Here is a 56,153-nt window from a genome sequence, read left to right on the forward strand (position 1 = left end):
CTCGGCGTAGACGTAGGTGCGGGTGGCGGACTCGGCGGGCGTCGGCAGTTGAAGGGTGGCGATGCCCAGGACGGCCAGCGCCAGATCCTGGCCGAACTCCGCGGCCAGCAGCACCTTGGCGTTCACGACCTCGGCCGCGCTGAACTCCACCCCCAAGGCCAGCCAGTACGAGCCCTGCCGCGGGGCGATCCACTGCCGCGCCCGGCCCCCCGGCACGGCCGGTAGCCTCCCCTCCAGCACGTCCAGCACGTGCGTGGGCTTGGCGTCCTCCGAGTCCGGCCCCTGCTTGTTCAGGACCAGCAGCGGGTAACCGGTCACCTCCGTCGGGGAGGGCAGGGTCAGCTCCCTGTTGAAGCCGAACCCGGCCATCAGCCCGGTGACCAGGATCGGCGGCAGCTCCAGCAGCGGCCCCTCAAGCTGGGCGAACACGAACAGCGAGGGCTCGCCGTTCTTCAACTGCGCGTAGGAGCCGACGGCACCCAGCGAGAAGTTCGGCAGGGCGATCGTCGCCGCGCCGTCGTACTGGAACGCCACGTCCGGGCCGAGCTGGTCCTCGGGCAGGTGCAGCAGGGCGCCGGCGATCACCACCGGAGGCGCGCTGTAGCCGATGCCGAAACCGTCCAGGTTGAACGTCGGCTCGAACCTGTCCAACGGCGATCCCACCGCGAGCCCGTCCAGCGACATGGACAACGGCCCCAACGCGACCGAGACGTCCAGCGCGAAGAACAGCACGTTGTGCCGGTACGACACGCCCACCCGGTTGATCTGGACGACGCCGAGCTTCTTCTGCACCGTGATCCACTGGACGGTGGAGGCCGGCCCGCCGGACGGCGTGCCCTGTGGGGCGGGGGTGCCGCCGCCCGGGACGGCCGGGGCGCTGGGCTGCCCGCTCCCTGGGGAGGCGGGAGCGCTCGCCGACGGCACACCGAGAGCGATCGGTGTGCTCTCGCTTCCGACCTTCAGCTCAGCCAGGGCCGCGACGCCCGACTTCAGCCCGGCCGCCGGCAGCGGCACCACCTCAGGCAACAGCCCGTTGACCACGCTGACCGCCTGCGGGGCGAAGTCGCCGGAGCTGTAGAGGATCTGCAGGTTCTGCACGCCCAAGGTCCCCACCGTCGACAGGAACCCGCCCACCAGGGGAAGCTGGGAAAGGTCGAGGTCAGCCGACAGGTCGATGCCCAGGCAGAAGCGTGCCGCACCGTCCGCGGTCTTCACCCGGACGAACTTGGCGTCCTTCAGCCCGATCCGCAGGCTGTCGGGAACGTCCGCCGCCAGGTCGGCCGACAGGTGCGCCACCCAGTCGCGCAACACGATCTCGATGCCCCCGTCGGGACCGCGGAACGTGGCGGCGAACACCTCGATGCCGGACCCTTCCTTGTCGAAGACGACATCGAACTCGAATCCGTCGATGTTCAGCGTTCCGGTGTATCGCGTCTCTGAACCATCCCGGGTGGCCGTCACGCCGAGCGCGGCACGTACCCCGTCCGCGATCATCATGTCGCCCTGTAACAGGGCCTCGTAGCCGGCGCCGGCGCCCGTGGTGTGGGAGAACCACAAGCCGGTCAGTTCCAGGGAGTTGACCGGGCCGGGCACGTCCGTCAGACCCAGCGCCGCGACCGCCTCGGCCAGGCCGAGGTGCTCACCGGCAGCGATGCCGCCCTGGAAGGTCCAGCCTCCCGTCGCGCCGCCGTTCTTGGCCGCGAGGACGTCGATGCCGAGGGAGCCGATCTCCACGGTGCCCGCGACGGTGGCGACGAACTTCTCCACCTCGTCGTAGGACAGGTCCAGGGACAGGGAGCTGATCGCGAAGTGCTCGATCCGCCACAAGCCGGTGACCTTCATCCGGACGATGTAGGCGTCCCCGAGCGCGGCGGCGAACGACAGGTCGCTGACGGCCAGCTCGGAGGGCAGCTCACCCGCCGGTATGCCGAACGACTCCAGCAGCGACCCGACGCCGATCGGCTGGTCGCCGCGCACCCGACCGGTGACACGCAGATCGGGCAGCCACACGGCGACCTGGAGAGGCAGGGCCTTGATGTCCAGATCGGCCACCACCGCCACGGACGTCACCTTGTAGGCGGCTTGCCGTCCCTTCGTCAGGCGGTAGTCGAAACCGGCGACGTTCCTGAGATCGAACCCGAACCCGCGCAACCCCTCCTGCGCGCTCTTCCACACGTCCCCGCCGAAACGCTCGCCCAACTCCTCCAGCGCGGCGGCGAAGGCGCCCGCCCGGGTCGGCCGCACGGCGGCGGTCAACTGCGCGGAACGGGTCGCGGTCACCGTCGAGGTCACCTCGACCTTTTCGAACGTTCCACTGAGGGCGAGTGTGACCGTGCCCTGGCTCGTCACGGTCACCGTCACCCCGGTCGCCGCCACGGTCGCGCTCGCACCGGCGGGCCAGGCGAAGGACGCGCACGTCAGCGACAGCGACAGCGACGTATGCCCCGCGTCCAACTGCGGCTGACCCGAACCGGACGCCCCTTGACAGACCCCGTTCGGGAACGTGCCAATCATGTCGCGCAACCGCTCGGGCAGTGCGGTGTCCGCGGCACTCAGCACCGGCCGATCACCCAGACCGACGATGTGCGCACGCAAAGCATCAAGATCCACGCCGTTGTCTCCGCCGGGTTGTCGCTCAGCCACGGCTCACTGCCTGCCTCTCGGTTCGGTGTCCGATCACGTGATGTTCTCGCCGAGTTTCACGCCGTCGCCGATGGCGGCCCTGGCCTGCTCCACAGTCACGTCGTCTGGCGTACCTGGCCATTTCAGCGTGTCCGTGCCATTGTTCGCCTTCCTTGAGAACTTATCCCATTTGGCGACCACGGCGTTGAAGCAGCCGAGTTTGTTCGTGCCCATGGTGCGTGGATTCGACTGACTCCAGGTAAAGGCCCAGCTGTGCTTGAAGGAGTCGTAGTAACCGCCGAACCGGGCCATCTCCGAAGTCATCCTGACGACCACGTCGAAGTCTGTCTGGAGATTACCCGACTTCTGTGGGTGCCCGTCTTTCTGGTGTTTCAGACAGTCGTAGAGGCGCTGCAGCGAATCCTGCATTTGTTTCCGGCTCAGCGGCACCCGCTGCACGAGGTCGCCGTACCGAATGTCGATGACCTGGTCCGTGTTGATCCGGGTTACGGGCTGACCGGGGCGGGGTGTGTCAGCGAGGCCGACCCCCAGGTATTTGGCGGGCTCGTTGTCGATGGTCCACCCGACGAGATAGAGGTCCTTCTTCTTGAAGTACAGTTGCACGGACTGCTCGTACGGCAGGTCGATGTCGACGCACATGAAATTGCGGTCATCGGAGTCCGGCAGGTTAGCGTGATAGGTGTGAAATCTGGCCCGGAGAAACTCTATCACCGCGAAAAAGCGTCGGTTGCTGGGTACGCGCTCTTCATCGAATCCGAGTGATCCTTCCCCCGTGAGAATATCCTCGTCATCAAGGGCCAACCGTCAACCCCCTCATCGATACCAAGATCGATCTGCTGACAGTCGTATACTCTCCCGCATCCCACACACATGCAATACACGCATGCCGACATTTTTCCGCCGAACCATGTCAAGACGTACGGACACCACCCAAGGGCCTCGGAGCCGCCGATCGCGGCTGGGCGCGCATGCTCAGCAAGCGGAGGGGGGCCTGCGAAGCGCTTGCCTCGGCCGCGTGGTACGTCAGCACCGGCCATCGTGACGGTTCCTGGATGACGGTTGATCGCGTCCTCAATCGGCCTGTGCGTCCCACCAGCGTGGCGGGTCGATGTCGGGTGCGTCCGGGTTGGTGAAGTGGAACGGCACGCCGAGGCTGCGAGCCACTGCCCAGCCCTTCTCGACGGCCTCGATCGCTTCTGGCCATGGCGGCACCTCTCCGTTGAACGCGCGCAGGTCGGTCCCACGGCGAATCGATGCCAATGCCCGCTCATCGAAACGACGATGCTCCCGGCCCGGCTGCCGCACGATCGCGACCAGCACGACGAACCAGCCCCAGGAGTCTCCATCCCACAACGCCTCGATCGCCGCCACCGGCTCGCTCAGCGCATGGGCCCTCTCGATCAGATGGGAGAGCTGCACCGGCGGTGCCGCAGGATCAACCAAGCCATGCTCAGCGAGCAGAATGGACCGTCGCCCGAGCATGAGCTGGGCCTCGTGCAGATCAGGTGTGGGATCGAGCCCGCCTTCGGATCGCAACAGCCAGATGGCTTCGAGCAGCCGCCGGCTACAGAGCAGCCCGTCGATACGATCGCGAACGCCCGAGGGCAACTTCTCCCACCGGCTATCACGCTGTTGCATACCGTCACTCTCGCCAACGAAGATCACGGTGGCGCAACGAGCCCGACTGCTCATTTGTCAGGCGTCGCGAGCAGCACCGACCAGCCGAACACCCTGACCGCCAGCAGACACAGAAGGCGGAACAACACGAGAGCCAAGCCTGGAAGGCCAGGTCAGACCCCCTGCATTGGTTCTGGCGCCGGACAGCCTCCTACAGTGGGTGTCTGTGCTTTATGGAAGATCTGTGGAAATCAGCGCACTCGACGAGGTGATCGCGCGGGCCCGCGATGGCTTCGGGGGTGCGGTGGTGTTGCGGGGCAGGGCGGGGGCGGGCAAGACTGCCCTGCTCGATGCGGCGGCCGCGCGCGGTGGGGCGATGCGGGTGTTGCGGACCACCGGCGTTGAGTCGGAGTCCGACCTCGCGTTCGCGGCGCTGCACCAGGTGCTGTGGCCGGCGACCGGCTCGCTCGACGCGCTGCCCGAGCCGCAGCGCGTGGCTTTGGGCGCGGCCCTGGGGCTTGCCGCGGGCAGTGTCGGCGATCGGTTCCTGGTGGGGGCCGGGGTGCTCTCGTTGCTGGCCGAGGCCGCCGCGCCGGACGGGCTGATCTGCGTGGTCGACGACTTCCAGTGGGTGGACCGGGCCTCGGCCGATGCGCTGCTGTTCGCCGCCAGGCGGTTGGGGACGGAACGGATCGCGATGTTGTTCGCCGTACGCGGGGACGCCGCTGTCAAGGGTGTGCCGCTGACGGTGGACGTGCGCGGCCTGTCCGAGTCCGCCGCGGCCGAGTTGCTGGAGTCCCGTTGCGGTGTGCTGGCCCACCAGGTGGCACGGGAGCTTGTCACGTCGACCCGCGCGAACCCGCTCGCCCTGGGCGAGGTCGCCGCTCGCCTGACGCGCGAACAGCTCGCCGGGCGCGAACCGCTGCCCGACCCGCTGCCCGGCGGTGCCCGGCTCTTCGGTGATCGGGTGGCCGCGTTGTCCGCTCCTGCTCGGCTGGTCGCCCTGGTCGCCGCCGTCGAGGCTGACCTCGACCTGGTCCTGCGCGCCACCGACCGGCTGTTCGCCGAGCAAGCGGGACGGCCAGGTGAGAGCACGGGGGACGGGGTCGGGCGGGTGGCGTTGGCTGAGCTGGAGGAGTCCGGGTTGGCCGGGGTGTCGGGCACGAGCGTGCGCTTCCGTCATCCGCTCATCCGATCCGCGGTGCACGAGGCGGCCGCTCCCGCCGACGTCCGCCGCGCGCACGCCATCCTGGCGGAGCTGACCTCGGACGACCGCCGCGCCTGGCACCTGGCCGAAGCGGCCCTGGGCCAGGACGAGCAGGTTGCCGCCGCGCTGGTGACCGCCGCGGAGCGGGCACGTGACCGTGGCGGGTACGGCGCCGCCGCCACCGCCCTGGCCAGGGCCGCCGAGCTGACCCCCGAGCCGCGCGCCCGTGCCGTCCGACTGAAGGACGCCGCCGTCGCGGCCTGGCTCGGCGGCCGTCCCGGACAGGCGGAGTCGCTGCTGGCCGAGGCGCGCGAACGGGCCGACGGGGACGCCACGCTCGCCATGGAGATCGCCCAGCTCCGGGGCCGGTTCGAGCTGAACTCGGGCAACGCCGCCGAGGCCGTACGAATCCTGGCGGCGGGTGAGAGCCTGGACCTGCTGGCCGACGCCTCAGAGGCGGCCTCGTACGTCGGCGACACGGCGGCCGTCGTCGAACTTGGCCGGCGGGCCGCGGCGCATCCTGAGGGGTTCCTGCGGGACACGGTGGCCGGGATCGGCCTGACGCTGGACGGCGACGCTGCCGGGCCGGGCCTGCTGCGGCGGGCGCTGGCTCGGGCCGGGGAGCTGGAGGACGCGGCGGGACACCTGTGGGCGGCGGCCGCGGCCAGCTACCTGGGCGAGGCGGACCTGGCCGGCGAGCTGGCCGGTCGGGCTGGGCGGGTGGCCAGGGTGTCGGGGATGAGCGGGCAGCTACCGGTCGTGCTGGAGTTCGTGGCGACGGCCGAGCGCATCGCCGGCCGGCTGGCGCGCAGCCAGGCCGTCTCCGAGGAGGGCCTGGAGCTGGCTCGTGAGGCCGGGTACGAGAACACGGTGGCCGCGCACCTGGCCAACCTGGCGGTGCTGGCGGCGCTGCGGGGCGAGGAGGAGCCCTGCGAGCGGCAGGCCCGCGAGGCGCTGGCCATCGCCATCCCGCACCGGGTCGGGTTGCGTGCGGGCGTTGCGTCGTACGCGCTGGCGATGCTCGACCTGTGCCTCGGCCGGTTCGCGGCGGCGCACGACCGTTTCACGGCCATCGCCGCGGCAGGACCGGGCGCCGGGCATCCGACCGTGGTGTGGCGGACGACCCCGGACCGCGTCGAGGCCGCCGTGGGCGCGGGCGACGAGGCGGGCGCGCGGGCGGCGCTGGCCGCGTACGAGCAGTGGTCGACGCACGCCGCCACGGCCGAGTCGCGCGCGCTGCTGGCCCGTTGCCGGGGCCTGGTCGAGTCGTCCGAGGACGCCTTCGGCGAGGCGCTGCGGCTGCACACCAACCCGTTCGAGGCGGCCAGGACGGCCCTGCTGCTGGGTGAGCGCCTGCGCCGAGCTCAACGGCCGGGCGAGGCGCGGGCGCATCTGCGGACGGCGTGGGAGACGTTCGAACGGGTGGGCGCACGGCCATGGGCGCGGCGCGCGCAGGACGAGTTGCGCGCGGCGGGCGAGAGCGGGCAGGCCCCGCCCGCGGCCGTGCTCGATGCGCTGACCCCGCAGGAGCTGCGCATCGCCGGCCTGGTCGCGGACGGGTTGTCGAGCAAGCAGATCGCCGCCCAGCTCTTCCTGAGCCCGCGCACGGTCGAGTACCACCTGTACAAGATCTATCCGAAGCTGGGCATCAGCTCCCGTACGGATCTGGCGCGACTAGTAGTTCTACAGAAGGCGCCCGTAGCCGAAGACGACATGCTCTGAGACATGCAAAACGTGAACATCTGGAGTGAAGAGTTCGGCGCCGGGACGGACACGCCGATCCTGCTGATCATGGGTTCGATGTCGCAGGGCATCCTGTGGCCGGACGAGTTCGTCGGCCGCCTGACCGCCGGAGGCCGCCGGGTGATCCGCTACGACCACCGCGACACCGGCATGTCGGGCACCGTCGACTTCGAGGCGGAGCCGTACACCTGGGACGACATCAAGAACGACGTCTACCGCGTGCTGGATGACCACGGCCTGGAGAGCGCGCATCTGGTCTGCCACTCGGCGGGCGGCCTGCTCGGCCAGTTCGTCGCCGTGGAACGGCCGGAGCGGGTGCGCTCGCTGACCGTCATCGGCTCCTCCCCGCTCGGCGGGTGCGAGGGCCAGGTGATCATGCGGGCCCTGATGGGACAGCCGCAGCCCGAGGGCAGCCTGCCGGAGCCGGCACCGGAGTTCGTGGCCTTCTACCGTACGCTGATGGCCGCCCCGCCACCGGCGGACCGGCGCGCGCGGATCGACGGCATGATCGCCGAGCAGCGCCTGCTGCACGGCACCGGGTTGCCGTTCGACGAGGACGCGGCGCGCCGGCTGCAGGAGCGGATCTACGACCGGGCCCGCGACCTGTCGGCGGTGGCCAACCACCGGATGGCCGCGATGGCCAAGCCCGACTTCGAGCCGGTGGGCGTACTCCATCAGGTGAAGGCACCCACACTGGTCATCGAGGGCAGCCACGAGCCGGCCAAGCCGGGCCACAGCGCGCTCATCGCGGAGCAGATCCCGGGGGCGCGGCTGATGATCGTGGCGGGCATGGGCCACACACTGCCGCCCGAGGTGCACGAGGAGCTGGCCGCCGCCATCCTCGCGCACACGGCCGGGTGACCTGCCGCGAACGAAGCGCTCACCATCGGCCGGCTCGCGCGGGTCCTTCGACGACGGCGCCCAGGTCACCCATGATCGGGACCGTGCCTGCTATCTGCTGAGGACACTCTTGAGGCTCGTGTTACGAGTTCTCAGCACACATGCCCGGTCATGGTCGTATCCCAGCGCATACCGGCGACCATGTGCTCGAGGTAGCCCGCGTCGCTGACCGTCACCACGATCTCTGCGTAAGGACGGTCAGCAAAGGAGCGGCCCCGCAGAAGCTTCCATGCGCCATAGTCGTCCAGATCGGCGGGGCCGTCCGGCTCCTTCGGATCCCAGGGCTCGTTCGGGTCCTTCAGCGCTGCGACTTCACTCAGTAGCGGGACGTTCCGATACGGGCTGATGTCGTAGGAGGTCACGATGTCGGCGGCGCATTGTGCGAACTCCTCGGCGTTGCCGGAAGTCATCACGGAATAGCCGGGGCGGCTCCCCCCGCTTAGCTCGTACACGTCTTCCGCTTTGCGCCTAGGCTCGAGGACGGTCCTGCCGTCGTCCGCGAGTAGGTACCCATCACTGGTTACCCTTATTTCCTTACCGAGGATGAGTTCGAAGAGTTTCGGGAACTCATCTTTCAGCCGCATGCCTGCGGTGACGTCCTTGCCCTGCTCCTCGGTGAAGGGGCATCGGCCTCCGCCGCGCTCATCGTCGCGTTCGTTGCGCCAATATCCGTTGTCCAGGTGCCACCAGGCGTCCACCAGGAGAGACAAGGGAAAGACGGTCTCCTCCGGCACGTACGGGACGTCGGGGTTGACGAGGTGAACCTTCCCGCGGAGGGTCGAGCCCTCGACGGAGTCGACGGACACGGTAAAGATCGTGGTCATGCTGGGCCGCCCCTTCAGATGGAAACGGTGGTCACACTTGATCACCAGTCAGCCCGGATAGTAGACGTCTGTACTGACACCCGCTCCTGCCGTCAGAGTGCTCGCCCTCGGCGGTAGCAGGCGCTGAGCGCTCAGCCGGTCGGCCAGGGCGACGAACGAGGTCCAGCGGCGCCGTCCTCGGCCTCGACGGCACCTCGCGCCTGTGTTGACGGCTCTCTTGAACGCGGCAGGATCAGAAGGCGTACTTGAACGCGGCGGGATCAGAAGGCGTAAGGGCCGAAGCGGCCCCAGGCGATGACAACGGTCAGGGCGAGCAGGATCACGTTGACGGCGATGCCCGACGACTCCTTGCGGCGGGCGTGGGCGGCGGCGGCGCCGAGCATGGTGATGGCCAGGCCGATGGCGGCCAGCGGGGTGAGGATCGGGGCGATGCCGGTGACGGCGGGCAGGATCAGGCCGAGGGCGCCGAGAAGCTCGACCACACCGATCAGGCGGACCTGGGTGGCGGTGAAGTCCTCCACCCAAGGCATCGTGGGGCGCAGTTTCTCCATGGGCCGGGTGAACTTCATGACCCCGACCAGGCCGAAGGCGGCGGCCAGGACGGCCTGAAGGATCCACAGGAACACGTTCATGTCAGTTGCTCTCTTCCGCTGGGCGATGCAGGGGTGCTCGGCTTGGTCGCGGTCGGCGTAAAGGGACGAGAGGCCATGGCCCTACGGACCAGGTTGATCACTCGGAAGGGGGAAGCCGTCGGGGGCCTCAGTAGTAGGGGCTCATGAGCTCGGTGGCCCAAGCCGGCTGGGTCACAGGATGACGGGGTGCGAACTCGGTCAGGTACGGCTTGATATCCAGGATCGGTGTACCTGACAACGCGTCCAGGTCGGCGACGTGCAGGTCCAGGCCGTCCATGGCGAGGAGCCGGCAGCGGGAGACGCCAAGACGGTTGGGACGGTACGGCCCGCGGTGGGCGAAGATTCCCACCGGGGCTGCGCCCGGGTTCCCCCGTGGAGGACGGGGATCGGTACGCACCTTGGCCGGGTCGATGCGATCAAAGAGGAAGACGACCTCCAGGTGGGAGAAGTCCTCCAGACCGAGCACCGCCGAGGTGGTGAAGGTCTCGCCGTCCAGTCGGATCACGGCCCGAACGTCGTGCCAGTCGTCTTCGACCATCTCGCTGCGCCCGCCCACCACCCAGCCGACTGGTTGCACGGTCACGGTGTCGGTCGTCATGGTGATCTCCACGTTCCAGTAGCGGCCGAGAGTGCCGCGCGGCAATCCGGCCGGCATCTTGATGGTCGTGCTCTTGCCGGCCGAACACCGATCCGGCGGGAACGAGCAGCGACACCTCATCGACAGCCCACGCCTGGGCCGTGCCGTACACCTTCGTCAACGCTTCGATCTCGATCACGTCGGCCCCTTGCTGGGGGACCCGGCTCCGGGTAGCACTGACAATCGACACGGCTGGATCTCTTCTCTAGAGTTCATATCTAGTGATTGAGTCTAGAGATAGACTCTAGCCATGAGTAGTGTCAAGCCGGCGAGCGTGCGAGCGCAGAAGGCGCGACAGCGCATCGTGGTGGCGGTGCTGGGAACTGTCCGTGCGGGACGGATGCGGCGCGACCAACCTTCAGGACGTCGCAGACAAGGCCGAGGTCGCGGTGCAGCAAGCGCGCCCTGCTGAAAGAACTGGTCGACGCCACGGTCGCGGGCGACGCCGCGCGTCGGCCGATAGACGGGCTTCCCTGCGCTGTGTCCCGCCCCTGACGAACTGTGCGCGGAACCTTGACCGCGCCGCGCCGCCAGGCGCAAACGTCGCCCCCAGAAGGACCGCGCGGGTCAGCGAGCGGCGAAGCGGGTCCGGCCCGGCCGGTGTGGTCCTGCTCCGTCCGCCCGGCGGGCTGTGTTTCCGTACGGCACGGGGTGACCCGCGCCGTACGGGCGGAAGCGGATGGCGCAAGCCCGAACGGGCTCAGGATTCAGGCGACTTGCCCGCTCTCGTCGGGTACACCTCCTCAACCGAATCCCCGGCCTTGCTACCCCCTTCAGGGCACTGACGAGGCGGGAAGCCGTGTCATCAGGACAGCGGGCGTGCCGCCGTGGTCTCGTGCAGATAGATCATGGCGTCGTAGGACTTCCCGAGAGAGACCATGCGCTCGGGTTCCGGCCAGAGCCTGCCGGCGTCACGCGTAGGCCGTGGCCTGTCGAGCCAGGCGCGGGCCGAGGCGGACGTGGTACGCATGTCCAGGAAGTAGTCGGAGGAGCTGACCCGGCTCAGTGCATGGTTGTTGCCGCCCTTCTGGGGAGGCCCGACCGTGACGGTTCGCCACCGGCCGTTCGCGTCCTGCGCCCTGAAAGACCCCTGGCCGAAGGCGAGACCGATGGCGACGTAGCGGGTGCCCAGCCGGTCGCGCAGGAAGGCGCCCTGCACCTTGGGGTAGAGCTTCGCGTCGTACGGCACGTACGCCACATGTGCGTTGTGGGCCGACAACAGGATCTTCGCCCCCGTGTTCTCATGCCACCATGCGACGTTGTCGGCCATGATCTTGTCCCGGTATCGGAGGCCCTTGCTCACCTGCTCAGGATCGTCGGTGTCGAAGGACAGCGCGGTGGCGCTCTGGACGATGGAGCGCGCGTTCTGCACGGCCCACACATACTTGTCCCGGTCCGGCCCCGGATGCCGTCGCAGCAGGTCCAGGGCCTGGTTGGCCTGGGACACCAGCGCTTCGCGCTCGTTCACCGGCAGGCTCAAGAAGGCGTCGGCATCCCGCACGGCCCGCAGCTTCCGGTAGTGGGCATCGATCTCCGGCAGGAGCGCGGGCTGGTAACGGCGCACGTAGTCGGTGACCAACGTGATGAGCTGCGCACCCACCGCGGGATAATTGGCGTCATCGCCCATGAACTGAATCTTCTTCACCTGGTGCGTGTTGTAGTCGCGCATCCACCTGATCAGGTCCAAATATTCCTGGACGGTCCACATGTCCAGCTTCCCGAACTCCTCCTTCATGATCACTCTCGGGTCGCCCTTCCCGTGCAGGACGTAGTCGTTCAGCCGCAGCCCGGCGCTCCACCCTGCTTCCAGCGAGAACGTCGTGAACCCCTTCTCCTCAACGAGGTAGCGGAACACCCTGTGCTTCATCGTGAAGAACTCGCGTGCTCCATGCGTGGCCTCGCCCAGTCCCACCACCGCGGCCCCGCTCACAGCCCGGCCGAGCGGGCGAAGGTCACCCAGATCACCGGACGGCGCGGTGCCGCGCAGGATATGGGCCTCGCGGCGCAACTCGGGTACGGGATCGGGACCGCCTGCCGCCGCAGCAGGCGGTGTCAAGGCGACCATCCCCACGACCACCACCAACGCGGCCGCGAGGGATGAAGAGAACCGGTGCTGACGGGATGCGCTCCGCATGCGTACTTCTCCTGGTGGATCGGGGTACTCCGTCCAGCCAGCATGCCCGCAGGGCTTGGGCGTGCGCGATACGGACAGCAGGAAGATCGGTGGTGCGGCTGACACCACCGTCGCGTCGATCAGGTCCATGAGTGTCGCCGACAGAGTCACGATGAGCGCGGCCCAGCGGCGCGGGTCGTAGGCCGGTTCGGATGGCGGAGTCATCGGGCGTCACCAGGCCACAGGCAGGGACGCCGGCCCGTACACCATCTGGAACGCACGGACCTCGGCCCAGGGAGACACCCGCAGGCCGGGGAACCGCTCCAGGAGGGCAGGGAAGGCGATGCGCATCTCCATGCTCGCGTACGAGCATGCCCAGCAGCGCTTCACCAGGATCGGCCTGGGTGCGCGCGACCAGCTCACGCACGTAGGTGTGCTTGGGCCTCCTGGCCTGGCTGCCTCGCGTGTCAGATCCTGGTCAGCGGCTCATGTGCGGTGGCCGCAGGTGCCTTGAGGGTGAATGCGACGGCGGAGGCGGTGATCATGGCCAGTCCGGCTGTCGATGCGGCCGTGCGCAGCCCGTCGACGGCGCCGGCCGCCGCGGTGGCGTGTTCCGCGCCGATGCCGGTGACGGCGACGATGACGGCCAGGCCGACGGCTCCCCCGATCTGCAGGGCGGTGGAGGCCAGTCCGGCGGCCACGCCCTGCTGGGCGGGTTCGATACCGGAGGTGGCGGCGACGTACATGGCTGGAAAGCCGTAGCCGCCGAGGCCCCAGATGACGATGCCAGGCAGCAGCCCCCAGAACGAGCCGCCGTCCGAGATCCCGAACGCGAACACGATCATGCCCGCGCCGTGCAGGAACAGACCGCTGGCGAGCGTGGCCCGCAGGCCCCATCGGTTGAGGAGCGGGGCCATGAGGCGTTCGCTGGACAGCATGGAAATCACGGTGAGCGGCAGGAAGGCCAGGCCGGCCGCCAGCGCGTCGTAGCCGAGGACGTTCTGGAGGTAGAGGGTGAAGACGTAGAACGCGCCGCTGACCGAGCCCAGGACGATGAACATGACCGCGGCGGCGGTGACCAGGCGGCGGTGGGTGAGGAGCCGGGGTGGCAGGAGCGGGTTGCGGATACGGGACTCCAGGAGGAGGAAGGCGGCCAGCATCGCCGCCCCGGCGCTCAGTGCGCCGGCGCCGGCGAGCGAGCCCCAGCCCTGCTCAGGGCCGCCGACCAGGCCGACCACCAGCAGGCACGAGCCCAGCGTGGCGAGCAGAGCTCCGGCCAGGTCAAAGCCCCCGCCCTTGGCCGGGCCGTCCGGAGGCAGTACGCGCGGCGCGCCCAACGCCGCGCCGAGGGCCAGCGGCACGTTGACGAAGAACACCCACTGCCAGCCCAGCGCGTCGGTGAGCAGGCCGCCGAGCAGCGCACCCGCGGCCAGGCCGGAGCCGCCCACCGTGCCCCAGACGGCCATGGCCCGATTGCGTTCGGGGCCTTCGGCGAAGCTGCTGGAGATGAGGGCGAGGGTGGCCGGGGTGAGCAGTGCCCCGCCGAGTCCCTGCACGGCGCGGGCGGCGACCAGCGTGCCGGGATCGGCGGCCATGCCGCCGGCCAGGGAGGACACGCCGTACAGGATCAGGCCCAGCACGAACATGCGCCTACGGCCCAGCCGGTCCACCGCCCGGCCGCCGAGCAGCAGGAAGCCGCCCAGGCCCACGAGGTAGGCGCTGATCACCCATTGCTGGGACTGCGCGGAGAAGCCGAGTTCGCGGGCGAGGTCGGGCAGGGCCACGTAGACGATGTTGTAGTCGATGGCGATGATGAACTGCGACAGCGCCAGCAGTGCGAGCGCGAGCCGGGGCCGGATGGGTGCGTTCAAGGGGGAGGTTTCCTCACGGGAGGTCGCCGGCCCGAGGGCTCTCGGACCGGCGACGATCAGCGGGACTGCAGGAAGCGGATCAGTGCGGTGTTGACCTGCTCCGGGCGTTCCTGCTGGATCCAGTGGCCGCCGCCGGGCAGGACCACCGTCTCGCGCAGGTGGGGGACGGAGGGGGAGCGGCCGGCCATCAGCTCGAGGGTTGGCGGCGCCGTGAGGAAGCCGTCTCGGCCGCCGATCAGGAACAGGACGGGCGCCTGGATCAGGTTGTGCCGCCAGGACGCCGACAGCTCCCAGTTGCGGTCGAAGTTGCGGTACCAGTTCAGGCCGCCGGTGAAGCCAGAGCGTTCCATCTGGGCCGCGTACGTCTTGACGTCCTGCTCGTCGGCCCAGCCCGGCAGCGTGTCGGGGTCGTCCAGCAGCGAGTCGACGATGGTGCCGCCTTCCGGCACCACGGTGCTCCAGCCCGGGCCGTCGCCGGAGCCGGTGTAGAGCAGACGGCGGACGAGTCGCTCCGGGTCGGCACGCAACGCGGCGGCGAAGGCCGCGTCGGCGACGCCCGGCTGCTGGAAGTGCACGATGTAGAAGGACTCGCCGAGCGCGGCGCGCAGTTCGGCGATCGGGGTGGCGGCCGGGTCGGCTGGGTCGGCTGGGTCGGCGAACCGGTCGGGGATGCTCAGGGCGGCCAGCGCCTCGACCCGGTCGGGCTGCATCTTGGCCAGTTCCCAGCCGACGAGAGCTCCCCAGTCGTGGCCGGCCACGACCGCCCTCTCCTCGCCCAGGGCGTCCATGAGCGCGACGACGTCGTCGGTCAGGTGCTCGATGGTGTAGTCCTCGACCCGGTCGGGCACGTCGGTGTCGCCGTAGCCGCGCTGGTCGGGGGCCACGGCGTGGTATCCGGCGGCGGCCAGCGCCGGGAGCTGGTGGCGCCAGGAGTACCACGACTCGGGCCAGCCGTGCAGCAACAGCACCAGCGGGCCGGTGCCGGCCTCGGCGACGTGCATGCGCAGGCCGCGGACGTCCAAGGTGCGGTGAGTGATCATGCGGTCCCTCTCTGTACGGTGGAGTGTCAGCGAAGGTCGGCGAGGTCGACGGCCGCCGCCATGGCCTGGTAGCCGGCGTCGCTGGGGTGCAGGTGGTCGCCGGAGTCGTAGGCGGGGGCGAGCCGGTCGGGGTCGTCCGGGGAGGCGAGGGCCCGGTCGAGATCCACCACGGCGTCGTACGCGCCGGAGGTACGGATCCAGGCGTTGATCGCGTCCCGTTTGGCCTCGCTGCGCCCGGTGTGATAGGCGGAGCCCTTGATCGGCGTCAGGGTGGCGCCGATGACCCGCAGGCCCTTGGCGCGGGCGGCGCGGATCAGCTCGCGGTGCCCGGCGACGACCTGCTCGGCGGAGACGTCGGGGTAGGGCGCGAGGATGGGGAACGGCGGCGCGGCGGCGACCTCGCTGATCCCGATGTCGTTGATGCCGAGCTGGATGATGACCGTGCCTACATTGGGCTGGCCGAGGACGTCGCGCCGGAACCGGTCCACGGCCTTGTCGCCGAACCAGGCTGAGTCGACCGTCATGCGGTTGCCGGCGATGCCCTGGTTCAGCACGGCTCGGGGCCGGCCCGCTGCCGCCAGGCGTTCAGCGAGCTGGTCGGGGTAGCGGTTGTTCGCGTCGGCGGAGCTGCCGGCCCCGTCGGTGATGGAGTCGCCGAAGGCCACCACGCCGTCGCGCCGTGACGGGCCGCCGGCGACGTCCACGCCGCTCAGGTAGTACCAGGACTGCGAGGTCTGGGTGAAGGCGGTGGCGCCGGCGTCGGATCGGTGATCGCCGGCAGCCCGGTAGCTCGTGGCCAGCGCCTGCGCGTGGAAGGTGGCCGGGCCGGTCGTGGCCATCAGGTAGAGCGTGACCGTGACGGATTCGAGCGCCGCCAGCCGCAGTGGCACGGCATCGGTGGCGAGCTCACGTCCGGGCGCGATGGTGAACGCCCGCGCCCCCTTGGCGGTCAGATGCCGCAGCGACTCCCGCCGAATGGCGGCGCCGCTCGCGGTGCGGGCCACGGTGGCGCCCGCGACCTTCAACGGGGTACTCCCGTAGGCGTTCGACAACCGGACTCGCGTCAGCTCGCCGCCTGCGCCGGCCCGGACCACCTGGCGGATCGTCTGGTTCGCGAAGCCCTGTTCGGACCAGTTGGGGGCGAAGCTCGCGCTGGGACGCTGCGGCGACGCCGTCCAGGATGCGGTCCACGCGAAGGAGGAGGCGGCTGCGGGACTGGAGCCTGCCAGAGGGATCAGGACGGCGAGCACGATGGCGGCAAGCCGTCGTGGAAGGGGAAACATGGAAGCGGGTTCCTCACTGTTCGATCAGTTCGGAACCCGACTGTATGGACCCTTGCGAAGATGCTGAATGACCAAACGTCTGCAATTCATGTCCTGGCGTCTTCGCTATGTGCCGTTACACTCCTTCCATGGATGTCCTCAGCGACGTGCTCTCCGCCATGCGCACTGGTCAGCCATACGCCGGGCGCACCAGAAGCCAGGCGCCCTGGGGCGTGCTTTTCCCGGCCGGTGACACGGCCTGCTGCCATGTGGTGCTGCGGGGCGGATGCTGGCTGCTGCCCCGCAAGGGCGCCCCGGTGGCGCTCGCCGTCGGCGACGTGCTGTTCAGCCCGCACGGGGGAAGCCACGCGCTGGCCGACCACCCCGACAGCCCGCTCACGGACTTCCACCCCGAGCGCGGCGACGACGCCCCCATCGGCGAGGTGCTCATCCCCGGCACCGGACCTGCCACCGAACTGCTGTGCGCCGCCTACAGCTTCGACCACGCCCGCCCGCATCCGCTGCTCGGCGACCTGCCCGAGATGATCCACCTGCCCGCCAGGGTCGGCCATCACCCCTCGCTCCGCGCCGCCGTCGACCTCCTCGGCACCGAACTGCGCGAGCCCCGCGCGGGTACGGAGGCCATCCTGCCCGCGCTCGTCGACATGCTGCTGCTCTACGTGCTGCGCGCCTGGCTCGACGAACAACCCGCCCAGGCCACCACGGGCTGGGCCAGGGCTCTGACCGACCCGGCCATCAGCACGGCACTGCGCCGCGTCCACCGCCACCCCGAACGTCCCTGGACCGTCGAGAGCTTGGCCGCCGAGGCCGGACTGTCACGTGCCGCCTTCGCCAAACGGTTCACCGCCGTCGTCGGCCGGCCGCCCCTCGGCTACCTGTCGTGGTGGCGTATGACGACCGCGGCCCGCCTGCTGCGCGACACCGACGCCCCCCTGCGCACCGTCGCCGAACGCTGCGGATACGGCTCGGAGTTCGCCTTCGCCAAGGCCTTCAAACGCGAGTACGGCCTGGCCCCTGGCAGGTACCGCCAGACCGTGTGATGGTCAGGGCCGCCGCCTCAGCAGCTCGAAGACGCTGGCGAAGCTGTCCTTCCCGTGGCCGTCGGCCGTGCGCTGGCCGAGCAGGTTCCAGAGGGCGGCGTGCACCGCGGGGTCGATACCGGCGTCGAGGCTGACGCGGATGAGGGCGGCGACCCCGGCGCGGTTCATCCCGACCGGGGAGGCCGGGCTCGCGTAGTCGCCCGACTCTATCTCGCGCGCCAACTCGGGGATGTAGTCGATCATGCCGTGCAGCCACCGGCTCACCAGCGGGAGGAACTCCGCGGGCCGCACCCCGGCCGTGTCCACCAACGCCAGGGCGTGCAGGAACCCGGCCAGCATCGCGTACCCCGAGCCCAGCAGGCCCAAGTCGTACAGCTCCGCGGTCCCCGGGTCCTCGCCCAGATGGTGCGCCGACGCCAGGACCTCCAGCATCGACCGCTCGGCGTCGAACACCTCCTTGGGCCCGCTGTAGAGGAAGAACGCGTCGGGTGTCGCCACGGTCTCGGGCAGCGCCATCATGGCTCCGTCGAGATAATCCGCACCCTGTTTCGCCACCCATGCGGCCAGGGCGCGTGACTGCTCGGGTGCGCTGGTGGTGAGGTTGATCAACGTTCGCCCGGCGAGGCCCGACGCTACAGGCTCGAGGATCTCGCGGACCGTGTCGGCATCGGACAGGGTCAGGATGATCGTCGGGCCGGCCGCGACGGCCTCCGCGGCCGAACCGGCGCGGACGGCTCCCTTGGCCACCAAGGGCTCGGCCTTGTCCGGCGAACGGTTCCATACGGTTGCGGGGTGGCCGGCGGCGAGCAGGGCCGTGACGATCGAGGTGCCCATCTGGCCGAGGCCGATGACGGTGACGGGTCGCTGTGCGGGATCGGGGGACATGTCGTGCGGTTCCCTTCGTCGGTGGTCGGGAGGACGCTTCATACCTTGCTCGGAGGCGCTGTCGCTCCGCTGCCGGTGCGCTGCCGGTCAGGCGCGGCGCGTGCGCGTGCCGGCGCGTAATGTGTCGATGTGCGATTCGGGGTGCTGGGACCGGTGGCGGTGTGGCAGGACGACGGGATGCCGGTCCACATCCGCGAGACGAAGGTCCGCACGCTGCTCGCGGCCATGCTGGCGTACGCGGGCCGTGCGGTCTCGGCGGATCGCCTGGTCACGGACCTGTGGGGCGCCGCGCCTCCACGCCATGCGGCGGGGGCGCTACAGGGCAAGGTCTCGCGCCTGCGCGCGTCGCTGGAGGCCGCCGAGCCGGGCCGTGGCGCAATGGTGGAGCTCCGGGACGGCGGATACCTGCTGCGTACGCCTCCAGGGGCGGTGGACGCGGAGCGGTTCGCCGACCTGACCGCCAGGGGAACGGCGGCCGAGAGCCCGCGCGAGCGCGACGCCATGCTCGGAGAGGCCTTGGCGCTGTGGCGGGGGCCGGCGTTCGACGGCCACGATGCTGAGGAATTCGCCCGGGCCGAGATACTCCGCCTGGAAGAGCTGCGGCTGGCCGCCTTCGAGGCGCGGGCGCGGGCCCGGCTCGACCTCGGCAGGCCCGACCTGGTCCTGACCGAGATCGGTGGCCTGCTGGCCCGGCATCCCTTCAAGGAAGGGCTGCACGCGATCCACATGCGCGCCCTCTACCAGGCGGGCCGACAGAGTGAGGCACTCGCCGTCCACCGCGACCTACGCGACAAACTGGCTGACGAACTGGGCATCGACCCCGGTCCAGAGCTGGCCGACCTGCACCAGGCGATTCTGCGGCAGGACCCCGAGCTGGCCACCCGCCCTGCGCTGGCGCAGCCCGTGCGGGAGGACCGCGAGTCGGCGGCGCGTTCTGCGATGGAGCAGCCCGTGCGGCAGGACCCCGAGCCGGTCGCACGCCCAGCGACGGCGCGGCCCGTCACGAACGTTCCCCGCCCTCTCACCGGTCTCGTCGGCAGGGACGGCGAACTCGCCGAGGTGCGGTCCCGGTTGCGGTCCGCCCGCCTGGTCACCCTCACAGGGCCAGGCGGTGTCGGCAAGACCCGCCTCGCGCTGGAGGCGGCTGTCGAGGCGGCGGCACACAGCGGACTCCGCTTCGGCGACGGGGTCTGGTTCGTAGAATTCAACGAGCTCGGCCGGGGCACGGCGGACGCTCCCACCGCCGACGATCTGGCGGCGCAGGTGGCGGCGACCCTCGGAATCCGCGACGACGCCACAGCGCTGTCCGGGCGCGTCGAGCCGCCCCGGGCCCTTGACTCCTCCGCCGCCCTGACCGGCGCGCTGCGCGGCAAGCGGATGCTGATCGTCATGGACGGTTGCGAGCACCTGTCCGGCCCGGTGGCCGAGCTCGTGAAGCAGGTACTCACGACCTGCCCGCACGTACGAATCCTGGCCACGAGCCGCAGATCGCTGAGACTGCCCGGTGAGATGCTGTGGCTGGTGGAACCGCTCGGCAAAAGCGCCGCGACGCGGTTGTTCGAGGAGAGGGCCGCCGCGTCCGTGCCCGGGTTCACCGTCGGGGACGCGGAGGCCGGTGCGGTGGCGACGATCTGCCGGCGGCTCGACGGGATCCCCCTCGCCCTGGAACTGGCCGCCACCCGGGTCAGAGGGCTCGGCGTCCACGAGCTGGCCGCCCGGCTCGACGACCGGTTCGCGCTCCTCGCCACCGGGCACGGCGACGCGCCGCCGCAGCAGCGCACGCTCCGGACGGTGATCGACTGGAGCTGGGAGCTGCTCACCGATCAGGAGCGCGCGGTGCTGCGCAGGCTCGCCGCGCACGTGGGAGGCTTCACTCTGGCGGCGGCCGAGCACGTCTGCGCAGGCGACGGCGTCGGCCGGCCCGAGGTCGCCGACCTGGTGGCTGCCCTGGTCGACCACTCACTGGCCCAACGCGGGGAAGGCGACCGTTATCGCCTGCTGGAATCGGTCGCCGCCTACAGCGCCGAGCGGCTGGAGCAGGCCGGCGAGACGGATCGAACGAGGCGGCGCCACCTGCGGCACCACCTGTCCCTCTGCGAGCAGGCCGAGCAGGGGCTTCGCGGGCCGGAGCAAGGGGAGTGGCTGCGCCGCCTCGACGAGGAGGCCGCGAACGTACGCGCCGCGCTCGCCTGGGCCGTACGCTCCGGGGCCGACATCGACGCGCTCCGCCTGACCAGCGCGCTCGGCTGGTACTGGTTCCTGCGCGGCAGGCACGCCGAGGCCGTACGGTCACTGCGGACCGCCCTCGCCGCACCCGGCCGCGACGTACCTACGCCCGTCCGGCTCGGCGCTCAGGCGTGGGAGGCCGGGTTCACGCTGCTGACCGGGGAAAACGGCCACAGCACGGACGGCATGGGTGAGATCAGTGATCTCCTGGCCCGCTACGGGGACGCCGACGACCCGCTCGGACACGCCCGGGCAACCTGGTTCCTCGGCTTCGCCCTCTGCCGGTCAGGAACGGACCTGCCGACAGGCGAGCGCCTGGTCAAGGAGGCCCTGGGGGCGTTCGGACCACTCGGGGACGGCTGGGGAACCGCCGCGGCCCAGTCGATCCTGGCCACCCTCGCCCTGCTGCGCGGCGATCTCGCCGCCGTCGAACACCACGGCGGCGAGAGCCTGACCCTGTTCCGCGCGCTCGCGGACGCCTGGGGCCACTCGCAGGCCGCCTACCCGCTCGCCGCGCTCGCCGAGATCGCGGGAGACTATGCGGGCGCTGCCCGGCTGCACCGGGAAGGTCTGCGGCTGGCCGAGGAGCTGCACCTGTGGCATGAGGCGGTGGACCGAATGGTCGGCCTCGGCAGGATCGCCCTGCTGGAGGGCGACCACGTACGCGCCGAGGACCTGCACGAGCAGGCCGCGCGGCTCGCCATCGAGCGGAACTACCCGGCCGGGGAGATCCACGCCGCGCTTGGGCTCGCCCTCGCCGCCCGGCGACGAGGCAGGTACGACCTCGCGGAACGGCACCTGCGCAGGCTGCTGGAGTGGCACGAGAGCAGGGCGTTCGAGCCGGGACCCGCGCTGATCCTGGCCGAGCTGGGCTTCCTCGCCGAGCAGCGTGGGGACGCCACGGCGGCTCTGGCCCGGCACGGGGAGGGACTGGCCGCCGCGCGCGCCACCGGCGACCCCCGAGCGGTCGCGCTCGCCCTGGAAGGGCTGGCCGGCGCGCACACGCTCGCCGGGCGGCCGGACAAAGGCGCGGTCCTGCTGGGAGCCGCCTCGGCGGTGCGCGAGTCGGTGGAGGCGCCTCTGCCGCCCGCCGAGCGCGGCGACGTCGATCGCATCACCCAGGCCGTACGCACCGCGCTGGGCGGCGCGGCACTCGCGGCCCGATTCGCAACCGGCCAGGCCGCCGGGGCCGACGGCCTGGCGGGGCTCGACCTGGCTTGGGCGGCTTCTGCTTGCGGACGACCTCGCCGCCCTGCTTGAAGGTTCGCCACACGTCGATCGGGAACCCCTCGGCGCCTTCCGTCGGGATGCAGTCGGGCCCGTCGTCCGACAACGTGGTGAAGCTCTCGACGTCGGGCTTGACCTTGACGCTAACGTCAAGCTCCTAGCGTCACGGCATGACTACGCACGGGACCCGACCGGAGCCGACGGGCACGGGGGCGACGAACCGTTCGCGCTCGTCTCTGCCGCTGTGGCTGCTGGCGCTCTTCCTCCTGGCATTCTCCTTCGGCACCGACGACCTGATCATCGCAGGCATCCTCCCGGACATCTCCCGGGACCTGGACGTCTCGGTCGCGATGGGCGGCCAGCTCGTGACCGTGTTCGCGCTGACGTTCGCGCTGGGGGCGCCGGTCGCCGCCTTCCTGACCGCCCGGCTGCCCCGGCGGCGTGTGCTCATCGGGGCGGCTGCCGTGTTCGTCCTCGCCAACGTCGGGGCCGCCCTGGCCCCGACGTACGGCCTGCTGCTGGTGGCCCGGATCGTCTCGGGGCTGGCAGCCGCGACCGCCTCTCCCGCCGCGTTCGCCATCGCGGCCACGGCCGCCCCCGAAGGCCGTCAAGGACGGTTCCTCGCGATCGTGGGGGCTGGGCTGACTACCTCGCTGGTGGCAGGGGTGCCGATCGGCACATGGATCGGCGGAGAACTGGGCTGGCGGGCCACGATGCTCTATGTCGCCGCCATCGCCCTCGTGGCGGGCCTCGGCCTGCTCCTGACCCTGCCGCCGCTGCCGGGCGGGGAGAGGACCAGGCTCAAGGACCGCCTGGCGCCGCTCCGCCGCCCGGCCACGGCCGCGGCGCTCCTGGCGATGATCCCCAGCAGCGCGGGCGGGATGATGTCCTACGTCTACATCACAGAGATCATCGACCGGCTCGGCGGCATCCAGGGCGCCGCCGTCGCCCCGCTCATCACCGCCATGGGTTTGGCCGGGATCATCGGCGCGTTCGCCGGCGGTCAACTGGTGGACGCGCTGGGCGCCCTCCGCGCGCTGATGATCCTCCTCTGCGGTGTGCTCGCCGCACCCCTTCTCATGGTCGTCCTGGGCGTCTCCGGAGGTCCGTACCCCGTCCACGTCGTCGCGTTCGTTCTCGTGCTGTACGGCCTGGCGACCTGGGGAATCGCACCGGCGACACAGGCATGGCTGCTCGAACGAGGGAACGGTCCCGGTGCCGCGAATGAGCTGATCGCGCTGAACAACAGCGCCATGTTCCTCGGCTTCTCGCTTGCCGGCGGGATAGGCGGTCTGGTGTTGGAGACGAACGGTCCACTGGCCGTACCCGCGGTCGCGGCGGGATGCGTGCTGGTTTCACTGGCGTTGTTCTGGGCGGGCTTCACATCCGAGCGGCGAAGGAGAGTGAGCAGGTGATGCGGATCGGCGAGGTGGCACGCTGCGCGGGGGTCTCTACGCGTGCTCTGCGCTACTACGAGGAGCAGGGCCTGATCAATGCGGAGCGCGACCACAACGGCTACCGGATCTACGACAGCGACACCGTCCTCCTCGTACGCGACATCGCCCGCCTCCTGCACGCCGGTCTCAGCTCGGAGGATGTGCTGCAGTTCGTCCACTGCCTGGGTACGGGGGACTCGGAGCCGCCGAAGGACTGCGTGGCCCTGATCCGGACCTTCTCCGAACGCCTCGGTGCGCTCGACGAACGCATCGCCGCTCTGACCGACGTGCGCAACCGCCTCGCAGCCGAGACCGACCGTCTGGCCAAGGCGCTGGAGGGCTGATGGCCGACGTTGCCCTGGGAGGCCAGGAACCCGTGGGTGGTCAAAGAGCAGGAGATGGGCCGCTCGCCTCGGATCGTGCTGCGGCTCCGCGTCCGCGGAGGATTCAGGGACTGTCTTCTCCTTTCCCCCGCGCTTTGGCGTAGTGGCGGGCGGCTCTGGCTCGATTGCCGCAGCCGGCTGAGCACCACTCGCGCCGCGGGGCGTCGCGGAGGAAGTACAGCACGCATCCGGGACCGTGGCAGGCGCACATCTTGTGGCGTGCCGGCCCGGCGAACAGGGCGACGGCGTCCTCGGCCAGTGCGGCGAGCGCGGCCGTGACAGGGCGGCCCGCGGTGCACACCGTCGTGTGCGGCTCTGGGGTCGTGCGCAGTTCGCTCCATCGTGGGGCCTGGCCGGCATGACGGTTGAGGGTCGCGACCGTGTCCGGGGCGAGGTCCTGGCCGTTCACGGTGGCGGCCGCGAGGGCTCGGATGACGTCCCGGAGCTCCCTGGCAAGGCGAAGGTCGGGGTCGGTCACGCCCTGAAGGTCGGCATCCGTGAGAGGGATCGCGAGGCGTGGGCGCATGTCGCGTAGCCACGTCGCGAGGTGCTCGACGGTCTGCAGGCCATCCTTGGGGCGGCCGCGCACCGCGTAGGCGGTGTTGCCGAGTTCGATCGGCGGCGGTTCGCCGAGGAGAGGAGCGCCGCCGCCGATGAGGTGTGCCACTTCCACTCTTCTAACGCTACCTCCTGCTTGACACCGTAAGAAACTCTGGGCCATTCTAACGTCCATAGCCGCTTGAAACCGTTAGAACCAACCCGCCTACACTGGAGGCCCCGTATGAGCGCACCGGTCTTGCAGACCGGGCACGTCGGCCTGAACGTGACCGACCTGGCCCGTTCCACCGCCTTCTACCGCGAGATCTTCGACTTCGACGTCATCGGAGAGCAGACCGACGGGGACCGCAGATTCGCGTTCCTCGGCCGAGACGGCACCCTGCTGGTCACGCTGTGGCAGCAAAGCAGCGGCGCGTTCGCCGCCGACCGGCCCGGGCTGCACCATCTGTCGTTCCAGGTACCTGACATCGAGGCGGTTCGCCGCGCCGAGGCCACCCTGCGCGGCCTCGGCGTGGAACCGCTCCACGACGGCATCGTTCCGCACGGAGAGGGCGCCTCCTCCGGTGGCGTGTTCTTCACGGACCCGGACGGCATCCGCCTGGAGATCTACGCGCCGACCGGCGCCGACACCGCACCCGCGCCCACCCGGGACGCACCCACGTGCGGTTTCTTCTGACAGAGCCACCCCCAGGCCCAGGTCGCATTCCGCGGCCTGGGCCGGTCATCGAAAGGAGTTGACCGTGCTCCACCACGGCGAACACGCGGTGCAGCGCCGGGCCGGCCTGACCGCCGACGGATGGGGATCAGCCGTCGTCGGCGCGACCATCCCACCGGTGGCCGCGGACTTTCTGCGCCTGCAGCGTCTGGCGGTGGTCGCGGCCGCCGACGATGCCGGAGCGGCCTGGGCCGGCCTGATCACCGGCCCGCCCGGATTCGTCACCGCGCCCGACGAGCGCACCCTCATCGCCGACCGGCTCCCTGGTGCCGGCGATCCGCTCGCCGACCTGTTCGACACCGAGCAGGGCATCGGCATGCTCATGATCGAGCCGGCCAGCCGCAAACGGATGCGGGTCAACGGCCGAGCCCGCCGGGACGGCGACCGACTCGTTGTACGAACCACACAGGTGTACTCCAACTGCCCGAAGTACATACAAACGCGCACTTACGTTGACGAGTCACCTTCGACGAGAAGGGCGGCAGCCGTCGCCGGCGAACTGACCGCCGACCAGCAGCGGTGGATCGCCACAGCCGACACGTTCTTCATCGGCACCTACGTGACGGGTCACGGCGCAGACGCTTCGCATCGCGGCGGCAACCCCGGATTCGTCACCGTGACCGGAGGCCGGCGGCTGACCTGGCCCGACTACGTCGGCAACTCCATGTTCATGACGCTGGGCAACCTCGAACTCGAACCCCGCTGCGGGCTGCTGTTCGCCGACTGGGAGAACGGGAAGACGCTGCACCTGACCGGCCGCGCCCGCGTCGATTGGGACCCGGACCGCGCCGCCGCGGTCCCCGGCGCCCAGCGGCTGGTCGACTTCGACATCGAGCGGGCCGTCCAGGTCACCGGCGGTATCCCGCAGCGCTGGTCGTTCGGCAAATACTCCCGGTTCAACCCAGCCCCGGCCGTTGAGAAGGAAACATGATGCGCGTCCGCGTCGATCTGACCCTGTGCCAGACCCACGCCCAATGTGTGTTCGCCGCCCCGGAGGTGTTCGCCCTCGACGACGACGACGAACTGGTGTACGAGGCGACACCCGGCGACGCGTTGCGACCCGCCGTGGAACAGGCCGTCCGGCTCTGCCCCGTACAAGCCATCTTCCTCGATGGGGACTGACCGATGCGCGCCATCGCCATCGCGGGCGCCGGCCTCGCCGGACTGACCGCCGCACAGGAGCTGCGTCGCCTCGGCTATGACGGCGAGATCAGCGTGGTCGGCGCCGAGCGCCACCGGCCGTACCGACGGCCTCCTCTGTCCAAGGAGTATCTCCTCGATCGCGACACCGACCTCAACCTCGCCGGCACCGAACAACTCGATGTGACTTGGCTACTCGGCCAGGCCGCCACCGGCCTGGACCTGACCGGGCGCCGGCTGCACCGCGGCACCCTGCCAACCGTCACATTCGACGGCCTGATCATCGCCACCGGAGTACGGGCCCGCACCTTGCCAGGCACCGGCGACCTGCGCGGTGTCATCACGCTACGCGGCCTTGACGACGCGCGGGCGTTGCATGCCGCGCTCGCCACCCGTCCACGCACAGTTGTCGCCGGTGCCGGATTCCTCGGCTCGGAGGTCGCCGCCACCCTGCGCGCCCTTGACCTGCCGGTCACCCTTGTGGAATCCGCCCCAGTGCCGCTGCTGCGGCCACTGGGCGAACCCGTCGGCACGATCATCGCCGACCTGCACCGCGCCCACGGCGTCGACCTGCGACTCGGCCGCCGCGTCATCGCCGCCGCCGGTGCCGGCCACGTGGAGGCGGTCCGCCTCGACGACGGCACCGTCCTCTCCGCCGACCTGCTGGTCGTGGCTCTCGGCGCCGAACCGCACATCGAATGGCTGCGCGGTTGCCGGCTGCGCCTCGACGGCGGCGTCGTCGTCGACAGCCACGGACTTGCCGCACCACAAGTCGCCGCCGCCGGAGACGTCGCCCGCCGGCCATCCGCGCTGCTCGGCGGGGATCTCATCCGCGTCGAGCACTACAGCAACGCCATCGAGCAGGGCACGCACGCGGCCAGGGCGCTGCTGGGCATCGCCGACCGATTCGACCCGGTGCCGACGTTCTGGTGCCACCTGTACGGCCACCGGCTACAGGCCGTCGGATTCACCGGCGCCGGCCACCACCCCAAGCTGGTCGCCTCCGAACCCGACGGCCGATTCCTCGCCGAGTACCACCGCAACGGCCGCGTGGTCGGCGCGGCCACCGTCGGCTTCCTCCGCCGACTTCCCGCCTACCGCCGACTGATCACCAATGAGTACGCATGACCTGCTCGGCGCCGAACTATCGAGGATCAGTTTGAGCGGCCGGGGGTCAACAGCGCGGCGGCGACGGCGCCGATCGCTGCCGTGACCGCCGCCACGACGAAGCCGTTGGTGTAACCGGTCAACGTGGTTCCGACCAGGCTCGCTGCCGCGACGCTCGACACCACCGCGGCCCCGATGGAGGCGCCGAACTCGTGGAAGGTGCTCACGATGCCGGAGGCGATCCCGGCCTCGTGGGGCGCCACCTGGCCGAGCGCGGTCGCTGAGGCGATGACGAACAGCGCGCCGGTGCCCGCCGCCGCGACGGCCACGCCGGCCACGACGGTGACCGTGTTCATCGACACCGCCGGCACCGCCATACCGATCGCCGCGATCGTCAGGCCGGTGACGGCCAGTGCGCGCCCACCCCAACGGCCGAGCATGCGTCCGGTCAGGTTGGCCCCGAGCATCGTCGCCAGTGCCACCGGGAGGAACAGCAGCCCGGTCTGCAGCGCGCCGTATTCCAAGGCGTGCTGGAAGTAGAAGGTGCCGAGGAAGAACACCGCGATCATCAGCGCCGTCGCCATCAGGATGAGGAAGGCGCCGGTTGCCACGGGCCGCCGAGCCAGCAGCCGGACGTCCATCAGGGGCGAGCGGGCTCGCCTCTGCCACAGCACGAACAACCCGTAGCCCACGGCGGCGGCCAGGACGAGCAAGCCGGTGAGTACGGTGAGCCAGCCTCGCTCACCGGCGGCGATGAGAGCGTAGATCAACGATGTGGAGGAGGCCGTCACCAAAACCGCGCCGAGCACGTCGATCCGAGACCGGTTGGCGGACGTGGGCGGCTGGGCCGGGAGCAGAACGGCGAGCACCACGGCGATCACCAGCCCGATGGGTACGTTCACGTAGAAGACCCACGACCATCCGGGGCCGGCGGTGAGCAGACCGCCCAGCAGCACGCCGAGAGCCGCGCCACCACCGCCGAGCGCGGACCAGACGCCCAGGGCCTTGTTCCGCTCCTCTCCGTCGAACAGGGCGACCACCAGCGACAAGGCCGCGGGAGACAGCAGCGCCGCGCCGACGCCCTGGGCGACTCGACCGCCCACCAGCACGCCTGCCGACCCGGACAGCCCGGTGACCAGGGAGGCGATGGCGAACAGCAGCAGCCCGGCGAGCACGACCCGCTTGGCTCCCACCAGGTCCGTGATGCGTCCGCCGAGCAGCATCAGCCCGCCGAAGGTGAGCGTGTAGGCGCTGACGGTCCAGGTCAGCGCTTCGCGGCTGAGCCCGAGATCCGTCTCGATGTGGGGCAGCGCGATGGCTACCACGGTGACGTCGAGGATCAGCATGAGCTGTGCGATCCCGAGGCAGCCGAGGATGCGCCATCGCGCCGGGTGTGGCTCGGGGGGTGAGGTCTGCCGTACCGCTTCTTGGGTCATCGGATTCTCCGTCGCGACAACTCGTACTCTCATATACGAGAACTGGTTGCCACTATAACCCGTACTTCGACATACGAGTTAGACTGTCCGCATGGCTTCACCATCCGCGCGCTCCAAACGCCGTGCCGACGCAGAGCGCAACATCGCCAGCGTCGTGTCCGCAGCGCGCATGTTGATCAGTTCCGATCCGAACGCGACCACGGACGACATCGCCCAGGCCGCCGGCGTCGGCCGCATGACGCTGTACGGTCACTTCCGCACCCGGGCCGACCTGGTCGAAGCCGCACTCATGGACGCGCTGCGATCCGGCGAGGAAACCCTCTCGTCCCTCGACCTGAGTGGAGACGCCCGCGACGCCATGACCCGGCTGCTGGCATCGAGCTGGGAGATCGTGGCCGAGTCCGCGGCTCTGCTGAGCGCCGCGGAGACGGTCCTCCCCGCGGGGCGAATACGAGAGCTGCACGCCGAACCTGCCCGGCGCATGGAGGAGCTCATTCGTCGCGGTCAGGAAGAAGGCGCCTTTCGCACCGACCTGACCGTTACCTGGCTGGTCAGCCTGGTCCACTACATCCTGCACGGAGCAGCGAACGAACTGCGCGCCAGACGGCTGCCCGCACGTGACGCCGCCGACGTGGTGACGAAGTCGGTCCAATCGGTGCTGACCGGCTAGAAGCGATCAGGGGGTACTGCTTTTGATCTACTGCCCTGCGCTTCGAGCGTCGGTGGGAAAGAAGCCGTCTCCTTCGGATTCAGTGCGGGACGACGCCCTCGGCCAGCACCCGCCGATAGTTCGTCACCCGATCTTCGACGGTGTCCAGGCAGCAACTGGAGCACTTCACCTTTTCGGCCGAGGTGTAGTAGAGGCAGCAGGTGTTGCGGAGATAGAAGAGTCCCTCCCGCGTTCCTTCCTTGAGCCGAATCACCGTGCCGAGGCGGTCCAGGCCGCCGGTGGCGGTGGTCAGGAAGGTCTCGTAGGCCCGTTCCAGCTCATCGACGTCGCCCCCGCGGCGGCTGGCGATGCAGAAGGCGGCTGCGCACCCATGGGCCACGCCTCCGTAGAGCTGCCGGAGACCGGCTCGGGTGCGTACGCGCATGGCCTGCGCGATAGGCAGCAGATGCTCATCCAGTACCCACGCGACCAGGGTCTCCACCGGTGCCTTGGTGACGCTGGGCTCACGGAGCCCGACGGCTTCGAAACCGTGCTGCGGAGAGAGCCGGATGGCGACGTTGCGGGGCCGGATGTCGATCACCGCACCGTCGACCGCCCATGCGAGCACGGCGGACGCGGTCACCGTACCCGCGTAGACCGCCATCACCGTCAGTGCGGTCGCGTGATCGGAGACCTGGCCGCTTGCCTGCCGCTCGGCGTCAAGCACCCGGCCCAGTTCGTCGGACCACGGATCCAGCAGCCGATCACAACCGATCCAGTCCTCATCCGGCGTGAGTCCGCGTTCGAGTCGGAAGCGATCGCCGAAGGATTCCAGGCGGGCGAAGACGTCAGTCACTCTTTTCCGTCCTTCTTTCTTCATGTGGTCCGAGCCGCATCGAGCAACTGTGCCGTATAGGAGTGAGCAGGTGCGCCGGCGAGGTCGGCGGACGGGCCGTGTTCGACGATCGTGCCGTGGCGCAACACCGCGATCCGGTCGCACGACTGCACCGCTTCGCCCAGGTCGTGGGTGACGAACAGGACGGCCAGCGCCCGATCGACGGCCAGCGTGCGCAGCGTGGTGGCGATGCCGGCCCGGGTGGAGACGTCCAGCATCGAAGTGGCCTCGTCGGCGACCAGGAGGATGGGCTCGGCGACCAGAGCCCGGGCGATGGACACCCGCTGCCGCTGCCCGCCCGACAACTGGCCGGGGAATCGCCGCAGAAACTCCTCCGTCACCGGCAGCCCGGCGGCGCTCACCGCGTCGCGTAACCGGTCGGCCCGTAGCTCGCGCGCCACACCGGTCGTGACGAGGGGTTCGGCCACCAGGCTCGCGACGCGCATCCCGGGGTGGAGCGCGTCGTACGGATCCTGGTGGACGAACCCGATCCGCCGCTGGATGCGGCGGAGCGCGCCGCCGCGCTGCGCCGTCAGTTCCTCACCCGCGATCTCGACCCGGCCGTGCGTCGGGCGGAGCAGGCCCAGGATGATCCTGGCCAGGGTGCTCTTGCCGGAGCCGCTCTCGCCGACGAGCCCCACGATCTCTCCGGCATGGATGTCGAGATCCACGCCGCGCAGCGCCTCCGTGGTCCTGGAGCGCGTCCGGTAGCGATGACGGACACCAGACGCGCGGACGACCGGCTCTCCCGGCGCATGGACGCTCCGTGGCACCGTGGGGAAGGTCACCTTGTCGTGGTGGTGGCAGGCGACCTGCGCCGGGCCGTTCGTGCGCAGGGATGGTTCTTCCTCGGTGCAGCGGCCGGTGGCAAGAGGACAGCGCGCGGCGAATCGGCATCCATGCGGGAGCAGGTCGAGGGCCGAGGCGGAGCCGGGGATGCTGCCCCAGGGCACCTGCCGGTCCGCGACGGGGGTGGCGGTGAGCAGCCCTGCCGTGTAGGGATGGGCGTGCTCGGCGGCGAGCGTACGGGCCGGGCGCACCTCGGCCAACCGGCCTGCGTACATGACCGCGACCCGGTCCGCGTACGGCATCAGCCCGGTGAGGTCGTGAGAGACGACGAGCATCGTGGTGCCGAGCCCGGCGAGCAGGGCGAGAACCTGCCGTTGAGTGATCACGTCCAGCCCGGTGGTGGGTTCGTCGGCGATCAGCAGCCGTGGCTCGCCCGCCAGCGCGAGGGCGATCGCGACCCGTTGACGTTGTCCCCCGGACAGCTCGTGCGGGTAGCAGCGCAGCATCGCGGGCTGGAGCCCGACGCGTTCGAGCAACTCGGCGGGGTCGGCACGGCCGCCGTGCAAGGTGAGCATCTCAGTGAGCTGGGCGCCGATCCTGTGCACCGGGCTGAGCCCGGTCATCGCGCCCTGCGGCACGATCGCGACCTGACGACCTCGTACGTTCTTCCAGTCGGTACGGCCCGCCAACTCTTCCTCGCCGAGCAGGGCGGACCCGGCCACGGTCGCGGTACGGGGGAGCAGCCCGAGCAGGGCGCGCGCGAGCGAGGTCTTGCCGCAGCCGCTCTCGCCCACGAGCGCGACGACCTCGCCTTCCGCGACGTCCAGGTTGATCCTGTCCACCGCCGTCAGACCGCCATAACCGACCGTCAGGTCGCGCAGTGACAGTGTCATCGGGTGGCCTCCCTGAGCGCGGGGTTGAGCCGTTCCTCGACGGAGATGCCGATGAGGGCGAGGGCGAGCACGGTGAGCGTGATGGCAGCGCCGGGCGGGAGCGCCCACCACAGCCACGCGTCCGAGAGGAACACGCCGTTGGTCTGCACCCAGAACAGCGTGGTGCCCCAACTCGGTGCGGTGGGATCGCCCAGGCCGAGGAAGGAAAGGGTCGCGTCGTAGATGACGGCGCGCATCGCCGTACGGACGAAGATCGGGATGAGTAGTGGGCCGATGAGGTAGGAGCCGTGCCGCAGGAGCAGCCACCAGCGCGGTGCCCCCATCGCGCGGGCCACCTCCAGATGGCCCCGTGACCACGCGGTCAGGACCGCGGCGCGCAGCACACGGGCCGGGACGGGCCAGAGGATGAGAGCCAGGATCGCCACCCGCGTGCCGAAGGACTGACCGAGGAAGGCCGCCGCGAGGATATAGAGGATCAGTTCGGGCAACACCAGCATGACGTCGGTGCCGCGCATCAGGGTGGCAGACAGCCGGCGTGGCCCGATCCCGGCCGCCCCGCCGACCAGCGCGGCCAGCACGGTGGTGGCCATGGCGACGATGAAGGCCAGGCTCAGTGAGGTGCCGGCGCCGACGATGAGCTGGTCGAGCAAGTTCCTGCCAAGGTCGTCGGCGCCGAGCGGCAGTCCTGCTCCAGGAGGGGCGTACGGATCGGCGACCCTGGCACGGCCGGCCTCGTCGGGGAGCAGTGTGCCGTACAGGGCGATTCCGATGACGATAGCGAGGATCCCGGTGCCGATCTTCCCCTGGGTGCTCAGCAGGGTCATTGGTGGCCTCCCGTTCTCGCGCGGGGGTCGAGCAGCGGGTACGTGGCGTCGGCCAGCGCGTTCATCAGCACGACCATGAGCGTCAGGACCAGGAACGCGCCCTGCATCAGCGGATAGTCACGGGCCGTGATCGCGTCGAAGGTGAGGCGGCCGAGCCCGGGATAGGCGAAGACGGTCTCAACCACGATCGAACCGGCGGCGAGGAAGCCGATCTCCATCATGAGAATCGTGTGCACGGGCAGGAGCGCCGGCCGTAGCGCGTGCCTTCTGACCAGCCGCCCGTAGGGGACGCCCCTGGCGTGCGCGTGCTGGATCGGCTCGCTGGTCAGCACGGTGAGCAGCGATGATCGGGTGTAGAGGAACAGGTAGCCCATCCCGGTCAGCGTCATGGTGCTCACCGGCAGGATGAGGTGCAGCAGTACGCCGGACACCGTCACGCCCTCGACGCCGGACACCCCGAACGTCGGGAGCAACTGGAGTTGCACCCCGAACAGCACGATGAGCAGCATGCCCAGCCAGAACTGCGGGAACGAGTCGAGCACGATGGCTGTGCCGAGCAGCCCCGAACCCTTGCCCTTGCGCCGGCGCAGCGCACCCACCACCCCGAACGTCACTCCCACCAGCGCGGTGCCGACGATGCTGGTGCCGACCAGCAGCAATGTCCACGGCAGTGCCTCGCCTAGCGCTTCGGTGACCGGGCGCCCATCGGACAGGGACGTGCCGAGGTCCAGGGTGAACACGCCGCCGAGGTAGTCGAGGAACTGCTCGTGCAGCGGCTTGCCGAAGCCGTACTGGGTGGCGATCTGCGCCCGCTCGTCCGAGGTGAGCCTGGCCAGCGCTTCAGGGCTGCCGAACAGTTTCAGCGGGCCGCCGGGCAACGCACGGGGCAGCGCGAAGTTGAGCGTGAGTGCCACGGCCAGCACGGCGGCGTACTCGGTCAGCCGGCCTGCCGCGTATCGCCAGGGCATCACGGCTTGAACTCGACCAGGGAGAACTTGTTGAGCACCGCGGAGCCGTTCTGCCAGGTCCAGCCACTGTAGACGTCCTTGCGGAAGGCGTAGGCGCCGTTGCGGTAGTAGAGCGTCAGGAACGGCATCTGCTCGGCGATCTGCGCCTGGAGCTGCTTGGCCGCCGTCGTCCTGGCCTCCATGGTGGGGGCCGAGGTCAACGTCTTCACCATGGCGTCGACCTGCTCGTTCTTGAAACCGACGACGTTCAACGAGCCGTCATCCGGGTCCGAGGCGACGAGCTGGGCGATCGTGCCGCTGCTCAGCATGACCGGAGCCGACCAGCCCCACATCGACATGTCGTAGTTGCGGCCCTTGCGTACGTCGTAGTCGGGCCACACCTTCGCATCCAGCGAGTCGGAGTCCAGCGAGGTGACCTTCACGGCCACGCCCACGGTCTTGAGCATGTCGCGGATCAGTTCGGCGCTGCGCAGCCGGTCGGTGGAGGTGCTCTGGACCAGCAGTTCGTACGACATGGGCTGGCCGTCGAGGACCCTGATCCCGTCGGGCCCCGGCCTGGCGCCCAGGGCGTCGAGTTCGCGCCTGGCCGCTTCGACGTCGTAGAGCGGAACGAGCCGGTCGGGTCCGACGGGGGCGTCGGCGTGGATGAAGCCGGGGTCGCCTGGCGTTCCCTGGCCGAGCAGGGCGGTCTTCACCAGGTCTGCGACATCGATCGCCTTGGCGAGGGCGCGCCGCACCTCGGGCTTGTCGAACGGAGCTCTGGTCGTGTTGAAGGCCAACAGCGTGGAGGCGAACTCGGTGCCCTTGGCGACGCCGATGTTCGGCTGCCGCTCCAGCGCCTGAAGTTGCTGCGGCGGCACGATACGAGTCGACATGTGGACCTCGCCCGTACGCAGCGCGGCGAACTGCGTGGACTCTTCCGGGATGACCACCACCTTGACGGTGTCGACCTTCGGCTTGCCCATGACGTAGGAGGCGTTGGCGGCCAGCGTGTAGCCACGGGCGTTGTCGTACTGCGTGAGCTTGTAGGGGCCGGTCCCGATCGCCTTGTCGGCACCGGCCTCGCCGACCTTCTCCACCGACGACCACAGGTGCTTGGGCAGGATCGCCATGTCGGCCAGGATGCGGCGGGGGAACTCGGGGTCTGGGGCCTTGAGGGTGAGCACCACGGTGTCGCCGTTCGCAGTCACGCTCTCCACCGGGCGGACGTCGATCGCGGAGTCCCCCTCCGTGTTCTTCTTGTAGAACTCGACGCTGAACACCACGTCGTCCGCCGTCAGCGGCTTGCCGTCGTGCCAGGTGACACCCGACCTGAGCGGCAGGGTGAAGACCTTGTTGTCGGTGGTCTGGATCTGCTTGGCCAGCAGTGGCGTGACCCCGTCCCCCTGGACGATGACCAGCGTGTCGAAGATCAGCTTCACCAGGTTGTTGCCCGGGTAACCGGTCTGATTGGTGAAGGGGGTGAGTGTGCCCTCGTCAGAAGAGATGGCGATGGTGACGCTCTTCGCGGCTGTGCCGGTCTTCCCTGTCTGCTGAGGCTCGGTAGCGGTGCCGCATGCGGCCAGAGCCAACCAGAGCGTGGCCGCCATCGCGATGAACGTCGTCGATTGCCGGAACACGAAACCTCCCGGGGGTATAAGAGGTCGAGACCACCGCCACGGCGAGCGCGCGGTGTTTCATGCGACTCTATAGAGGTATTCCGTAGATACAAGAGCTCAATATGTAAACTCCGTAATTCCCCTGCCTGGGGCGGCTGGAGGCCAAAGAGCGCCTGGGACCTGCCCTAACGTGGGTGGCATGGCGCTGGAGTGACGATCAGAGGGAGACGGCTGGGAGCGTCCTTAACCATCCCGGAACGCCGTCTACGAAGGCCCGCCGTAGATCAACGGCCCGTCACGGACGCGCCGACCGGTCGATGATCGACGACCTTTGCCGACTGATGGACTACAGTCCTCTGCCGTGGCCGAATCCTCCCCCTATCTGACCGCGACGGCGGACGCCTACGACGCCGTCGCCGATCTCTATGCCGACCTCACCCGAGACTCGCTCGACCGCCTGCCACTGGATCGCGCGATAGTCGCCGCGTTCGCCGAACTCGTACGGGCCGGCGTGCCCCGGCCCGTCGCCGAGGCCGGCTGCGGTCCCGGGTACATGACGGCACACCTGCGTAACCTCGGACTGGATGCCTTCGGCATCGACCTGTCTCCCGCACTGATCGACATCGCCCGCAAGGATTACCCTGACCTGCGTTTCGAGGTCGGTTCGATGGGCGCCTTCGACGTGGCCGACGGCGAGTTGGGTGGTCTGCTCTCCTGGTACTCCGTCATCCACATCCCACCGCCGGAGCTGCCGCCGTACTTTGCCGAGTTCCGCCGGGTGCTGGCTCCGGGTGGTTACCTCCTGCTCGGTTTCTTCGAATCCGAAGGCGGTCCGGTGCTGCAGTTCGACCATAAGGTCACCCCGGCCTACCGATGGCCGATCGACGACTTGGCCGACCTGGCCAGCAAGGAAGAGTTCGTCGAGGTGGCACGGATGTTGCGCGAGCCTTTGGAAGATGAACGATTCCGCCGCGGCCACTTGCTGATGCGCAGACACTGATGCGCAGACAAACCGCCGCCATGTCCTGATGCGGGCACCATAGGCCCCAGCACCGCGTACCAGACGGGCGGGCAAGCGGGCGGCCTGGCACGGAACAGGCGCGCCCGCTGCCTACGCCGCTCGCACGTAAGCCTTCCGCCGCTCCCGCGCTCACCGCCGGCGGTGCCATCGATGGAAGCTGCCGCAGCACCTTGGTCACGCAGTTGGACCTTGATATCCCTGCGGGGACGCCCGTTCCGGGCTGAAAATCGGGGGCGGCCAACCGCGCCGACGCCAAGCTGCGCGGACCCGGCGAACGCGCGAACGCCCGGCTGAAGAGCTGGAAGATCCTCCGCAAGTTACGCTGCAGCCCGTCCAAGACCGGCCACCTCTGCAAGGCCATCGCGGTCCTACAAAACCACCGCGCACTGCAGATCGCATACAGCTGAAAAGGGTTCAGTGGAGTGGCCTAGGGGTTCCGGGGACGACGAGCAAGAACTGCAGGAGGACATCGTCGGGACGGTGAACAACTGGGTATACGACCTCGACAACAATGGCACAAACATCGCCTGCAACGTACGGGACGCGCTTGAGCTGATCGGTCAACTACACCGGCTGGTGGACCGCGGGCGGGAGTCATTCCCGGTGTACCGCGCGGGCCGAATCCCGCGCGGTACACTCATGATATGAAGGGCAAAAAGCGGCCGCGGCTGTCCAGTGTTGCTCTGGTTGCATTATTTGCCTTTGTCGCTGGCATTATCTTTGTCCCATACCTGTTATTTGGCGCGATCATCGAATCCGGCATTGAGACACGTTCCGAAGAAGCGTTGAAGAATTATGTCGAGCAACTCGATCGGCAGCTTGAGAAGGATTCATCGGGCGACCTGTGGCGGCAGACGCCGGGGCCTGGTGTGATCAGGGCGGCTCGGCCCGACAAAGATTCTCTGGTGATCTCGACCGCTGTCACCGTCGAGGCAGGAGGCATATTCTTCAACTCGGGCTACGAAGTGCGCTGTTATGACATCGTCTTCACCAACATCGGAGCAGCCGACCAGGCACACGAATTGCGCAAGGTGCCGGGATGCCCTCAGGAACTGCGTGGTCCTGGCGTCCCGCTTTGAGCGCCGGGCTCACCACCAGCCGAAGACGAGCCAGAGCAGGAAGGGTGCGCCGACGACCAAGACGAGGCCGTAGGTGAGCATCTGGCGGAACAGGCGGAGGGCTGACCGAGGGCTCTGGCGGACAGTGAAGAAGTATCTGAAGGAAGACGGTCCCGTCGCACCTCCGGTAGCGGCGCCGCGGCCCGGTCGGCGGAACCGTCAGCAGACACTGGGCGAACTCCTGATCGTCGGCCGTCTGGGTAAGGCGGTGGTGATGAACCAGGTCGCCGGCAGGTCCTGGGCTCAGGCGCGGTTCGTTCGCGAGCGTCATCCCTGAAAACGGTCTTCGTCGAGCTCTACCTTCCTGGGTTGAGCCGGAGGTCCTACCCGCGCCCGAGGCGGCAGCCGTACACGACCGGCATCGTCAATAGGGTGAAACGTGCACTCATCAGCAGCGCCCTGGCCCTCACGCTGGCCGGATGCGGCTCCACCCCACCGCAGCGCCTGACGGTCCCCAAGCCGACGGGCCCGCATCCAGTGGGGACCGTCTCGGTCCACCTGGTCGACCAGTCCCGCCCGGATCCCTGGAACGGCTCCGGCAGGAAGCGGGAGCTGATGGTCAGCCTGTGGTACCCGGCCCGGGACGTACAGGCCCACCCGGTCGCCCCCTGGATGCCGAAGGCGGCGGCGGAGCGGTACTTGAAGATGAACGACCTGGAGCCGGGCTCGCTGCTACTGGACAGGACCGACGGCCACGAGGGCGCGCCCGTCGACGCGGGCCCGGGCAGGCTGCCGGTCGTCCTGTACTCGCCGGGCGCCGACTCCTCGCGCGCGTACGGGACCGGCGTCGTCGAGGAGCTGGCCAGCCAGGGGTACGCGGTGGTCACCATCGATCACCCCTATGACGCGGCGGTGGTGGAGTTCCCCGGCGGCCGAGTGGAGACGGGCACCGAGCTGACCGACTTCGCCAAGGCGGTCGACGTCCGGGTGGCCGACGTGCGCTTCGTCCTGGACAGCCTGCCCTCCCTGGAGGAGAAGCTGCCCGGCCGTAACGGGAAGCCGCTCTTGGACCTCACGCGGATCGGAATGTTCGGGCATTCGCTCGGCGGCGCGGCCACTTCCGCCGCCATGTACGCCGACCCGCGGATCAAGGCCGGGCTCGGCCTGGACGGCGCTGTCTTCGGCAAGGTCGCGCAGTCCGGCCTCGACCGGCCCTACATGGTGGTCGACACCGATGGGAAGGGCGGCATGGCGACCAATCCGACGCTACGCACCTTCTGGGACGGCCTGCGCGGCTGGCGGCTCAACGTGACGCTCAAGGGGGCGGCGCACAACTCCTTCGGCGACGACGTCCTGCTCATCCCCATGTCGGCCGAGCCGCTGGGGCTGGGAAAGGAGCAGCTAAAGGAGCTCGTCGGCACGATCCCGGCCGAGCGGGCGCTGGCCTTCCAGCGCGCCTACCCACTGGCCTTCTTCGAGCAGAACCTGCGCGGCCGTCCGCAGACGTTGCTGCAGGGCCCGTCACTCGCCTTCCCCGAGGTCTCCTACCGCCGCTGATGGCCCCTGCCCGCCGACCGTGACCACGCCGCCCTCGTAGGCGGCGATGACGAGCTGCGCCCGGTCGTGCGCGGCGAGCTTGGCCAGCAGGCTGCGGATATGGGTCTTGACCGTCGCCAGCCCAATGCCGAGCCGCTCGGCGATCTGCGGATTGGTCAACCCTCGAGCCACCAGCAAGAGCACCTCCCGCTCCCGGCCGGACAACTGGGTCAGCCCCGCCGCCAGCCGGGCCGGGATTCCGGTGGGCCCGCGCCGAGCGAACTCCCCGATCAGCCGCGTGGTGACCGACGGGGCCAGCAGCGCCTGACCCTCCCCCACAATGCGCAGCGCCTCCAGCAGGTCGCCCGGCCGGGTGTCCTTCAGCAGGAATCCGCTGGCTCCGGCCCGCAACGCCCCATAGACGTACTCGTCGAGATCGAACGTGGTCAGCATCACCACCCGTGTCTCGGCGGTCACTGGGTCGGCCCGGATCAGCTCGGTGGCCTTGATCCCGTCGAGGCCGGGCATGCGGACGTCCATGAGCACCAGGTCGGGCCGGAGGCCGCGGGCCAGCTCCACCGCCTGTTCCCCCGTCCCGGCCTCGCCGACGACCTCCAGGTCGGGGGCGGTGTCGATCAGCCGGCGCAGCCCCGCGCGCAGCAACGCCTGGTCCTCGGCGACCAGCACCGTGAACGTACTCACCTCTCCTCCTCCCCGGAACCGCCTGGCAACAGCAGCCTTGCGCGAACGGCGAAGCCGCCTCCGGGCTCCGGTCCCGCCGAGAACGTTCCGCCGTACAGAGTCACCCGCTCTTCCAGCCCGGCCAGCCCGTGGCCCCCCTCACGCGGCGTACCCCCGCTACCGTCGTCGACGACCTCGACCACCAGCTCGCGCTCCGCACGGGTGCCGACCGCCACCCGACATCGGGCCGGGCCGGCGTGTTTGAGCACGTTGGTCAGCGACTCCTGCACGAGGCGATAGACGACGAGGGCAACCTCGTCGCCCAGCGCGAGGCCGGGCTCGACGTCGAGCTCTACCCGAACGTCGCCGGCCGGAATCGCCGCGACCAGCTCGCGCAGCGAGTCCAGCGTGTACGGCGGACCGTCCCGGTCCCCGGAGGCGTCGCGCAGCAGACCGAGGAGGCGGCGCAGGTCCGCCAGCGCCTTCCGGCTGGTCTCCTCGATGATCGACAGGGCCTCACCCGCCTCCTCGGGGTGCGTGGCGGCGACGTGGTTGGCGATGCCGGCCCGCATGGAAATCAGGCCCATGCTGTGGGCGACGACGTCGTGCACGTCACGAGCCATGCGCAGCCGTTCCGCCGTGGCCGCGGCCTGCGCCGACCGTGCGACGACCTGCGCGGCGTACGTGCGCTGCTCCCGTACGGCAAGCCCGATCGTCCACGCCAGACCGAGCACCAGCCAGGCGAATCCGCACGCCGACGCCGCCTCCGTCCACGAGGGCGAGTCGATCGCGGCACCGGCGGCGGTCACCGCCAACGCGGCCACCAGCGCCGCTACCGCCGTCCGGCGCGTTTCCAGGAGCGCCACCGCGTGCAGCGCGACCGCCAAGGGCACGAACGCCTCCCCCCACCCGGCGAACGGCGCGAACACCGCCGCCACCAGAACCAGCGCGCAGACCAGCGCCGGCCACCGGCGCCGTGCTGCCAGCGGCAGGCAGGACAGCGCGATCACCGGCACGGCCGCATACAGCGACACTCCGGCGGACTGCGGCACCAGCACCGCCGACACCGAGAACCCGGCAGCCAGTGCAACGCCCGCGAGCACGTCGACGGCGACCCAGTGTCCCGGTCGCAGCCTGTGCGCGATCAAGGGACGCCGTTCGGCCATGCGCCCACCTTAGATGGGGCAGCCCAGCAGCTGCCGCGGCCGGGGCCGCGCGGGAGCACCGCTGAAAGGGTCGGCGAAGAGATTCCTCAACCCGGAAGGCGATCATGTCGATCCTCCGATCTCCCAGCTCTTTGGTGCTGCCGATGGTGGCCGCGCTGGGACTCCTGCCGGCCACCGGCGCCATCGCAGCAAAGGCCAGCGGTACCCGGATCAGCCCACAGATTGATCACGACTCGATACGCGCCCTAGTTCGGCGGGTGGGCTCATGTCGGTGAAATTCGGAGCCATCTCCCCGAGTTGTGCTGCGGTGCGGTGTCGGCACTGCTCCTCGGCGACTTGTCGCCTGGCCCCGAGCGGAGCGGCAGGTCTCGGTGTTGCCGGTCATGGCACCCACCATCCCGATCCAAGTGGCATCAGGCGACTTGGTGGCGTACAGGGGTGCTGGGACTGTTCTTGAGAGGACTTCCACAGGTCGGCACGGGTGCGCTGAGCATGGCTCAGAGGGTCTGGGCGGTCCAGTTGTAGGCCACCGGGAACAGTCGACCGGTCAACGGCGGTAGCCCTGTTCTCGGAAGTGCAGAGCTGGGCTTTGGTGCCGCGCGGCGCGTGTTCTCGGAAGCCCCGGCGGGGTCCCCGCTTCCGAGAGCACGGTCTTCTCAGAAGTCGGGCCCGTCGCAGGTCGCGGGCGCGTTGGAACCGTGGCCGGCGTCATCTCCCCAACCCCGGGGCTCGTTATCGCCAATGAGCGTTCGGTTGTCCCCGATGGGCCGTTCCCCGGACATTGGCCGCGGCCGCCCCTCTCCGTCGGAGGCCGCAGACCAACCCGGCATCACCCCTCCGACGCGAGGGTCTCCAGCGCAAAGAGCACCACGTGCTGCCAGAACATGGCCGGGCTGTCGAAGGATGGCGGGTCGACGTCGCGGATCTCCCCGACCAGGCGGCGCACCTCATCCCCGATCTCTTCCGCCCTCTCGTCCTCGTCCTCGCTGTAAAGCAGGTCGAAGCCCTTGAACCTCAGCCGGAGCCGGTACGCGGTCTCGAGGAATCGCTGCAGGGACGTGTTGACCAGCGCGAAGTTCCGGTCGCTGCTACCGGGCTCGTACCAGTAGATGCGGTTGTCCGCCCGTGACATGCAGGCGACGCCGCCCATGCCCGCAGCGATCACGATGTCGTCCCGGATCTCCGGCGGGAACATGTCCGGGGTCCCGGTGTCGAGGGTCCGGCTGATGGTCTGCGGCGAGTCGGTCCGGACGTTGCCGAAATACAACTGCCCCAGGAGTGATTGGGGCACGCCGACCTCGGTCAGCAGCCGCCGGTCCTCGGGGTTGGCGAAGTGCCGCTCGGCGACCTCCGGCGGCATCGTCTCCACCGAGAGCGAGCCGAACGCCGACACTAGTTCCGCATGCGTAACCATCTCGGGCTCCTCAGCCAGCTACCGGGTCCAACTGATCATCGGACAACAACTGCCGTCGATACCGATCGCCTCCACGACGTACCAGGCAAGCGGTACGAGCCGTGGCTGTGTCGATCAGAATGCCCGACGCTGACCCGACCCCGCATCACTGCGGATCTGCGCCCGGTGCCGCTCGATCGACTCCGAGGACAGGCAACACGATCAAGCGTCGAGCAGGCACCTTCGCCCGATCACGACAAGGTACTACGCGGTTGGGTCACGCTCTGGATCAAGTTTCCGCAGGTGTCGTCGAAGATCGTCGTGGACGCGACCCTCCCCTTGTTCGGCCCCTGCGTGAACGTAACCCCCAGCTCGCGCAGCCGCGCGTACACCGCCTGCACATCCGCCACCTGGGGCGACGTGGCCGGAATGTCGTCGGTGACCGCCCCCTCTTCGTACGGCTTGACCGCAGGGTTGCCTGTCTGGCTCCAGCAGCAGCTCCGTGCCCTCGGATGCCTCTGGCGAGACGAGCGAAAGCTTTCCGGACCTCGCCCGGCGGGACGTGGTCCTGGTGAAGCCGAGCGCCTCGACGTAGAAGTTGAGGGCCTTGCGCGTCGTGATCAGCTTGGCCTCCTCTGGTCCATCAGATGGATACAGCCTGTTGGGTCTGGCGTCGGCGGGTAGGTGCAGGGTGATGCCGGGTTGGAGCCACTCGCCTTGGGTGAAGGGGCGGCCGTTGTTCATGGTGCGGCCTTGGTTCAGGGCGATGATGTCCTGGTTGCGCATCGGGTCGCCGAGTTGGTGCTCGGCGATGGTCCACAGGGTGTCTCGGGGTTGGACGACGTAGGTGACGTGCGGGTTTGCGGTCTCGGTCTTGCCTGGCTCTGCGGCTGTGGCGCGATCGGGTGTCTCTGTGGTGGGCGCGGGGTGCGGCGATGGGGGCGGTTGGCGGCTACGGTGATGGTGGTGATCAAGTACGCGGCAAGCCGTTGGAACGGCAGGCGTACGTGGCTGCGGCGGGCGCGGATTGTGCCTACGAGTTCCACCGTGACGGCGAGGGCGAATAGGGCCCAGCAGGTCCACACCGTGGCGAGCAGCAAGGTCTGGATGACGATGGGTTCGCCGGGAGTGGCCAGGTCGTCGATGGTGGGCAGGTCGATGGGCCAGAAGAAGATCAGCAGGATGGCGGGGATCCCGGCCAGCAGTCCCGTCAGTGCCGCGCCGGCGGCGGCGTCCGAGCGGGCGCAGATCATTGAGCGGGGCGTGCTACCGCTCGTCCATGCCGGGACCTCACCGTCGCGCACGGATCCCGAAAGCCCAGGATATCTGTGCACACAACTTCGGAAAATGACACCCGGTCGAACTCCAGCGGTCAGCAGGAAAACCCGGGAGGTGGTATTCCACCCGGGCCATCCGCCTATCTACTGCCAGACGCTCTTACTGAGTCGCCAGATACTCCACGTTGGAGACCACGAACTCTCCATAGTGAAGAGCTTCGCCTATTCTGGTGAACCTTTCGTATTGGCTCCGAGAAATCGGTTCGCCTTTGCAGCTCAGGACTCGTAGAAGAATACGGAATGAGAGATTTGGTGTGCAGCGGTGCAGGCATTGAGCCAACTGATTGGCCAGCTCTGCGCCGATAGCCCCGGCAGCCTCGTTCAGCTCGCGGAGAATTGAGTCGGCCTCACCGGCCCCAGCCTCTTGGTCGTATGGATCAAGACGGCTGGGAATGGTCCCTCTTCTCACGAGCCAGGCATCGCATTCCTCGATGAGCATCTCCATCCACTGCGATCCAGACGGAACGTGACGTCCGAAGAAGTGCCCGGATTCCGTTCCTGACTGCCACAGATGTTCTATGGAATCAGATGGAAGCCCCTCAAGGAGCAGCGATGCGTCGCGGCGAAGGGACATGACATGGTGCGGGTCCAGCCCTTCCCACAAATGGTACCGGACCGCACTGATCGCCGTCTCTGCGACGAGCGTCCAGTCGGCATGAAAGTGACTCATCAGCCAGGTGAGGCCAAAATCGTCCTCGGCATACCGCCGCATGTCTTCACTTACCTCGGATAAGCGGTCCACGCGATGTCCTCGCCTACGTGAACCCTTTGGTGCTGAAGGAGCAGTGTATACCTATTTCCCCCGCCAAAGTATTGGCTCCGTCGCCATGAGTGGCCCAATCGATGGAGTTATTCGCTCCAAAGGTTCCCTTCGAGGGGAAGCTGCCTTCTCGTTTCTCTGGAGCCATTTATTCATCCTTTTTGCATTTCCGGTCAGCGCGTAGTCTACTGCGGACTGCACCGCCTAGGCGTCGATGAAAACCCCGTTCCGGCCGCCTTCGCTGACGGCCAGTGCAATCGCCTGCTGCATGGGTGCCACCGAACTGACGCATCTGCCGTCAGCCCAGGCCCAGGCCGCCGCGGTAACCTCCCGGTTGCCCTCGGGGCCGCGGCGCCCGCGCATCCCGCAGGCGCCGCAAGACGATCAAATCGCCCTCCGGTTGCCGCACCCCTGACCGGCCTCGCTCGGCCTGGTCTCCCGAAAGCGGCAATACATCAGCAACCCGTACGGCACGACAGCATCACGGGAGCGTGAGTTTAATTTTGTTGCTGACGATATTGATAGCTTCAACCTGAACGAGGATATCGTCGCCAAGTGATGGCCACACCTCGAGACCCTTTAGTCCGAATGACCTCCCACTCGATATCGGTGAGATCCGACGGATATGCCGGTCTCCGGCCACGACATCCGCACCCCGGTGAGGCGCAACCGCTGGCGTTACCGATCGCGGGCGTGTAGACAGACAACCACGGGCTCCTGGCCGCTGAGCTGCTTAGACACCACCTCAGCTACCGGGAGCCCGCTCCCGTTCACGGGTTAACAGCCCAACGATGACCACACCCCGGGGCTCTCCTGACTCACGTCCCCACACCAAATCCCTTTGTCAGCAGGCTCTTAGTGAGGTTGCCGACGTCGTCGTAGGTGTAGGTGATCTTGTGGTGGTCGGCGTTGATGACGTCGACGACCTGGTAGATCGGGTCGTAGGTGTAGGTGGTGGTGAAGTCGGCCGGGTTCGCGCCGGGCAGGTTGCCGTTGGGCTCGGTCTGGGTGGCGAGGTTGCCGGCCAGGTCCCAGGTGAAGGTGGCCTTGCGTTCCGGGCCGTCGGTGGTGTCCTTGGGCAGCACCGACTCCAGCAGTTGGTCGGCCTTGTCGTACGTCGCGGTGGCCACGGCACCGTTGGGTGCGGTGGTCTTGGTGACGTTGTCGTTGCGGTCGTAGACCGGCGCGGGGGTGACGATGAACTCGCCCTTGTCCTGGTCCTTGGGGACCTTGGACTCCAGCGGGCGTTTGAAGACGTCGTAGGTCTGGGTGGTCTTCTTGCCGAGGGCGTCGGTGACCGACAGCACGTTGCCGCGCGCGTCGTAGGCGGTGACCGTGGTGCGGTCGTTCTCCTCTGCGGTTTCCACGCCGTATGCGTCGGTGATCTTTTGGGGGTAGCCGGTCGGGCACACTGTTGAATGAGGCGCAACAGCCCTTGGCGCTGCACAGATCCACGCGAAGGTGGGATCCCAGCCGATTCCCAAGCGATGTAACGGAGAGTAAAAGATCCAGGTTGTCGAGACCGTTTCGCAACGCACCTGGGAGTCAACTCCCAGCGAACTCACTGCAAGGTGCAGCGGTTCGTAAACATGCGCCTCGAATGCCCTTGATCAGCAGAAAGGCGCGTCAGGCAGGTGCACGCCAATAGATCGTCATCCAACACTCTTGACTGCCCGCACCATCCATGACCAAATCGAAAAGGTTTGCCGTCGCCTGCCCTCACGTCCCTCTAGAGGAAATCCCATGCCATCGACCAGACCCCACGGTGACCACCCATCCATACGAACCCACCCACCAAAGCGGCCGCGCAACCGGGCGCGGGCCGCAGCGTCTGCGGGCGCATCGCGATGCCTTTGCCCTCCACGCTGAGCGCCAGCACCGTGAACGCCGTGCACGGCACCGGGAACCGCGCGGCGTAGAAGGCATCGACCGCGACCCGGGCCACCACCTGCTCGATACGCCGTTTGCCGATCACGTTGCCGCAGCGCGCCGTGAGCGCCGCGTGGGCCACGCCGAGCGAGCCGCACGCCGTCTCGACGACCGCGAGCTTCGCCACCCGGCCGAGTGCCGCACCGACGGCAGCGACAGCGCCGCATCCACCGGATACACATTGCGGACGCCCGAGGCGCGCCACGTGCACCGGGTGACCGTCACCGTCCCGACGAGGGTGGCCAGCAGGCGGTGATGCCCGATCTCCACCCGGCCGCAGCAGCCCGTCGGCCCCGATCACCCCTGCCGCCGCCCGCATTCGCCAGCTTCTCGCGGGCCAGTTGATCGAGAGCGCATCGCCGCTCCGGGCCTTACTCCCACGTGGTCTTCGAGCGCAGGACTCGAGCTGCATCCGGGGGGAACACATAGAAATTAGCCCAGGGTGCAGGACCTCTGCCCGGTGATCTAGAGACCGCCGACCATGCTTCGGATCGCTTCGGCGACTTTGTGATCGATGTCCAGGGATTCATCGCCGTCGATGGCCGCCGAGGGGTGTGTCCAGTCAGTTCTCTTACACTCCAGTGTGGTCATTGATGTGCGGTTATGCGGGATATGCCGGGGTAGCCGACCGGGAGTCACTCAACGGGGGAGGCGACATCATGCTCAACATGCTGCGCAAGATGGGCATCCGGTCCAGCCATATGTACGCCGCCGGCACAGCGTCGATTCTCGCGTCGTTCGCGTCCTGGATGCTGTCCAGGCAGTACGAGAACGAGGGGATCGCCCGCGCCGACCGATGGGGGATCTTCATCGGCGAGTGGGCGCCCACTTTCATGGCACTGGGGGTCGGGCTGGCCGTCGAGGAGATGCGCGAGCAGCTCAACCTCGTAGGTATCCAGGAGGAGGAGATCCCTGAGCAGATGCGCCAACCTGCGGGCGTGTAAGGCGGGAGAGGGCAGGCAGCTCCTCATGGGGGCTTGCCTGCCCGTCGCTTCTGGCGGGGCACGGTGGGATCAAAGGCACTCGTGCAGGGGACTTCGTTTTGGGCGAAGCGGAGAGGGCGGCCCGACCCTTCGCTGGCGAGGCCGAGGGGAGGTCAGCTTCTCGCGCATGGACGACAGCGGCGCGCCCGGCTTTGCGTGTGGAGCCGTGTGACGGTCACAGTCGTTCAGCCGTCCCGGCCAACTGGGCCGTCCGGCGCTGGTCAGGGTTGACGGCTGCCGGGAGGCGGAGGACTGCTGCCGCGGTGTCCCCTGGCGTCGTGGCCGGGCGGAGCAGCCGGGCTGGGCGGTGGTCGGTCATCGATGGCGTCCTGACGACTGCGGGCGGTTGACTGGCTCCAGCGTGATCTGGTGCGGAGCAGGGACAGCAGCAGCCCGAGGATGCCGCCGAGCATCAGGATGACGCCCGCGATGCGAAGTTCGAGTCCGCCCACCGATCCGTCGGCCTGGGCGAAGGTGAGAATGGCGCCGAAGGCGATGATGGCGATGGTTTCGGTGACGAGCTTCATGCAATTCTTCCGCCGCCTCTGGAGCGGGAGCTCCGAAGGACGCTGAGCGGACTCATCGGCGACCGGCCCGGTCATCCGAGCGCCGACCGATGATCAGGTTGTGGCCGAACAGCAGGACTGCCGCGCCGACGATGGCGCACAGCCAGGTGGACAGGTCGAAGAAGCCCTGGATGCCGGAGAGGTGGAACACCTGGGTGGCCACGAGGCCACCCAGCAGTGCCCCGGCGATGCCGAGTACGAACGTGATGATCAATCCTTGCGGATCTTTGCCGGGGACCAGCATTCTGGCCACCCACCCGGCGACCAGTCCGAGGGTGATCCAAGCGATGATGCCCATGGCCGAGCTCCTTTGGCGGTGCATCGATGGCTGCATGGGATCGGTGGCAGGTTCGGAGCGTAGCGCGCGGCCGGGGGGCGGATCGTCGGCGAGCAGCCGGCCCAGGTGGGCGTGGGCAAGCCCCCGAAGCTGCCCGCGCAGGCCGGTGCCGTACCGGTAGGGAGAGTGCGGATCACCAGGTCGGTCGGTGAACGCGTGGTGGCGGCGATGCACCGCCACCCAGTCGATGACGTTGCCTTGGAAGCTCATCGACCCGGCGACGGCCAGGGTCATGCGCAGCCATGGCCGGCCGGTGAAGGAAGAATGGGTGAGCAGCCGATGGAAGCCGACCGTCACTCCGAGGCTGGACCACGATCGCAACTGTCAGCCCGACCTGGGCCCGGCCGGCTGGCGCGTGCTCTTCTGCCCGGGGAAGGGCGATGAGCCGTCGTAGTCCTGACGGCGGTCCACCACCTGTTCAGAGATGGTCATGAAGTACCTATCCTCTCGTTCATACGGTCCGCCGGTGTATGTAGCACCAACGCCAGGTCGACCGGGGCTCCATGACGGAGACCACCGGGTGGTCGGTTTCCCGGTAGTGAGCCTTGGCGTGGCCGCCCTGCGAATCGTCGGAGCAGGCCACCCACCCGCAGGTCAGGCACACCAGCAGGCGTGTCCAGGTCTGGCCGAGGAGGAGACATTCCTTGCATTCGGGTGGTCCGTACTCCACCGCCGGGAGACGGGCGATGTGATCGCAACGCGGGACCTGACCGTTCAGGCCGGCGCAGGCGGTCGCGTTCGTTCCTTGTGCGTCCAGGGTCATGACGACCCCCTCACGTGACAGCGACGCAAGCTGCGCCGACTGGTCACCTACCAGTCACGGTGATCGGCGAGCCGTCGGAAACACACAATCCCAGCAAGGCTCATCATCTGCGGCGATAGCGAGCCTGCCGACGTGCCGCGTCCGGCTCGATCCCGCGTCTCACCAGCGGGGTAGGGGCGGCAGGGAGTCGCGACGGATGAAACGGGCGGAGCTGGGAGAGGCCCGTCCGGGTGGGCTCACCTCGAGCTCACGACCGACCTGGCCGAGCGGTCAGGTCGATGATTTCGCCGACGGTACTGGAGGCCGCCAGTGCGGTGGCGAACAGAATCAGCTGGTTGAGCACCTTGAGGAAGAGCAGCATTGCCACCGCTCCGGCGACGACCTGGTAGGCGGGGTTGGCGGCGGTGAGGTTGAGCAGGGCTTGGCCGAGGGTCTTGAGGATCTCCAGGCCGATCGCGATGACGAGCGCCGGGCCGATCACCCGGCGCAGCGGCAGACGCAGCCGTGGCGGCGCGGTCAGCAGCGCCATCGCCAGCAAGGTGTTGACCCCGATTCCCAGCACGAACGCCGCCACCGACAGCACCCCTCGGGCGGGGGTGGCGTCCACACCCACGGTGTTCACCGCAAGCCAGATCAGCACCCGCTCAGCGGCGAAGGCGACGGTGAGCGACAGGGAGAGCAGCACCCCGAGCCCGGCCACCACGCCCAGGTCGATGATCTGGCGCAGCAAGAAATTGCCCGGATATTCCTCGAGCCGCCAGATCGCCCTGGTCGCCGAGCGCAGCGTGTCCATCCAGAACAGGCCCGTGAGCGGCAGCACCACGCAGGCCACCAACCCGGCGGTTCCCCCGGCATTGCGAAGCGCCTGGACGTCCAGGCGCGGGAAGGTGTCACTCGGTAGTGCTGGACCTCGGTTAACGCCGCCGGGTAGTCCAGGTGCGGCCGAGGATGGCGAACCCCAGCAGGGCCAAGGCGAAGGTGGCGAAGAAGGCGTAGTAGGTGAGGGCGGCCGAGAGCCGGCCGGCATTCGCCTTGTCGTAGCGGATCAGGGCGCGCACCGTGTGATCCAACCAGCCGTGCCGGCTCCTGGCTCGATTCCATCACCGTGCCGTCGTGAGAAAGGGGTAGGTCGGAATGAACCTACCCCTGACGCAAAATCTATTTCCCCAACATTTCCCCGGCTTGAAGCCTGAAATCGTGCCTGTCTGCGCCTGGCGGGGAAGTTCCCGTGCATGGCTTCACATCAGGAACGCCTGTCGCGGTTAGTTCCTCAGACCTTGGCGCGGATCGCTGTGTGGTGCGCGTGTCTGATCGTCATCGGCGTAGTGGTCAACTACGTGTTCAGCTTCGTGGCGAAGATGCGCATCGTCGCCCTGCCGGTGGCGGTCGCTCTACTGCTGACCGCGCTGCTGTTCCCGCTCACCAGGCACCTGCGCGCGTTGGGCCTGCGGGCGATCTACGCCACCTGGGTCACCATGCTCGTCGCCTTCGCCGTGCTGAGCGGGACGGGCTGGATCATCGGCGTCCGGGCCCACGAGGAGTTCCCCGGTCTGGTGACCCAGGTCCGGCAGACGGCCAAGACGGTGGAGGGCTGGCTCTACACCGGGCCTCTGCATCTGAAGCCCATCCAGCTCAGCGGGTGGGTGGACGACATCGCCAAACTGATCACCGAACGGCAGCAGCAGATCACCTCGACGGTTCTCGCGGGCACCGTGGTGGTGGTGGAGGTGCTGGCCTCGATCGTGCTTCTGCTGTTCGTGACGTTCTTCCTGCTCAAGGATGGCGACCGGATCTGGTCCTGGTTCCTCAAGGGGTTCGGCCGGATGGCGCCGCGGGTCGACCGTGCCGGGCGAACCGCGTGGACCACGCTGTCGCACTACGTGCAGGGCACGGTGGCCGTAGCTACGGTGCACGGCGTGCTCATGGGTCTGGTGCTGGCCATCATGGGCGTCCCGCTCTGGGCGGCACTCGCCGTACTGATCTTCTTTGCCAGCTTCATCCCGATCGTCGGCATCCTGTTCGCCGGTGCGGTCGCGACGCTGGTCACGCTCGGCGCGAAGGGCCCGATCTTTGCGTTGATCTTCATCGGCGTCCTCGTCGTCGAACAGCAACTGGAGAACCACGTGCTCCAACCGCTGATCGTCGGCCGGGTGCTGCATTTCCACCCTCTGGCGATCATCATCGTGCTGGCGGTCGGCGGCATCCTGGCCGGGATCGCGGGTGCGGTCGTGGCCGTGCCGATCACCGCCATCCTCTACCGGGCCGTGCCCGAGCTCTTCAAGGCCGATCCGATTCCCCTCCCGGCAGGACCGGCCCACGCACCACCGGCTCAGGACGTTCCCCATGAGAAGGGACGCGAGCAGAAGGACTGACGGGTTCCAATGCGTCGGCGACGACGCCGGATTTCGCACGGTTTCAGAGCGCGACATCAGGCTACGGCTCCGTAGCCCGCCTGACGCCAGGTATCGGGCCAAGGGTGTGGCCCGAGCTTGTCCGGGCAGGCGAATTGCTCAAAGTCGATAAAAGGGACACTATGCGCGTGTTTGGAGAGTACTGGCATGGCTTCGACGGGCGCAGGCGCCGCTGATCCGGAGCGGGGTGGCGCGGCGCCGATCATCGACGGGCGTAACCGGTCGTGGCGGTGGTTGCGTTGTGGGTGTTCGTGCTGGTGCCGTTCGCGGCGCTGGCCGGCGCGATCCCGGCGGCCTGGGGGTGGGGGCTGAGCTGGGCCGACATGGCGATCGCGGCTGGCGCATACGTCCTGACCGGGCTCGGCGTCACGGTGGGTTTCCGCCGCTATCTCACCCACGGTGCGTTCAAGGCCGGCCGGTGGCTGCGGTTCGGCCTGGCCGTGGCCGGGTCCCTGGCGGTGCAGGGCTCGGTTATCCAGTGGGTGGCCGACCATCGGCGCCACCATGCCTTCGCCGACCGCGACGGCGACCCGCACTCTCCCTGGCGTCACGGGCACAGCGTGCGCGGCCTGGCCAAGGGGCTGCTGTTCGCGCATGTCGGCTGGATGTTCGGGCGTGACCTCACCAACCCGGAGCGTTTCGCCAAGGATCTGCTCGCCGACGCCGACGCCGACGCCGACGCCGACGCCGACGCCGACATCGGCCGGGTGGATCGGCTGTTCGTGCCGCTGGTCGCGGCCTCGCTGCTGCTGCCGCCGGTCATCGGTCTGCTGGCTACGGGCACCTGGCACGGCGCGCTGACCGCGTACTTCTGGGGTGCGCTGGTGCGGATCGCCTTGCTGCATCACGTCATCTGGTCGATCAACTCCGTCTGCCATGTCTTTGGCGAGCGGCCCCTGAAAACCCGCGCTGGGGACCGGGCCGCGAACTTCTGGCCGCTGGCGATCCTGTCGTTCGGCGAGAGCTGGCACAACGGCCACCACGCCGATCCCACCTGCGCCCGCCACGGCGTGCTACCCGGCCAGATCGACATCTCCGCCCGGCTGATCGGTCTCATGGAGGGGCTCGGCTGGGCCCGCGACGTACGATGGCCGACCCCGACGCGCCTGGCCGCACGACGCCGCGGGCTTTCCCCGTAACCGGCCCTGAGAAGGTACGGCTCAGCCTGGACCCCGATCTCGCCCGCCGGGGCGCGGTGGACGGCGCGTGGTGGCCCGTCGGCTACGACGCCGGAGCGGAACTGCCCGGACTGATCGCCGCCATCGACCAGCGGCTGAACCGACGGGTCCCGCGCGTGGGCCCGCACATCGACGCGGAGGTCGAGCGTTAAACGCCATTCACCGTGCCGTCCTTGAGCTCCGAGTGTTGTCCAATCTCGTCGCGCGCACCATAGGCCGGGCTCTGCGCCAGGTGCCGGCTGCGGCCAACAGGAGAGGGGCCCCTTCCCACGACACGCCGTGAGCGGTGCAGGCGTCAGAACCGCCTGATCCCCCCGGGCAGCGTCAGGCCGGTGAGCACGGCTGCTGATAAGCCTGGCGCAGATTGCTGCTTTCGACCTGGTCGAGCACATTAGACGATCAGGTCATCGCGCCTGACTGCTCCGCTCACGCCAACCCAGCGCAACGTGCTGATGACCGCCTCCCATCTGCGGCCACCTTGGCCCTCACTCCCCTGACCATAGGAGCCAGCATGAACACTGCGGACACGGTTGGCGCTCTCACACCTGACCCGGTAGCCGACCGGCTCCTGCGCATCACGCCAATCGTCGATCTCGCGGGCCTGCAGATCGAGGGCGAACTCGACCGCGCCACCCTGCCCGCCCTGACCCGGGCCCTGGCCTCGATGGCGGGCCGTGGCAGCTTCTCCGTCGATCTCGGCGGCCTGATGTTCTGCGACGTCGGCGGCCTGCGCGCCCTGGTCACCGCCGCCACCGGTCTGCGCTGCGGCCACGTGCTGACGTTGCGCTCGCCCCCTCCGCAGGTGCGACGCTTGCTCGAGCTCACGGGCTGGCACCAGACGGCAGGTCTTCGCCTGCAGGCGTCGTCGCACGCACTGCCGGACCCAGCTCAACCGCCTTGATCAAATTGATCATCAGGTTCCGTGCTCGAGCGGTGTGTTGGAGGCTTGATCGGTGCTGGAATTGGGAACCTGTCCGGGGACGACAACGCGATAAACCGGCGCTGCCCCGGGGGATCTCGAACATGGTGTGGAATCCGATGAACAGCGCCCAGAAGTGCAGCTTGCCCAGCCTGTCGTCAAGAATCCTGCCGGTCATCTTCGGCGACCCGGTGACGAACATGTGGTGGGCCCACACGGTCATGGACAGCCCGGCGATGGCGATGGTGGCGCCGGCTTCGATTGATGTTCTCCTCGGTCGTTCCCCTCTCATGGGTGATGTCCGACCCGCCGCCGCGGCCACCGGGGAATTCGTCGGTCCCGTTCAGGTCCAGTTCGTGGACGGAATCGGCGCCGCAGTAGTCATAGGCGTTGGCGCTGCCGCCCACGACGGGGTCGATCTGCAGAAAACGGCCGGTGGCGGGGTTGTACAGGCGCACGCCCAGCTACACTGAGCCGCCGATGGAGTCGGAGGCCCGCTGGCTCGTGCCCAGCCAGCCGTAGTGGCGGGAGTCGCCGGTGTTCTGCGTGCGGGGCGCCCCGTATTCGGTGTAGCCGGTCATACCGGTGGCGTCGCCGGTCCTGCTCGATGTTACGGGTCCAGGATCCATCGGTCTCGCTGGTCCAGGCGGGTTGTTCGATGTCTGGCGTGCTTCTTGTGGCGCTATCTGGCAAATTCGGCGAGCGCGGCGTACGCGGTTGACCGGGAGATCCGCTGCTTCGGTCACCGACGTGCCGTCGTCGACCGCGGCCGGACGACGCTTGGGCACCGGTGAGAGGTTCGCCGAGGACACCGTCCGGCTGGCCAAGGTCAGGGTGTGTCGGGGCCCGCCGCTACAGGTACTGGCCCGCCTCGGCGCTGGCTGTCTTCGACACACGCGCCGACACCACGTTAGCGAGGTTGATGACCACGCCGTTCACGTCGGTTTCACGGCCATATCTCGCCCGCATCAACACCAGGCTGCGCCGCTCGTCCATAGCACGAGCGATCGCCGCCACCGCCTCCGGCTCCCCGTCGAAGTCCCCGCTCATCACGGAGACGTCTTCGCCGCTCATCAGGTGGAATCGAATGATCAGTGCGACATTCTCCGGCACGGCCGGCTCCTTTCGCCAAAATCCGCAAGGGACCCCTGCCCAGGGTCGAACGCTGTAGGCGGCTGCCCTCCACATTCGCCTACTGCGGCGCGGACGCGGCGCCCTCCAATCAGGGGGTGATATCGGAGTGACAATCACGCCACCCGCTCCGAACCGGTTTGTTGCTCTGGTCAGTGGTCGGTGATGAGAGCGTCCAGGGCGGCGGCCTTGTCAGCTTCGGTGGGCAGGGCGTAACGGCGGGTGGTGTCCAATGAGCCGTGCCCCAGCAGCTCGGCGACCAGAATGGGGTTCTTGCCGTCGCGGATGAGCTGGGTGGCGAAGGTGTGGCGCAGGACGTGTGGGCTGAAGGGCTCGGTGGGGTCGTCGCCCAGGCCGACGGCGTCGCCGAGGCCGGTGATGATGGCGCGGGCGGCGCGGTCGCTCAGGCGGCCACCGCGGCGGTTGAGGAACACCGCGGGGCAGGTCCCGGCTCCCTTCCAGTCGGTGCGAGTTGCCAGCCAGTCGGCCAGGGCCTGGCGTAGGTCTGGATGGATGGGTAGCAGGCGGGTCTTGCCGGCGTCGCGGCCTTTTCCACGGATGCGGAGTTCGCCCTTGCGTGCTGAGAGGCGTACGTCGGCCAGGTCGAGGCCGACGACTTCGGAGATCCGCAGGCCGGCGTAGTAGGGCAGCAGGGCGATGGCCTTGTCGCGCGGGGATGCGGTGAGCTGGACGTGGCAGATGTAGCGGCGGGTGCGCCGGGCGTCCAGGGCGCGGGGGGCGGTGCGGCGGGTGTCGTGTTCGCGGCGGGCCTGGGGCTTGCCGAGGTTGCGGCGGGCGTAGAAGTCGTCGATGGCCGACAGGTAGGTGTCGATGGTGTTGGGGGCGCGGCGGCCGTTTTTGAGGTGCCGGCGGAAGTCGAGCACCGCGCCGGTGGCCGCGACCGGGTCGCTGAGCGGATCGCCGTCCAGGGCGCCGGCGTCGGCTTGATCGGCCAGCCAGGCCAGATAACCGCGCAGCCGGGAGGCGTACTTGGCCTTGGTGGAGTCGGCCAGCGGGGCGCGCTCGAGTGCGGCGCTGTAGTCGGCCAGGACGGCGGTGTGGGGAGCGGGGAGCGGTACGGCCGGCGACCGGCGCGTGTTTCCGGAAACTGCTCCGGCCGGTTCCATGATCTCTGAGGGCGTGTTTCCAGAAGTCACCCGCCCAGTCTACTTCCGGAATTAGGGAATTCCGGAAGTACGAGGTAGAGTCAAGTTACCGAGGTCTTTTCGAGCGTTGGCATTCAGGTCGGCGTCGCCCCCGGCGAACCACCACCGGCCCCTTTCTGAGGGGCCCGGACAGGTCAGGCGACCATGACGCCGATACTGCTTTCTCAACCCGCGCTGCCCGGCTCTGCCTCGTCCGTGATGCCTCGGGTCGATTCGGCCCTACGACTCAGTCTCCACCCGGTGCTGGATCGGCGAGCTGTGGTGGATGGGGCATGGTGGCCCTACTCCCGCGACGCGGCCGCCGAACTGCCCGGCCTCGTCGCCGCCGTGGACCGGCTGCTTGATCGGGTCACGCTCCGCGTCGGCGTGCATTGCGATGCATGGCAGAGCATCCCGCGCCGCATCCCGGCACGCGGGCGGCAAATCCGCATCGGCTGGTTCCGCCACACCGACCCGCGCCTGATCACTCTCACGTTCGCGGCCGGCGAGCCGGTCGTCCTGCTGGTCATCCCGCCCGACACTGCGGCAGGTCCCGCTGA

At 68.9% G+C, this 56,153-nt stretch carries 55 protein-coding genes and 3 pseudogenes (1 of these 58 running past the window's edge); 21 read left to right on the top strand and 37 right to left on the bottom strand.

Translation table 11 applies throughout. From position 1 onward, the window contains the following. The 3 genes from ABD844_RS13185 to ABD844_RS13195 all read right to left on the bottom strand — a co-directional run. On the bottom strand, nucleotides 1-2,559 hold a 2,559-nt coding region (locus tag ABD844_RS13185; protein ID WP_344876525.1), incomplete at its 3' end, for a DUF6603 domain-containing protein. Nucleotides 2,560-2,676: 117 nt separating this feature from the next. Further along, complete coding sequence (locus tag ABD844_RS13190; protein ID WP_344876527.1) at nucleotides 2,677-3,444, bottom strand: ribosome-inactivating family protein; 768 nt, start codon at nucleotides 3,442-3,444, stop codon at nucleotides 2,677-2,679. A gap of 270 nt (nucleotides 3,445-3,714) precedes the next feature. Beyond that, on the bottom strand, nucleotides 3,715-4,281 hold the full coding sequence (locus ABD844_RS13195; protein ID WP_344876529.1) for a hypothetical protein: 567 nt from the start codon (nucleotides 4,279-4,281) through the stop codon (nucleotides 3,715-3,717). Nucleotides 4,282-4,486: 205 nt separating this feature from the next. Between ABD844_RS13195 and ABD844_RS13200 the strand changes: the two genes are divergently transcribed. Further along, nucleotides 4,487-7,189: a helix-turn-helix transcriptional regulator gene (locus ABD844_RS13200; protein ID WP_425568551.1), complete on the top strand. Its 2,703-nt coding sequence runs from the start codon at nucleotides 4,487-4,489 to the stop codon at nucleotides 7,187-7,189. A 3-nt stretch (nucleotides 7,190-7,192) separates the two neighbouring features. After that, the gene (locus ABD844_RS13205) at nucleotides 7,193-8,071 is read left to right on the top strand and encodes an alpha/beta fold hydrolase (protein WP_344876533.1); all 879 of its coding nucleotides are present in this window, start codon (nucleotides 7,193-7,195) and stop codon (nucleotides 8,069-8,071) included. Nucleotides 8,072-8,202: 131 nt separating this feature from the next. Here the strand turns inward: ABD844_RS13205 and ABD844_RS13210 are convergent, their stop codons facing one another. From ABD844_RS13210 to ABD844_RS13245, 8 genes are all read right to left on the bottom strand, one after another. Then, nucleotides 8,203-8,934 carry a hypothetical protein gene (locus tag ABD844_RS13210; protein WP_344876535.1) on the bottom strand — a complete coding sequence of 244 codons (732 nt, stop codon included), beginning with the start codon at nucleotides 8,932-8,934 and terminating at the stop codon, nucleotides 8,203-8,205. 260 nt (nucleotides 8,935-9,194) lie between these two features. Continuing rightward, nucleotides 9,195-9,566: a DoxX family protein gene (locus ABD844_RS13215; RefSeq protein WP_344876537.1), complete on the bottom strand. Its 372-nt coding sequence runs from the start codon at nucleotides 9,564-9,566 to the stop codon at nucleotides 9,195-9,197. Between the two features lie 127 nt (nucleotides 9,567-9,693). Further along, nucleotides 9,694-10,221, bottom strand: a complete 528-nt coding sequence (locus ABD844_RS13220) for an SAM-dependent methyltransferase (RefSeq protein WP_344876539.1) — start codon at nucleotides 10,219-10,221, stop codon at nucleotides 9,694-9,696. A gap of 787 nt (nucleotides 10,222-11,008) precedes the next feature. Next, nucleotides 11,009-12,541 carry an erythromycin esterase family protein gene (locus ABD844_RS13225; RefSeq protein WP_344876541.1) on the bottom strand — a complete coding sequence of 511 codons (1,533 nt, stop codon included), beginning with the start codon at nucleotides 12,539-12,541 and terminating at the stop codon, nucleotides 11,009-11,011. Nucleotides 12,542-12,547: 6 nt separating this feature from the next. Continuing rightward, a complete protein-coding gene (locus ABD844_RS13230; protein WP_344876543.1) occupies nucleotides 12,548-12,739 on the bottom strand; it encodes a hypothetical protein in 192 nt (63 codons plus the stop codon). A gap of 44 nt (nucleotides 12,740-12,783) precedes the next feature. Further along, nucleotides 12,784-14,187 carry an MFS transporter gene (locus ABD844_RS13235; protein WP_344876545.1) on the bottom strand — a complete coding sequence of 468 codons (1,404 nt, stop codon included), beginning with the start codon at nucleotides 14,185-14,187 and terminating at the stop codon, nucleotides 12,784-12,786. 56 nt (nucleotides 14,188-14,243) lie between these two features. Next, a complete protein-coding gene (locus ABD844_RS13240; protein WP_344876547.1) occupies nucleotides 14,244-15,227 on the bottom strand; it encodes an alpha/beta fold hydrolase in 984 nt (327 codons plus the stop codon). A gap of 26 nt (nucleotides 15,228-15,253) precedes the next feature. Next, nucleotides 15,254-16,510 (bottom strand): SGNH/GDSL hydrolase family protein, encoded by a 1,257-nt coding sequence (locus tag ABD844_RS13245; protein WP_344876549.1) that lies wholly within the window; start codon nucleotides 16,508-16,510, stop codon nucleotides 15,254-15,256. A 128-nt stretch (nucleotides 16,511-16,638) separates the two neighbouring features. Here ABD844_RS13245 and ABD844_RS13250 point away from each other — a divergent pair, with 128 nt between their 5' ends. Further along, nucleotides 16,639-17,550: an AraC family transcriptional regulator gene (locus ABD844_RS13250; RefSeq protein ID WP_344876551.1), complete on the top strand. Its 912-nt coding sequence runs from the start codon at nucleotides 16,639-16,641 to the stop codon at nucleotides 17,548-17,550. Nucleotides 17,551-17,553: 3 nt separating this feature from the next. On the opposite strand, the gene ABD844_RS13255 is transcribed toward ABD844_RS13250, so the two are convergent. After that, nucleotides 17,554-18,435: an NAD(P)-dependent oxidoreductase gene (locus tag ABD844_RS13255; protein WP_344876553.1), complete on the bottom strand. Its 882-nt coding sequence runs from the start codon at nucleotides 18,433-18,435 to the stop codon at nucleotides 17,554-17,556. A 129-nt stretch (nucleotides 18,436-18,564) separates the two neighbouring features. Here ABD844_RS13255 and ABD844_RS13260 point away from each other — a divergent pair, with 129 nt between their 5' ends. From ABD844_RS13260 to ABD844_RS13270, 3 genes are all read left to right on the top strand, one after another. After that, nucleotides 18,565-21,921, top strand: a complete 3,357-nt coding sequence (locus ABD844_RS13260; RefSeq protein WP_344876555.1) for an AfsR/SARP family transcriptional regulator — start codon at nucleotides 18,565-18,567, stop codon at nucleotides 21,919-21,921. Nucleotides 21,922-22,058: 137 nt separating this feature from the next. After that, the gene (locus tag ABD844_RS13265) at nucleotides 22,059-23,303 is read left to right on the top strand and encodes an MFS transporter (RefSeq protein WP_344876557.1); all 1,245 of its coding nucleotides are present in this window, start codon (nucleotides 22,059-22,061) and stop codon (nucleotides 23,301-23,303) included. Further along, entirely contained in the window at nucleotides 23,303-23,668 is a 366-nt protein-coding gene (locus tag ABD844_RS13270; RefSeq protein ID WP_344876559.1) for a MerR family DNA-binding transcriptional regulator, read from the top strand. Before ABD844_RS13265 ends, ABD844_RS13270 begins: the two co-directional genes overlap by 1 nt. 103 nt (nucleotides 23,669-23,771) lie before the next feature. On the opposite strand, the gene ABD844_RS13275 is transcribed toward ABD844_RS13270, so the two are convergent. Further along, entirely contained in the window at nucleotides 23,772-24,380 is a 609-nt protein-coding gene (locus ABD844_RS13275) for a CGNR zinc finger domain-containing protein (protein ID WP_344876561.1), read from the bottom strand. Nucleotides 24,381-24,488: 108 nt separating this feature from the next. Between ABD844_RS13275 and ABD844_RS13280 the strand changes: the two genes are divergently transcribed. The 4 genes from ABD844_RS13280 (at nucleotide 24,489) to ABD844_RS13295 (ending at nucleotide 27,248) form a co-directional block, all read left to right on the top strand. Continuing rightward, nucleotides 24,489-24,941 (top strand): VOC family protein, encoded by a 453-nt coding sequence (locus ABD844_RS13280; protein ID WP_344876563.1) that lies wholly within the window; start codon nucleotides 24,489-24,491, stop codon nucleotides 24,939-24,941. A 64-nt stretch (nucleotides 24,942-25,005) separates the two neighbouring features. Beyond that, nucleotides 25,006-25,911 (top strand): pyridoxamine 5'-phosphate oxidase family protein, encoded by a 906-nt coding sequence (locus ABD844_RS13285; protein ID WP_344876565.1) that lies wholly within the window; start codon nucleotides 25,006-25,008, stop codon nucleotides 25,909-25,911. Continuing rightward, nucleotides 25,908-26,102 carry a ferredoxin gene (locus ABD844_RS13290; RefSeq protein WP_344876567.1) on the top strand — a complete coding sequence of 65 codons (195 nt, stop codon included), beginning with the start codon at nucleotides 25,908-25,910 and terminating at the stop codon, nucleotides 26,100-26,102. The genes ABD844_RS13285 and ABD844_RS13290 overlap by 4 nt, the downstream gene beginning before the upstream one ends. Before the next feature lie 3 nt (nucleotides 26,103-26,105). Beyond that, the gene (locus ABD844_RS13295; RefSeq protein WP_344876569.1) at nucleotides 26,106-27,248 is read left to right on the top strand and encodes an NAD(P)/FAD-dependent oxidoreductase; all 1,143 of its coding nucleotides are present in this window, start codon (nucleotides 26,106-26,108) and stop codon (nucleotides 27,246-27,248) included. Between the two features lie 26 nt (nucleotides 27,249-27,274). Here ABD844_RS13295 and ABD844_RS13300 read toward each other — a convergent pair whose 3' ends face one another. Further along, complete coding sequence (locus ABD844_RS13300) at nucleotides 27,275-28,663, bottom strand: MFS transporter (RefSeq protein WP_344876571.1); 1,389 nt, start codon at nucleotides 28,661-28,663, stop codon at nucleotides 27,275-27,277. Nucleotides 28,664-28,754: 91 nt separating this feature from the next. Between ABD844_RS13300 and ABD844_RS13305 the strand changes: the two genes are divergently transcribed. Continuing rightward, nucleotides 28,755-29,333: a TetR/AcrR family transcriptional regulator gene (locus tag ABD844_RS13305; protein ID WP_344876573.1), complete on the top strand. Its 579-nt coding sequence runs from the start codon at nucleotides 28,755-28,757 to the stop codon at nucleotides 29,331-29,333. 79 nt (nucleotides 29,334-29,412) lie between these two features. Here ABD844_RS13305 and ABD844_RS13310 read toward each other — a convergent pair whose 3' ends face one another. From ABD844_RS13310 to ABD844_RS13330, 5 genes are read right to left on the bottom strand one after another with little or no spacing between them, the layout of a single operon-like run. Then, nucleotides 29,413-30,168 carry a (2Fe-2S)-binding protein gene (locus ABD844_RS13310; protein WP_344876575.1) on the bottom strand — a complete coding sequence of 252 codons (756 nt, stop codon included), beginning with the start codon at nucleotides 30,166-30,168 and terminating at the stop codon, nucleotides 29,413-29,415. A gap of 20 nt (nucleotides 30,169-30,188) precedes the next feature. Beyond that, complete coding sequence (locus tag ABD844_RS13315) at nucleotides 30,189-31,889, bottom strand: ABC transporter ATP-binding protein (protein WP_344876577.1); 1,701 nt, start codon at nucleotides 31,887-31,889, stop codon at nucleotides 30,189-30,191. Beyond that, on the bottom strand, nucleotides 31,886-32,713 hold the full coding sequence (locus ABD844_RS13320) for an ABC transporter permease (protein WP_344876579.1): 828 nt from the start codon (nucleotides 32,711-32,713) through the stop codon (nucleotides 31,886-31,888). The genes ABD844_RS13315 and ABD844_RS13320 overlap by 4 nt, the downstream gene beginning before the upstream one ends. Then, nucleotides 32,710-33,681, bottom strand: coding sequence for an ABC transporter permease (locus ABD844_RS13325; RefSeq protein ID WP_344877050.1), 972 nt, complete (start codon nucleotides 33,679-33,681; stop codon nucleotides 32,710-32,712). Before ABD844_RS13325 ends, ABD844_RS13320 begins: the two co-directional genes overlap by 4 nt. Continuing rightward, complete coding sequence (locus tag ABD844_RS13330) at nucleotides 33,681-35,300, bottom strand: ABC transporter substrate-binding protein (RefSeq protein WP_344876581.1); 1,620 nt, start codon at nucleotides 35,298-35,300, stop codon at nucleotides 33,681-33,683. Before ABD844_RS13330 ends, ABD844_RS13325 begins: the two co-directional genes overlap by 1 nt. Before the next feature lie 340 nt (nucleotides 35,301-35,640). Between ABD844_RS13330 and ABD844_RS13335 the strand changes: the two genes are divergently transcribed. From ABD844_RS13335 to ABD844_RS13350, 4 genes and pseudogenes are all read left to right on the top strand, one after another. Continuing rightward, the gene (locus ABD844_RS13335; protein WP_344876583.1) at nucleotides 35,641-36,279 is read left to right on the top strand and encodes a class I SAM-dependent methyltransferase; all 639 of its coding nucleotides are present in this window, start codon (nucleotides 35,641-35,643) and stop codon (nucleotides 36,277-36,279) included. Nucleotides 36,280-36,536: 257 nt separating this feature from the next. Next, nucleotides 36,537-36,707: pseudogene (locus tag ABD844_RS13340) on the top strand (IS5/IS1182 family transposase); the annotation flags it as partial. 237 nt (nucleotides 36,708-36,944) lie between these two features. After that, complete coding sequence (locus ABD844_RS13345) at nucleotides 36,945-37,379, top strand: hypothetical protein (RefSeq protein ID WP_344876585.1); 435 nt, start codon at nucleotides 36,945-36,947, stop codon at nucleotides 37,377-37,379. Nucleotides 37,380-37,790: 411 nt separating this feature from the next. Beyond that, nucleotides 37,791-38,915, top strand: coding sequence for an alpha/beta hydrolase family protein (locus tag ABD844_RS13350; protein ID WP_344876587.1), 1,125 nt, complete (start codon nucleotides 37,791-37,793; stop codon nucleotides 38,913-38,915). On the opposite strand, the gene ABD844_RS13355 is transcribed toward ABD844_RS13350, so the two are convergent. The 8 genes from ABD844_RS13355 to ABD844_RS13390 form a co-directional block, all read right to left on the bottom strand. Beyond that, nucleotides 38,880-39,596, bottom strand: a complete 717-nt coding sequence (locus tag ABD844_RS13355) for a response regulator (protein ID WP_344876589.1) — start codon at nucleotides 39,594-39,596, stop codon at nucleotides 38,880-38,882. The two genes, ABD844_RS13350 and ABD844_RS13355, sit on opposite strands and share 36 nt — an antisense overlap. Continuing rightward, on the bottom strand, nucleotides 39,593-40,741 hold the full coding sequence (locus tag ABD844_RS13360) for a sensor histidine kinase (RefSeq protein WP_344876591.1): 1,149 nt from the start codon (nucleotides 40,739-40,741) through the stop codon (nucleotides 39,593-39,595). The genes ABD844_RS13355 and ABD844_RS13360 overlap by 4 nt, the downstream gene beginning before the upstream one ends. 829 nt (nucleotides 40,742-41,570) lie before the next feature. Next, nucleotides 41,571-42,155 carry an SUKH-4 family immunity protein gene (locus ABD844_RS13365; protein ID WP_344876593.1) on the bottom strand — a complete coding sequence of 195 codons (585 nt, stop codon included), beginning with the start codon at nucleotides 42,153-42,155 and terminating at the stop codon, nucleotides 41,571-41,573. Between the two features lie 230 nt (nucleotides 42,156-42,385). Beyond that, entirely contained in the window at nucleotides 42,386-42,565 is a 180-nt protein-coding gene (locus ABD844_RS13370; RefSeq protein ID WP_344877052.1) for a VOC family protein, read from the bottom strand. A 327-nt stretch (nucleotides 42,566-42,892) separates the two neighbouring features. Next, complete coding sequence (locus ABD844_RS13375) at nucleotides 42,893-43,387, bottom strand: hypothetical protein (protein WP_344876595.1); 495 nt, start codon at nucleotides 43,385-43,387, stop codon at nucleotides 42,893-42,895. 184 nt (nucleotides 43,388-43,571) lie between these two features. Further along, nucleotides 43,572-44,213 (bottom strand): hypothetical protein, encoded by a 642-nt coding sequence (locus ABD844_RS13380; RefSeq protein ID WP_344876597.1) that lies wholly within the window; start codon nucleotides 44,211-44,213, stop codon nucleotides 43,572-43,574. A gap of 836 nt (nucleotides 44,214-45,049) precedes the next feature. After that, entirely contained in the window at nucleotides 45,050-45,598 is a 549-nt protein-coding gene (locus tag ABD844_RS13385; RefSeq protein ID WP_344876599.1) for a hypothetical protein, read from the bottom strand. A gap of 362 nt (nucleotides 45,599-45,960) precedes the next feature. Continuing rightward, a complete protein-coding gene (locus tag ABD844_RS13390) occupies nucleotides 45,961-46,287 on the bottom strand; it encodes a hypothetical protein (RefSeq protein ID WP_344876601.1) in 327 nt (108 codons plus the stop codon). A gap of 532 nt (nucleotides 46,288-46,819) precedes the next feature. Between ABD844_RS13390 and ABD844_RS13395 the strand changes: the two genes are divergently transcribed. Beyond that, nucleotides 46,820-47,104 (top strand): hypothetical protein, encoded by a 285-nt coding sequence (locus ABD844_RS13395; RefSeq protein WP_344876603.1) that lies wholly within the window; start codon nucleotides 46,820-46,822, stop codon nucleotides 47,102-47,104. Between the two features lie 260 nt (nucleotides 47,105-47,364). On the opposite strand, the gene ABD844_RS13400 is transcribed toward ABD844_RS13395, so the two are convergent. From ABD844_RS13400 to ABD844_RS13420, 5 genes are all read right to left on the bottom strand, one after another. Further along, on the bottom strand, nucleotides 47,365-47,670 hold the full coding sequence (locus ABD844_RS13400) for a hypothetical protein (protein WP_344876604.1): 306 nt from the start codon (nucleotides 47,668-47,670) through the stop codon (nucleotides 47,365-47,367). A gap of 52 nt (nucleotides 47,671-47,722) precedes the next feature. Then, the gene (locus ABD844_RS13405) at nucleotides 47,723-48,343 is read right to left on the bottom strand and encodes a GlsB/YeaQ/YmgE family stress response membrane protein (protein ID WP_344876606.1); all 621 of its coding nucleotides are present in this window, start codon (nucleotides 48,341-48,343) and stop codon (nucleotides 47,723-47,725) included. A gap of 154 nt (nucleotides 48,344-48,497) precedes the next feature. Beyond that, nucleotides 48,498-48,809, bottom strand: a complete 312-nt coding sequence (locus ABD844_RS13410) for a UBP-type zinc finger domain-containing protein (protein ID WP_344876608.1) — start codon at nucleotides 48,807-48,809, stop codon at nucleotides 48,498-48,500. A gap of 247 nt (nucleotides 48,810-49,056) precedes the next feature. After that, nucleotides 49,057-49,632 (bottom strand): YhjD/YihY/BrkB family envelope integrity protein, encoded by a 576-nt coding sequence (locus ABD844_RS13415; protein WP_344876610.1) that lies wholly within the window; start codon nucleotides 49,630-49,632, stop codon nucleotides 49,057-49,059. Nucleotides 49,633-49,723: 91 nt separating this feature from the next. Then, the gene (locus ABD844_RS13420) at nucleotides 49,724-49,879 is read right to left on the bottom strand and encodes a hypothetical protein (RefSeq protein ID WP_344876612.1); all 156 of its coding nucleotides are present in this window, start codon (nucleotides 49,877-49,879) and stop codon (nucleotides 49,724-49,726) included. A 207-nt stretch (nucleotides 49,880-50,086) separates the two neighbouring features. Here ABD844_RS13420 and ABD844_RS13425 point away from each other — a divergent pair, with 207 nt between their 5' ends. The 4 genes from ABD844_RS13425 (at nucleotide 50,087) to ABD844_RS13440 (ending at nucleotide 53,299) form a co-directional block, all read left to right on the top strand. Further along, complete coding sequence (locus ABD844_RS13425) at nucleotides 50,087-51,181, top strand: AI-2E family transporter (protein ID WP_344876614.1); 1,095 nt, start codon at nucleotides 50,087-50,089, stop codon at nucleotides 51,179-51,181. A gap of 263 nt (nucleotides 51,182-51,444) precedes the next feature. Next, entirely contained in the window at nucleotides 51,445-52,359 is a 915-nt protein-coding gene (locus ABD844_RS13430; protein WP_344876616.1) for an acyl-CoA desaturase, read from the top strand. Next, a complete protein-coding gene (locus ABD844_RS13435) occupies nucleotides 52,308-52,550 on the top strand; it encodes a DUF5994 family protein (RefSeq protein ID WP_344876619.1) in 243 nt (80 codons plus the stop codon). The genes ABD844_RS13430 and ABD844_RS13435 overlap by 52 nt, the downstream gene beginning before the upstream one ends. Before the next feature lie 359 nt (nucleotides 52,551-52,909). Further along, nucleotides 52,910-53,299 carry an STAS domain-containing protein gene (locus tag ABD844_RS13440; RefSeq protein WP_344876621.1) on the top strand — a complete coding sequence of 130 codons (390 nt, stop codon included), beginning with the start codon at nucleotides 52,910-52,912 and terminating at the stop codon, nucleotides 53,297-53,299. Nucleotides 53,300-53,384: 85 nt separating this feature from the next. On the opposite strand, the pseudogene ABD844_RS53100 reads toward ABD844_RS13440, so the two are convergent. The 5 genes and pseudogenes from ABD844_RS53100 to ABD844_RS13460 form a co-directional block, all read right to left on the bottom strand. Beyond that, nucleotides 53,385-53,570 (bottom strand): annotated as a pseudogene (locus ABD844_RS53100) (hypothetical protein); the annotation flags it as partial. Between the two features lie 97 nt (nucleotides 53,571-53,667). Continuing rightward, nucleotides 53,668-53,775, bottom strand: a pseudogene (locus ABD844_RS13445) (RHS repeat-associated core domain-containing protein); the annotation flags it as partial. A gap of 6 nt (nucleotides 53,776-53,781) precedes the next feature. Next, nucleotides 53,782-53,946 (bottom strand): hypothetical protein, encoded by a 165-nt coding sequence (locus ABD844_RS13450; protein ID WP_344876623.1) that lies wholly within the window; start codon nucleotides 53,944-53,946, stop codon nucleotides 53,782-53,784. Between the two features lie 223 nt (nucleotides 53,947-54,169). Continuing rightward, entirely contained in the window at nucleotides 54,170-54,430 is a 261-nt protein-coding gene (locus ABD844_RS13455) for a hypothetical protein (protein ID WP_344876625.1), read from the bottom strand. 170 nt (nucleotides 54,431-54,600) lie between these two features. Further along, the gene (locus tag ABD844_RS13460) at nucleotides 54,601-55,605 is read right to left on the bottom strand and encodes a tyrosine-type recombinase/integrase (RefSeq protein ID WP_344876627.1); all 1,005 of its coding nucleotides are present in this window, start codon (nucleotides 55,603-55,605) and stop codon (nucleotides 54,601-54,603) included. A 207-nt stretch (nucleotides 55,606-55,812) separates the two neighbouring features. Here ABD844_RS13460 and ABD844_RS13465 point away from each other — a divergent pair, with 207 nt between their 5' ends. Next, a protein-coding gene (locus tag ABD844_RS13465) for a DUF5994 family protein (protein WP_344877054.1) crosses the window boundary here: on the top strand, nucleotides 55,813-56,153 show its 5' portion. 199 nt of this gene lie beyond the right edge of the window; 341 of the gene's 540 nt are visible here — the first part of the coding sequence; the start codon lies at nucleotides 55,813-55,815; its stop codon lies beyond the right edge, outside the window.

Origin of the sequence: Nonomuraea antimicrobica (assembly GCF_039536965.1) — a bacterium.
Lineage (GTDB): Bacteria > Actinomycetota > Actinomycetes > Streptosporangiales > Streptosporangiaceae > Nonomuraea > Nonomuraea antimicrobica.

Excerpts from the sequence above, each read along its gene's own strand:
- ABD844_RS13440 (WP_344876621.1), top strand. The coding sequence starts at position 52,910 with ATGAACACTGCGGACACGGTTGGCGCTCTCACACCTGACCCGGTAGCC.
- ABD844_RS13245 (WP_344876549.1), bottom strand. The coding sequence starts at position 16,510 with ATGTTTCCCCTTCCACGACGGCTTGCCGCCATCGTGCTCGCCGTCCTG.
- ABD844_RS13195 (WP_344876529.1), bottom strand. The coding sequence starts at position 4,281 with ATGCAACAGCGTGATAGCCGGTGGGAGAAGTTGCCCTCGGGCGTTCGC.
- ABD844_RS13365 (WP_344876593.1), bottom strand. The coding sequence starts at position 42,155 with ATGGTTACGCATGCGGAACTAGTGTCGGCGTTCGGCTCGCTCTCGGTG.
- ABD844_RS13395 (WP_344876603.1), top strand. The coding sequence starts at position 46,820 with ATGCTCAACATGCTGCGCAAGATGGGCATCCGGTCCAGCCATATGTAC.
- ABD844_RS13320 (WP_344876579.1), bottom strand. The coding sequence starts at position 32,713 with ATGACCCTGCTGAGCACCCAGGGGAAGATCGGCACCGGGATCCTCGCT.
- ABD844_RS13295 (WP_344876569.1), top strand. The coding sequence starts at position 26,106 with ATGCGCGCCATCGCCATCGCGGGCGCCGGCCTCGCCGGACTGACCGCC.
- ABD844_RS13270 (WP_344876559.1), top strand. The coding sequence starts at position 23,303 with ATGCGGATCGGCGAGGTGGCACGCTGCGCGGGGGTCTCTACGCGTGCT.
- ABD844_RS13205 (WP_344876533.1), top strand. The coding sequence starts at position 7,193 with ATGCAAAACGTGAACATCTGGAGTGAAGAGTTCGGCGCCGGGACGGAC.
- ABD844_RS13345 (WP_344876585.1), top strand. The coding sequence starts at position 36,945 with ATGAAGGGCAAAAAGCGGCCGCGGCTGTCCAGTGTTGCTCTGGTTGCA.
- ABD844_RS13315 (WP_344876577.1), bottom strand. The coding sequence starts at position 31,889 with ATGACACTGTCACTGCGCGACCTGACGGTCGGTTATGGCGGTCTGACG.
- ABD844_RS13220 (WP_344876539.1), bottom strand. The coding sequence starts at position 10,221 with ATGCCGGCCGGATTGCCGCGCGGCACTCTCGGCCGCTACTGGAACGTG.
- ABD844_RS13290 (WP_344876567.1), top strand. The coding sequence starts at position 25,908 with ATGATGCGCGTCCGCGTCGATCTGACCCTGTGCCAGACCCACGCCCAA.
- ABD844_RS13240 (WP_344876547.1), bottom strand. The coding sequence starts at position 15,227 with ATGATCACTCACCGCACCTTGGACGTCCGCGGCCTGCGCATGCACGTC.
- ABD844_RS13255 (WP_344876553.1), bottom strand. The coding sequence starts at position 18,435 with ATGTCCCCCGATCCCGCACAGCGACCCGTCACCGTCATCGGCCTCGGC.
- ABD844_RS13305 (WP_344876573.1), top strand. The coding sequence starts at position 28,755 with ATGGCTTCACCATCCGCGCGCTCCAAACGCCGTGCCGACGCAGAGCGC.
- ABD844_RS13435 (WP_344876619.1), top strand. The coding sequence starts at position 52,308 with ATGGCCGACCCCGACGCGCCTGGCCGCACGACGCCGCGGGCTTTCCCC.
- ABD844_RS13450 (WP_344876623.1), bottom strand. The coding sequence starts at position 53,946 with ATGGATCCTGGACCCGTAACATCGAGCAGGACCGGCGACGCCACCGGT.
- ABD844_RS13225 (WP_344876541.1), bottom strand. The coding sequence starts at position 12,541 with ATGACTCCGCCATCCGAACCGGCCTACGACCCGCGCCGCTGGGCCGCG.
- ABD844_RS13400 (WP_344876604.1), bottom strand. The coding sequence starts at position 47,670 with ATGAAGCTCGTCACCGAAACCATCGCCATCATCGCCTTCGGCGCCATT.
- ABD844_RS13210 (WP_344876535.1), bottom strand. The coding sequence starts at position 8,934 with ATGACCACGATCTTTACCGTGTCCGTCGACTCCGTCGAGGGCTCGACC.
- ABD844_RS13215 (WP_344876537.1), bottom strand. The coding sequence starts at position 9,566 with ATGAACGTGTTCCTGTGGATCCTTCAGGCCGTCCTGGCCGCCGCCTTC.
- ABD844_RS13300 (WP_344876571.1), bottom strand. The coding sequence starts at position 28,663 with ATGACCCAAGAAGCGGTACGGCAGACCTCACCCCCCGAGCCACACCCG.
- ABD844_RS13410 (WP_344876608.1), bottom strand. The coding sequence starts at position 48,809 with ATGACCCTGGACGCACAAGGAACGAACGCGACCGCCTGCGCCGGCCTG.
- ABD844_RS13375 (WP_344876595.1), bottom strand. The coding sequence starts at position 43,387 with ATGATCTGCGCCCGCTCGGACGCCGCCGCCGGCGCGGCACTGACGGGA.
- ABD844_RS13280 (WP_344876563.1), top strand. The coding sequence starts at position 24,489 with ATGAGCGCACCGGTCTTGCAGACCGGGCACGTCGGCCTGAACGTGACC.
- ABD844_RS13265 (WP_344876557.1), top strand. The coding sequence starts at position 22,059 with ATGACTACGCACGGGACCCGACCGGAGCCGACGGGCACGGGGGCGACG.
- ABD844_RS13250 (WP_344876551.1), top strand. The coding sequence starts at position 16,639 with ATGGATGTCCTCAGCGACGTGCTCTCCGCCATGCGCACTGGTCAGCCA.
- ABD844_RS13360 (WP_344876591.1), bottom strand. The coding sequence starts at position 40,741 with ATGGCCGAACGGCGTCCCTTGATCGCGCACAGGCTGCGACCGGGACAC.
- ABD844_RS13325 (WP_344877050.1), bottom strand. The coding sequence starts at position 33,681 with ATGCCCTGGCGATACGCGGCAGGCCGGCTGACCGAGTACGCCGCCGTG.